Source organism: Nocardia sp. NPDC004168 (assembly GCF_040610355.1).
GTDB classification, from domain to species: Bacteria; Actinomycetota; Actinomycetes; order Mycobacteriales; family Mycobacteriaceae; genus Nocardia; species Nocardia sichangensis.
The window spans coordinates 1-57,132 of record NZ_JBEXME010000030.1 but is presented as its reverse complement, the minus strand read 5'-3'; the positions used below and the strand labels follow the sequence as shown (position 1 = coordinate 57,132).

The 57,132-nt window shown below is 69.0% G+C and carries 52 protein-coding genes, 1 tRNA gene and 2 pseudogenes (1 of these 55 only partly in view); 27 read left to right on the top strand and 28 right to left on the bottom strand.

Annotated elements, in window-relative coordinates; translation table 11 throughout:
- On the bottom strand, positions 1–552 hold the 5' end (the start) of the coding sequence (locus tag ABZW96_RS32360) for a zinc-dependent metalloprotease (protein WP_355079947.1). It extends 861 nt beyond the left edge of the window; only the first 552 of its 1,413 coding nucleotides appear in the window; the start codon lies at positions 550–552; its stop codon lies off the left edge, out of view.
- 127 nt (positions 553–679) lie between these two features.
- On the opposite strand from ABZW96_RS32360, the gene ABZW96_RS32355 reads away from it, so the two are divergent.
- Positions 680–1,705, top strand: coding sequence for a PDZ domain-containing protein (locus ABZW96_RS32355; protein WP_355079945.1), 1,026 nt, complete (start codon positions 680–682; stop codon positions 1,703–1,705).
- 152 nt (positions 1,706–1,857) lie between these two features.
- Here ABZW96_RS32355 and ABZW96_RS32350 read toward each other — a convergent pair whose 3' ends face one another.
- Positions 1,858–2,439: a PPA1309 family protein gene (locus ABZW96_RS32350; RefSeq protein WP_355079943.1), complete on the bottom strand. Its 582-nt coding sequence runs from the start codon at positions 2,437–2,439 to the stop codon at positions 1,858–1,860.
- 210 nt (positions 2,440–2,649) lie between these two features.
- Between ABZW96_RS32350 and ABZW96_RS32345 the strand changes: the two genes are divergently transcribed.
- Positions 2,650–5,652 (top strand): UPF0182 family protein, encoded by a 3,003-nt coding sequence (locus tag ABZW96_RS32345; protein WP_355079941.1) that lies wholly within the window; start codon positions 2,650–2,652, stop codon positions 5,650–5,652.
- Positions 5,653–5,735: 83 nt separating this feature from the next.
- Here ABZW96_RS32345 and ABZW96_RS32340 read toward each other — a convergent pair whose 3' ends face one another.
- Positions 5,736–6,281, bottom strand: coding sequence for a transglycosylase family protein (locus tag ABZW96_RS32340; protein ID WP_355079939.1), 546 nt, complete (start codon positions 6,279–6,281; stop codon positions 5,736–5,738).
- Between the two features lie 529 nt (positions 6,282–6,810).
- On the opposite strand from ABZW96_RS32340, the gene ABZW96_RS32335 reads away from it, so the two are divergent.
- Positions 6,811–6,884 (top strand) — tRNA-Met (locus ABZW96_RS32335).
- Between the two features lie 192 nt (positions 6,885–7,076).
- Here ABZW96_RS32335 and ABZW96_RS32330 read toward each other — a convergent pair.
- Positions 7,077–7,244 (bottom strand): annotated as a pseudogene (locus ABZW96_RS32330) (glycosyltransferase family 2 protein); the annotation flags it as partial.
- Between the two features lie 161 nt (positions 7,245–7,405).
- On the opposite strand from ABZW96_RS32330, the gene ABZW96_RS32325 reads away from it, so the two are divergent.
- Positions 7,406–8,194, top strand: coding sequence for a cyclase family protein (locus ABZW96_RS32325; protein ID WP_355079937.1), 789 nt, complete (start codon positions 7,406–7,408; stop codon positions 8,192–8,194).
- Between the two features lie 6 nt (positions 8,195–8,200).
- On the opposite strand, the gene ABZW96_RS32320 is transcribed toward ABZW96_RS32325, so the two are convergent.
- Positions 8,201–8,845: a nitroreductase family protein gene (locus ABZW96_RS32320; RefSeq protein WP_355079935.1), complete on the bottom strand. Its 645-nt coding sequence runs from the start codon at positions 8,843–8,845 to the stop codon at positions 8,201–8,203.
- Positions 8,846–8,940: 95 nt separating this feature from the next.
- On the opposite strand from ABZW96_RS32320, the gene ccrA reads away from it, so the two are divergent.
- Complete coding sequence (gene ccrA / locus ABZW96_RS32315; protein ID WP_355079933.1) at positions 8,941–10,284, top strand: crotonyl-CoA carboxylase/reductase; 1,344 nt, start codon at positions 8,941–8,943, stop codon at positions 10,282–10,284.
- On the opposite strand, the gene ABZW96_RS32310 is transcribed toward ccrA, so the two are convergent.
- The 7 genes from ABZW96_RS32310 to aroF are packed head-to-tail and all read right to left on the bottom strand — an operon-like array spanning position 10,279 to position 19,149.
- The gene (locus ABZW96_RS32310; RefSeq protein WP_355079931.1) at positions 10,279–11,418 is read right to left on the bottom strand and encodes a serine hydrolase domain-containing protein; all 1,140 of its coding nucleotides are present in this window, start codon (positions 11,416–11,418) and stop codon (positions 10,279–10,281) included. The genes ccrA and ABZW96_RS32310 overlap by 6 nt on opposite strands.
- Positions 11,409–12,143, bottom strand: a complete 735-nt coding sequence (locus ABZW96_RS32305) for an SDR family oxidoreductase (protein WP_355079929.1) — start codon at positions 12,141–12,143, stop codon at positions 11,409–11,411. The genes ABZW96_RS32310 and ABZW96_RS32305 overlap by 10 nt, the downstream gene beginning before the upstream one ends.
- The gene (locus tag ABZW96_RS32300; protein ID WP_355079927.1) at positions 12,140–13,135 is read right to left on the bottom strand and encodes a ketoacyl-ACP synthase III; all 996 of its coding nucleotides are present in this window, start codon (positions 13,133–13,135) and stop codon (positions 12,140–12,142) included. The genes ABZW96_RS32305 and ABZW96_RS32300 overlap by 4 nt, the downstream gene beginning before the upstream one ends.
- 40 nt (positions 13,136–13,175) lie before the next feature.
- A complete protein-coding gene (gene asnB / locus ABZW96_RS32295) occupies positions 13,176–15,008 on the bottom strand; it encodes an asparagine synthase (glutamine-hydrolyzing) (protein WP_355079925.1) in 1,833 nt (610 codons plus the stop codon).
- 11 nt (positions 15,009–15,019) lie between these two features.
- Entirely contained in the window at positions 15,020–16,459 is a 1,440-nt protein-coding gene (locus tag ABZW96_RS32290; RefSeq protein WP_355079923.1) for an AMP-binding protein, read from the bottom strand.
- Positions 16,460–16,468: 9 nt separating this feature from the next.
- Positions 16,469–18,097, bottom strand: coding sequence for an aromatic amino acid ammonia-lyase (locus tag ABZW96_RS32285; RefSeq protein WP_355079921.1), 1,629 nt, complete (start codon positions 18,095–18,097; stop codon positions 16,469–16,471).
- The gene (gene aroF, locus ABZW96_RS32280) at positions 18,094–19,149 is read right to left on the bottom strand and encodes a 3-deoxy-7-phosphoheptulonate synthase (protein ID WP_355079919.1); all 1,056 of its coding nucleotides are present in this window, start codon (positions 19,147–19,149) and stop codon (positions 18,094–18,096) included. The genes ABZW96_RS32285 and aroF overlap by 4 nt, the downstream gene beginning before the upstream one ends.
- Before the next feature lie 355 nt (positions 19,150–19,504).
- On the opposite strand from aroF, the gene ABZW96_RS32275 reads away from it, so the two are divergent.
- The 8 genes from ABZW96_RS32275 to ABZW96_RS32240 all read left to right on the top strand — a co-directional run bounded on the left by ABZW96_RS32275 (position 19,505) and on the right by ABZW96_RS32240 (position 29,068).
- The gene (locus ABZW96_RS32275) at positions 19,505–21,157 is read left to right on the top strand and encodes an ABC transporter substrate-binding protein (RefSeq protein ID WP_355079917.1); all 1,653 of its coding nucleotides are present in this window, start codon (positions 19,505–19,507) and stop codon (positions 21,155–21,157) included.
- Positions 21,154–22,086: an ABC transporter permease gene (locus tag ABZW96_RS32270; protein ID WP_355079915.1), complete on the top strand. Its 933-nt coding sequence runs from the start codon at positions 21,154–21,156 to the stop codon at positions 22,084–22,086. Before ABZW96_RS32275 ends, ABZW96_RS32270 begins: the two co-directional genes overlap by 4 nt.
- 4 nt (positions 22,087–22,090) lie before the next feature.
- A complete protein-coding gene (locus ABZW96_RS32265; protein WP_355079914.1) occupies positions 22,091–22,945 on the top strand; it encodes an ABC transporter permease in 855 nt (284 codons plus the stop codon).
- Complete coding sequence (locus tag ABZW96_RS32260; protein WP_355079912.1) at positions 22,942–24,531, top strand: ABC transporter ATP-binding protein; 1,590 nt, start codon at positions 22,942–22,944, stop codon at positions 24,529–24,531. The genes ABZW96_RS32265 and ABZW96_RS32260 overlap by 4 nt, the downstream gene beginning before the upstream one ends.
- Before the next feature lie 111 nt (positions 24,532–24,642).
- The gene (locus ABZW96_RS32255) at positions 24,643–26,112 is read left to right on the top strand and encodes an MFS transporter (protein WP_355079910.1); all 1,470 of its coding nucleotides are present in this window, start codon (positions 24,643–24,645) and stop codon (positions 26,110–26,112) included.
- A gap of 53 nt (positions 26,113–26,165) precedes the next feature.
- On the top strand, positions 26,166–27,197 hold the full coding sequence (locus tag ABZW96_RS32250) for an SGNH/GDSL hydrolase family protein (RefSeq protein ID WP_355079908.1): 1,032 nt from the start codon (positions 26,166–26,168) through the stop codon (positions 27,195–27,197).
- 111 nt (positions 27,198–27,308) lie between these two features.
- A complete protein-coding gene (locus ABZW96_RS32245; protein WP_355079906.1) occupies positions 27,309–28,550 on the top strand; it encodes an acyltransferase in 1,242 nt (413 codons plus the stop codon).
- The gene (locus ABZW96_RS32240) at positions 28,547–29,068 is read left to right on the top strand and encodes a hypothetical protein (RefSeq protein WP_355079904.1); all 522 of its coding nucleotides are present in this window, start codon (positions 28,547–28,549) and stop codon (positions 29,066–29,068) included. Before ABZW96_RS32245 ends, ABZW96_RS32240 begins: the two co-directional genes overlap by 4 nt.
- Here the strand turns inward: ABZW96_RS32240 and ABZW96_RS32235 are convergent.
- From ABZW96_RS32235 to ABZW96_RS32220, 4 genes are all read right to left on the bottom strand, one after another.
- Positions 29,058–29,381, bottom strand: coding sequence for a metalloregulator ArsR/SmtB family transcription factor (locus ABZW96_RS32235; protein ID WP_355079902.1), 324 nt, complete (start codon positions 29,379–29,381; stop codon positions 29,058–29,060). The genes ABZW96_RS32240 and ABZW96_RS32235 overlap by 11 nt on opposite strands.
- 39 nt (positions 29,382–29,420) lie before the next feature.
- Positions 29,421–30,647: an MFS transporter gene (locus ABZW96_RS32230; RefSeq protein ID WP_355079900.1), complete on the bottom strand. Its 1,227-nt coding sequence runs from the start codon at positions 30,645–30,647 to the stop codon at positions 29,421–29,423.
- Positions 30,648–30,768: 121 nt separating this feature from the next.
- Positions 30,769–31,098 (bottom strand): metalloregulator ArsR/SmtB family transcription factor, encoded by a 330-nt coding sequence (locus tag ABZW96_RS32225; RefSeq protein WP_355079898.1) that lies wholly within the window; start codon positions 31,096–31,098, stop codon positions 30,769–30,771.
- 267 nt (positions 31,099–31,365) lie between these two features.
- The gene (locus ABZW96_RS32220) at positions 31,366–32,607 is read right to left on the bottom strand and encodes a serine hydrolase domain-containing protein (RefSeq protein WP_355079896.1); all 1,242 of its coding nucleotides are present in this window, start codon (positions 32,605–32,607) and stop codon (positions 31,366–31,368) included.
- Positions 32,608–32,801: 194 nt separating this feature from the next.
- Between ABZW96_RS32220 and ABZW96_RS32215 the strand changes: the two genes are divergently transcribed.
- The 5 genes from ABZW96_RS32215 to ABZW96_RS32195 all read left to right on the top strand — a co-directional run bounded on the left by ABZW96_RS32215 (position 32,802) and on the right by ABZW96_RS32195 (position 38,047).
- Positions 32,802–33,785: an LLM class F420-dependent oxidoreductase gene (locus ABZW96_RS32215; RefSeq protein WP_355079895.1), complete on the top strand. Its 984-nt coding sequence runs from the start codon at positions 32,802–32,804 to the stop codon at positions 33,783–33,785.
- 101 nt (positions 33,786–33,886) lie between these two features.
- Complete coding sequence (locus ABZW96_RS32210; protein WP_355079893.1) at positions 33,887–34,765, top strand: response regulator transcription factor; 879 nt, start codon at positions 33,887–33,889, stop codon at positions 34,763–34,765.
- A gap of 136 nt (positions 34,766–34,901) precedes the next feature.
- Complete coding sequence (locus ABZW96_RS32205; protein ID WP_355079891.1) at positions 34,902–36,122, top strand: cytochrome P450; 1,221 nt, start codon at positions 34,902–34,904, stop codon at positions 36,120–36,122.
- Positions 36,116–37,315, top strand: a complete 1,200-nt coding sequence (locus ABZW96_RS32200; RefSeq protein ID WP_355079889.1) for an MFS transporter — start codon at positions 36,116–36,118, stop codon at positions 37,313–37,315. The genes ABZW96_RS32205 and ABZW96_RS32200 overlap by 7 nt, the downstream gene beginning before the upstream one ends.
- A gap of 21 nt (positions 37,316–37,336) precedes the next feature.
- The gene (locus ABZW96_RS32195) at positions 37,337–38,047 is read left to right on the top strand and encodes a hypothetical protein (RefSeq protein WP_355079969.1); all 711 of its coding nucleotides are present in this window, start codon (positions 37,337–37,339) and stop codon (positions 38,045–38,047) included.
- 215 nt (positions 38,048–38,262) lie between these two features.
- Here ABZW96_RS32195 and ABZW96_RS32190 read toward each other — a convergent pair whose 3' ends face one another.
- The 4 genes from ABZW96_RS32190 to ABZW96_RS32175 are packed head-to-tail and all read right to left on the bottom strand — an operon-like array spanning position 38,263 to position 40,017.
- Positions 38,263–38,592 carry a ScnB gene (locus ABZW96_RS32190; RefSeq protein WP_355079887.1) on the bottom strand — a complete coding sequence of 110 codons (330 nt, stop codon included), beginning with the start codon at positions 38,590–38,592 and terminating at the stop codon, positions 38,263–38,265.
- Positions 38,589–39,299: a thiocyanate hydrolase subunit gamma gene (scnC, locus tag ABZW96_RS32185; RefSeq protein WP_355079885.1), complete on the bottom strand. Its 711-nt coding sequence runs from the start codon at positions 39,297–39,299 to the stop codon at positions 38,589–38,591. The genes ABZW96_RS32190 and scnC overlap by 4 nt, the downstream gene beginning before the upstream one ends.
- Entirely contained in the window at positions 39,296–39,595 is a 300-nt protein-coding gene (locus ABZW96_RS32180) for an SH3-like domain-containing protein (protein WP_355079883.1), read from the bottom strand. Before ABZW96_RS32180 ends, scnC begins: the two co-directional genes overlap by 4 nt.
- Positions 39,592–40,017 (bottom strand): hypothetical protein, encoded by a 426-nt coding sequence (locus ABZW96_RS32175; RefSeq protein WP_355079882.1) that lies wholly within the window; start codon positions 40,015–40,017, stop codon positions 39,592–39,594. Before ABZW96_RS32175 ends, ABZW96_RS32180 begins: the two co-directional genes overlap by 4 nt.
- A gap of 635 nt (positions 40,018–40,652) precedes the next feature.
- Here ABZW96_RS32175 and ABZW96_RS32170 point away from each other — a divergent pair.
- A complete protein-coding gene (locus tag ABZW96_RS32170; RefSeq protein WP_355079880.1) occupies positions 40,653–41,459 on the top strand; it encodes a VOC family protein in 807 nt (268 codons plus the stop codon).
- A gap of 196 nt (positions 41,460–41,655) precedes the next feature.
- Here ABZW96_RS32170 and ABZW96_RS32165 read toward each other — a convergent pair whose 3' ends face one another.
- Together ABZW96_RS32165 and ABZW96_RS32160 are read right to left on the bottom strand one after the other, a co-directional pair.
- Positions 41,656–42,327, bottom strand: a complete 672-nt coding sequence (locus ABZW96_RS32165; RefSeq protein WP_355079878.1) for a response regulator transcription factor — start codon at positions 42,325–42,327, stop codon at positions 41,656–41,658.
- Complete coding sequence (locus ABZW96_RS32160; protein ID WP_355079876.1) at positions 42,324–43,487, bottom strand: histidine kinase; 1,164 nt, start codon at positions 43,485–43,487, stop codon at positions 42,324–42,326. Before ABZW96_RS32160 ends, ABZW96_RS32165 begins: the two co-directional genes overlap by 4 nt.
- Before the next feature lie 220 nt (positions 43,488–43,707).
- Between ABZW96_RS32160 and ABZW96_RS32155 the strand changes: the two genes are divergently transcribed.
- Positions 43,708–44,631, top strand: a complete 924-nt coding sequence (locus ABZW96_RS32155; protein WP_355079874.1) for a sterol desaturase family protein — start codon at positions 43,708–43,710, stop codon at positions 44,629–44,631.
- Between the two features lie 89 nt (positions 44,632–44,720).
- Here the strand turns inward: ABZW96_RS32155 and ABZW96_RS32150 are convergent, their stop codons facing one another.
- Positions 44,721–45,527 carry a nuclear transport factor 2 family protein gene (locus ABZW96_RS32150; protein ID WP_355079872.1) on the bottom strand — a complete coding sequence of 269 codons (807 nt, stop codon included), beginning with the start codon at positions 45,525–45,527 and terminating at the stop codon, positions 44,721–44,723.
- A gap of 277 nt (positions 45,528–45,804) precedes the next feature.
- On the opposite strand from ABZW96_RS32150, the gene ABZW96_RS32145 reads away from it, so the two are divergent.
- Positions 45,805–47,154: a TIGR01777 family oxidoreductase gene (locus ABZW96_RS32145; protein ID WP_355079870.1), complete on the top strand. Its 1,350-nt coding sequence runs from the start codon at positions 45,805–45,807 to the stop codon at positions 47,152–47,154.
- 364 nt (positions 47,155–47,518) lie between these two features.
- Here the strand turns inward: ABZW96_RS32145 and ABZW96_RS32140 are convergent, their stop codons facing one another.
- A complete protein-coding gene (locus ABZW96_RS32140; protein WP_355079869.1) occupies positions 47,519–48,364 on the bottom strand; it encodes a MerR family transcriptional regulator in 846 nt (281 codons plus the stop codon).
- 239 nt (positions 48,365–48,603) lie between these two features.
- Here ABZW96_RS32140 and ABZW96_RS32135 point away from each other — a divergent pair, with 239 nt between their 5' ends.
- Positions 48,604–49,227 carry a lipocalin family protein gene (locus ABZW96_RS32135; protein ID WP_355079867.1) on the top strand — a complete coding sequence of 208 codons (624 nt, stop codon included), beginning with the start codon at positions 48,604–48,606 and terminating at the stop codon, positions 49,225–49,227.
- 157 nt (positions 49,228–49,384) lie between these two features.
- Complete coding sequence (locus tag ABZW96_RS32130) at positions 49,385–50,710, top strand: deoxyribodipyrimidine photo-lyase (RefSeq protein WP_355079865.1); 1,326 nt, start codon at positions 49,385–49,387, stop codon at positions 50,708–50,710.
- A 10-nt stretch (positions 50,711–50,720) separates the two neighbouring features.
- Here the strand turns inward: ABZW96_RS32130 and ABZW96_RS32125 are convergent, their stop codons facing one another.
- Both ABZW96_RS32125 and galE read right to left on the bottom strand, forming a co-directional pair.
- Entirely contained in the window at positions 50,721–51,281 is a 561-nt protein-coding gene (locus tag ABZW96_RS32125; protein WP_355079863.1) for a hypothetical protein, read from the bottom strand.
- A 375-nt stretch (positions 51,282–51,656) separates the two neighbouring features.
- Complete coding sequence (gene galE, locus ABZW96_RS32120) at positions 51,657–52,634, bottom strand: UDP-glucose 4-epimerase GalE (protein WP_355079861.1); 978 nt, start codon at positions 52,632–52,634, stop codon at positions 51,657–51,659.
- 270 nt (positions 52,635–52,904) lie between these two features.
- On the opposite strand from galE, the gene ABZW96_RS32115 reads away from it, so the two are divergent.
- From ABZW96_RS32115 to ABZW96_RS32105, 3 genes are all read left to right on the top strand, one after another.
- Positions 52,905–53,117, top strand: a complete 213-nt coding sequence (locus ABZW96_RS32115) for a hypothetical protein (protein ID WP_355079860.1) — start codon at positions 52,905–52,907, stop codon at positions 53,115–53,117.
- Positions 53,118–53,196: 79 nt separating this feature from the next.
- The gene (locus tag ABZW96_RS32110) at positions 53,197–53,592 is read left to right on the top strand and encodes a hypothetical protein (RefSeq protein ID WP_355079858.1); all 396 of its coding nucleotides are present in this window, start codon (positions 53,197–53,199) and stop codon (positions 53,590–53,592) included.
- 22 nt (positions 53,593–53,614) lie between these two features.
- Positions 53,615–54,415 (top strand): PIG-L family deacetylase, encoded by an 801-nt coding sequence (locus ABZW96_RS32105; protein ID WP_355079856.1) that lies wholly within the window; start codon positions 53,615–53,617, stop codon positions 54,413–54,415.
- Positions 54,416–54,707: 292 nt separating this feature from the next.
- Here the strand turns inward: ABZW96_RS32105 and ABZW96_RS32100 are convergent, their stop codons facing one another.
- Both ABZW96_RS32100 and ABZW96_RS32095 read right to left on the bottom strand, forming a co-directional pair.
- Positions 54,708–56,249 carry a HAMP domain-containing sensor histidine kinase gene (locus ABZW96_RS32100; RefSeq protein WP_355079855.1) on the bottom strand — a complete coding sequence of 514 codons (1,542 nt, stop codon included), beginning with the start codon at positions 56,247–56,249 and terminating at the stop codon, positions 54,708–54,710.
- Complete coding sequence (locus ABZW96_RS32095; RefSeq protein WP_355079853.1) at positions 56,246–56,962, bottom strand: response regulator transcription factor; 717 nt, start codon at positions 56,960–56,962, stop codon at positions 56,246–56,248. The genes ABZW96_RS32100 and ABZW96_RS32095 overlap by 4 nt, the downstream gene beginning before the upstream one ends.
- A gap of 89 nt (positions 56,963–57,051) precedes the next feature.
- On the opposite strand from ABZW96_RS32095, the pseudogene ABZW96_RS32090 reads away from it, so the two are divergent.
- Positions 57,052–57,132 (top strand): annotated as a pseudogene (locus ABZW96_RS32090) (pyridoxal 5'-phosphate synthase glutaminase subunit PdxT); the annotation flags it as partial.

Here is a 57,132-nt window from a genome sequence, read left to right as displayed (position 1 = left end):
TCCGAAGGCCAGGCCGCCCATCTGGCCAAGCATGCCGACCATCGGCGCGGCGAACTGCCTGGCCTCTTCCGGCAGCGCCGCGGTCCACATGCCCGAAATCTGCTCGGCGACCGGGTCGCACAGCCGCTGCCAGGTGGGCAGGGTCTGCTCGATCCAGTCGTTGGCGGTCCACGCGACCGTCTTGGCGGCGCCCGCGGGCAGGGTGGTCGCGCCGTCGAGCCAGAGTTCGGCGAGGTGCGCGGCGTCGGTCACCGCGCTCGCGGCACCCGAGCTCACCGGGGCGACGGTCGGGCCGAGCTGCTGGCGGGCCAGCCGCTTGGCGACGTCGTAGTTCACCGGCCCGGCCTGCGCCGAGCCCGGTTGTCCCATGCCGCTGAGCATCTGGCCGAGCGAGGTCAGCATCTGGCCGAGTTGCGCCGGGTCGAACCCGCCCGCGCCGGACCCACCGATACCGAAACCGAACGGGTCGTTCGGGCCGGGACCGCTCGGCTCGTCACCGCGCTTGCGATCGTCGTCGTCGCGGTTCGAGAATCCGAAGGGGAGGTCGTTCATGCTCTTCACGTTACGCGTGTAGCACAGCGTCCCTGTGTTCGCGCGGCGCGAAACCGGAGGCGGCGCGCCCGGGCGAAATGACCGCCTCCGCCCACTCACGCCGCGGGCTGTCATTACTGTGGTCCAGGTGAATCGTCGGATCCTCACCCTGGTGGCCGCACTGATCCCGGTGCTCGTGCTCGGTGTCGTCGGCAGCGTACTGACTGTGCCGTTCGTCGCACTCGGGCCCGGCCCCACCTTCAACACCCTCGGCACGGTGGACGGCAAGGACGTCGTCGCTGTGCGGGGCACCGAGATCGATCCGACCACGGGTCATCTCAACATGACCACGGTGTCGGTGCGCGACGGGCTGAGCATCTTCGAGGCGTTCGGCTTCTGGGCCAGCGGCAAGCACGGCCTGGTGCCGCGCTCGGAGGTCTACCCGCCCGGCGTGTCGCGCGAGGAGATCGACAAGTCCAACCAAGAGGACTTCAAGGACTCGGAGGGCAACGCCGAGGTCGCCGCCCTGCACTACCTGAACCTGCCCACGGTCGTGCTGCTGCGCAAGGTGTCCGACGACGGGCCCGCCCACGACGCGTTGCGCGCGGGTGACGAGCTGATCAGCATCAACGGCACGCCGATGACGACCCCCAAGGATGTCGTGACCGCGGTCTCGTCCCAGGCGCCCGGCAGCACGCTCACCGTGGTTTTCCGGCGCGACAACGCCGAGCAGACCGCGTCGATCGTGCTCGGCGCCCGCCCCGGCGACCCGGCCAAGGGCTACCTCGGCGTGACGCCGGGCGAGGGCGCCCGGCCGCCGCTCGAGGTCGCGTTCAATCTCGCCGACATCGGAGGCCCCTCGGCGGGTCTGATGTTCAGCCTGGCCCTGATCGACAAGCTCGCCCCCGGCGAACTGGACGGCGGCAAGTTCGTCGCGGGCACCGGAACCATCGATCAGGACGGCAAGGTGGGGCCGATCGGCGGCATCCAGTACAAGATGATGGCCGCGCGGGACGCGGGCGCGGAGACCTTCATGGTCCCCGCCGCCAACTGCGACGAGGCCAAACAGCGGACTCCCGACGGCCTGCGGCTGGTGCGCGTCGAGACCCTCACCGGCGCGGTGCAGTCGCTCAACGAGATCAACACCGGCAAGGAACCGGTCGGCTGCGGGTGAGCCGGATCGCTCGGTCGGTCGACAACCCGCGACGGAAGCCGCGCGACTCGCCCGGACCGCGCAGCGGCTGGTGATCCCGACCGAAGAACGCCGCGCGCCCGGCCGTTGAACCGCGATCGGGCCGCGCAGCGCCGCACCGGAGCGTCAGCGCTTCACTCCAGGGTGTGATGCAGCGCTTCGACGAGGTTCGGCGCCAGATTGGGGTAGGTGCGCAGGTCGAGGTCGCCGAAATCGTCCGCGTCGTCCGCGGGGCGCAGCTGCAACAGGCACAGCGACGCGCCGTCGCGCAGCACCGCGGCGAACAACCGGGCCTCCCGGCGCTCCGGGTGCGCCTCGGCGGCGGCGCGCGCGGCCGCGTCGGCGGCATCGTGGTCGGCCAGCAGCGGGGCGAGCGCGTCGTCGAGCGTCGATTCGGCGTCCGGAGGGAGCACCACGATCTCCTGCACCAGCACGCAACCGCGGACGGCGGGGGGCCAACTGGTGGTGGCCAGGAATTCGTCCAGGGCGATCGAGCCGCCGGTGATGTCGTCCGGGAAAGCCTCCTGGGCGACCGGCGTCAGCTCGTCGCCCTCGTCGAGCTGATCCTCCAGTTCCGGCTGCGCCGCGACCAGATCCGCGGTCGGCACCAGGGCGAACATCTGCGGGGGACGGCCCCACCCCTCGGCATCGACGAATTCCGCCACCTCCCGGACGGATCGGGCAAGGACGAGTTCGGCGTGCAGGTCTGGGGTCACGCGAACATCCAATCAAACCGCAGGCGCGGACAGCCGGAAACCCGGGCGATCGGTTCCCCGGCGCGGCAAGCGCAACCCTGCCAGCTGCATGGTGTCCGATTTCCGTAGAGTGGGCCGAGACGGTCCGGAAGGACCACCCGCAACATCGGACTGCGGCGCATCGGCCGAGCGTATCGGTGCGAGCGTCGCCGGACCTTGGAGAGTGGCATCGTGGGCATGCGGCCCCCCACCGGCTTACCTTCGCTGTCCCGACGCAGCCGTGTGCTGCTGGTGGCGGCCATCGTCCTAGCGGCGTTACTGCTGCTCGGGCCGCGGTTGACGGACACCTACACGAATTGGCTGTGGTTCGGCGAGGTCGGCTTCCGCAACGTGTATCTCACCGTGCTGCGGACCAGGGTGCTGCTGTTCCTCGTCGTGGCGGCCTTCGTCGGCCTGGTGGTCTGGCTGGCGCTGCTGCTGGCCTACCGCACCAGGCCGGTGTTCGTGCCGGTGGCGGGTCCGAACGATCCGATCGCGCGCTACCGCACCACCGTGATGAGCAGGCTGCGGCTGTTCGGCGTCGGCATCCCGGTGCTGCTGGGCCTGCTGTCGGGTCTGGTGGCGCAGTCGAACTGGGTGACGGTGCAGCTGTTCCTCAACGGCGGATCGTTCGGCGAGAAGGATCCGGAGTTCGGCCTCGACGTCGGCTTCTACGCCTTCGACCTGCCCTTCTACCGGATGGTGCTGAACTGGCTGTTCGTCGCGGTGGTGATCGCGTTCTTCGCCAGCCTGGTCACCCACTACGTCTTCGGCGGCCTGCGGCTGACCGGCCGCGAGGGCACGCTCACCCGCCCCGCGCGCATCCAGCTCGCCGTACTGGCCGGGATCTTCGTCCTGCTCAAGGCGATCGCCTACTGGTTCGACCGCTACGAACTGCTTTCCAGCAGCCGCAAGGAACCCACCTTCACCGGCGGTTCCTACACCGACATCAACGCGGTGCTGCCCGCCAAGCTGATCCTGCTGTCCATCGCGGTGATCTGCGCGCTGGCCTTCTTCGCGGGCATCGTGCTGCGCGATCTGCGGGTGCCCGCGATGGCCGCCGCGCTGCTGGTGCTGTCCTCGATCCTGGTCGGCGCGGTGTGGCCGCTGGTGGTCGAACAGTTCTCGGTGCGGCCGAACGCCGCGGACAAGGAGAGCGAGTACATCGAACGCAACATCGCCGCCACCAGGCAGGCGTTCGGCATCACCGACGACAGGATCGATTACAAGGACTACAAGGGCGAGAGCAGCAAGAGCCCGCTCGAGGTGCCGGTCGACGCCGCGACCGTCGGCAACGCCAGGCTGCTCGACCCGAACATCCTCTCGCCCACCTTCACGCAGCTGCGCCAGCTGAAGAACTTCTACGGCTTCCCGGAGTCGCTGGACATCGACCGCTACAACCTCGACGGTGACGTCCAGGACTACATCGTCGCCGCCAGGGAGCTCTCGCCCGCGGCGCTGAGCGGCAACCAGACCGACTGGATCAACCGTCACACCGTGTACACCCACGGCAACGGCTTCGTCGCCGCCCCGGCCAACCGGGTGAACAAACCGCCGTCGGACGATCCGAATGCCGCGGGGGGCAGCGGCGACGGCGGTTACCCGATCTTCATGGTCAGCGATCTGTTCACGCCGGCGGACAAGCAGCGGATCAAGGTGGACCAGCCGCGCGTCTACTTCGGCGAGCTGATCTCGCAGGCGAACCCGGACTACGCGATCGTCGGCGCGATGGACGGCCAGCGTCCGCGCGAGTACGACTCCGACACCGCCCAGTACACCTACACCGGCAAGGGCGGCGTGCCGATCGGCAACTGGTTCAACCGCCTGGCCTTCGCGGCCAAGTACGCCGAGCGCAACATCCTGTTCTCCTCGGCCATCGGCGACGACTCGAAGATCATCTTCAACCGCAGCCCGCGCGAGCGGGTGCAGAAGGTCGCGCCCTGGCTGACCACCGACGGCAACGCCTACCCCGCGGTTGTCGGCGGACGGATCGTCTGGATCGTGGACGCCTACACCACGCTGGACAACTACCCCTACGCGCAGACCACCTCGCTGGAGGGCGCGCTGGAGGACAGCATCGACAAGAAGACCGGGCGGCTGCTGCCGCGTAAGGCGGTCAGCTACATCCGCAACTCGGTGAAGGCGACGGTCGACGCGTACGACGGCAGCGTCACGCTCTACGAGGTGGACTCCTCGGACCCGGTGCTGAAGGCATGGCGCGGGGTGTTCCCGGGCGCGGTGAAGCCGGAGAGCGAGATCTCGCCGGAACTGCGGGCGCACTTCCGCTACCCGGAGGATCTGTTCAAGGTGCAGCGCGAGATGCTGTCGAAGTATCACGTGGACGATCCCCGAGAATTCTTCACCAACAACGCTTTCTGGTCGGTTCCCGCCGACCCGACCACCGAGGGCGGGACCACCGCCAACCAGCCGCCGTATTACGTGCTGCTGGGCGACCCGAAAACGAACAAGCCGACGTTCAATCTGACCAGTGCGATGACCGGCTACAACCGGCCTTATCTCGCGGCCTATATCTCGGTGCGTTCCGACCCGGACGGCTACGGGAAATTCACGATTCTTCGATTGCCAACGGACACACAGACATTGGGTCCGCAGCAGACGCAGAACCGGATGACGACCTCGCCTGAGGTGTCCCGCGAGAAAACGCTGCTGTCCAATTCGAACAAGATCAAATATGGCAATCTGCTGACCCTGCCGGTCGCGGACGGTGGCATCCTCTATGTGGAGCCGTTCTACAACGAACGCAACACCGGGCCGAACACGGCGACCTTCCCGCAGCTGCTGCGGGTGCTGGTGAGCTATCGCGACGAGGCGGGCAACGTCAAGGTGGGCTACGCCTCGACTTTGGCGGACGCGCTGAACCAAGTGATCCCCGGCGCGGGCGCGCTGGCGACGCCGTTCGGCGGTGACTCGGGCACCAGGCCCAAGCCGGGCACCACTCCGGTCCCCGCCGAGAACGGCAACAACGGGACCAGTAACGCCTCGACACCGCCGCCCGCTTCGGTCCCGCCACCGGCGACGGGATCGTCCGCCGCCAAGGACGCCGCGGCGGCCGAGCTCAACCGCAAGATCGAGAACGTGCGCAACGCCATGCGCAGCGGGAACTTCCAGGACTTCGGCCGTGCGCTGGACGAGCTGGACGCCGCGGTCAAGGCGTATCAGGACGCCGGTCGCTGAGTAGTGCCGCCGGATAGGACCGGCACGAAGAAAGACGCCGCCATCATCGCGATGGCGGCGTCTTTCTTTCGGCGCGGGATGGGTCAGCGACCGAGGGAGTCGATCAGCGCGCTGTTCTGGCTCAAGATCTGCTCGAACTGTCCCTTCAGGCCGTACTGCTCGGCCAGCTCGTCCGCGGCGGACTTGGCCTTCTCGACCACGGACTGCGCCGCGCTCACGGTGGGCTGGGCGGGCTCGGGCACGGCGGGAAGTTCCTCCGCCGGGGCCAGCGTCTCGGGCTCGGAGGTGCCCTGGCGCAGGTACCGGCCGCACACCGGCCACGCGCCGGGGCCCTGGGTGGCGAGCACGTTCTCCGCCACGCGAATCTGCTCCGCCTTGCTGGCGGTGTGGGCCGAGCCCTTGCCGCCGTTGGCGGCCCAGGTGCTCTGCGAGAACTGCAGGCCACCGTAGTAGCCGTTTCCGGTGTTGATCCCCCAGTTGCCACCGCTCTCGCACTGCGCGACGCCGTCCCAGTCGTGGGTGGCCGCGGAGGCGGAAGCGGTGGAGAATGCGAACGGGACGGCAACAAGAGCGCCGGTGATGGCGGCGAAGCCGATGGCGCGGGTGCTGATCTTCCGGTTCTCAGTCATGGTCGTTTCCCTCCCTGCGCCCGCCGGCACGGCGATCGTGCTTACTGCCGTGTCCCTGTCCCCAGGTCGTCGGGGATCCTCGAGCCGCGGGACAGGGTCACCGGTGTTCGGCGGTTCGAGTTCGAGCCCGTCTCGGATGATCCGGGCCGTGGAGTGACGGTAACGAAGAATTCTCAGCAGATCACATCTTGATAACGCCGGAATTGCATGATTCGAATAACTCGAATATGCGAGTTTTACCAGGTGGGAAACGTCGTCAACACGCTGATTCCGTGCGAAGTTATCGCATCGTTATGTGAGTGAGATCACCTCGAAATGGTGAAGTAGGTCACGTTTGAAGTGGGTTTTCGGTGGTGAATCTTGAGGGCGCGGTGTGGAAATGTGCGGCATCGCGATTGCTGCGGGATGGTTTCGGAGTTCGGTGGCGGGCGGATGTTCCTGTCGTGCGGTCTGTTCACCTCGCCGAAACCGCCTCTGAGCTGGCGATTTGCAGACTCTGCGAACCCATGTGTAATGTTGTGTTCACCGACGCGGGGTGGAGCAGCTCGGTAGCTCGCTGGGCTCATAACCCAGAGGTCGCAGGTTCAAATCCTGTCCCCGCTACTAGGGAAACGGCTCCGGAACAATAGTTCCGGGGCCGTTTTCGTCGTTCTGGCAGCACCCCGGCATCGGTGGCGTTACTGCCGAGTGGCGTGTCGGACGCGCGTCTACCGCATGCTGGCGGCGGGCTGCGCCTTCCCGGGGCCGCGTCGTCGGCCGGAGCGGGCGATTCGTTCCGGCACCCGTGTCGGCGTTCACGCCGATGAGGCCGAACCGCACCAGCTGACCGACCATGCCAAGCGGCACACCGTCCGCCAACGGTTCGCGTCCGATGGATCGGCGCAGCTCCTCGTTCGGCAGGGTGCCGGTGGCCAGTCCCTTGCCGACCCGCCACACGCCCGGCAGCAGTTCGCGCACCACGTCGGTGCGCTTGGCCGAATCGCGACACGTCGGCGCGCTGCGGCGGCCGGCGAGAGTGCCGGTCCTGGTCTCTGGTCGAGCCGCGCGTTCGGGCCGGAGACCGAAGACAGCGAGGGGAGACGGGATCAGACTGGCAGCGACGACGGTGTGAAGGAGGAAGACCTGTGTGTGCGCCACGGCTGATCGATGGTGGGGACTCGTCGGAGGTTTCGGGTGGGGACGTTGTCGGGGCCGGTGTGAAACTCATCCGCGAGCGGGGTTTCGGCAGGGTGGTGGATCTGACGCATGCGCTGACCCCGGACTTCCCGGTGTGGGAGCTGGTCAGCAAGCGGCCCGAGTTCGGGCGCGTGGCCTGCATGGCCGACAACCAGTACAACGCCGGGCGGCTCGACATCTACGAACATGTGGGCACCCATATCGACGCGCCGCTGCACTTCGACGACGCGGGTCTCTCGGTCGACGCCATCCCGGCGGAGAACCTGGTCGCGCCGCTCGCGGTCATCCGCATCGCGGAGCGCGCCGCCCGCGACGCCACGGCGGCCGTGACGGTGCGCGACATCCGGGACTGGGAGCGCGCACACGGCCCGCTGCCGCAGGGCGCGGTCGTCGTCATGGAATCCGACTGGGCGCAGCGGGTGCCGATCCCGGGCGCGTTCCTGAATCACGACGAGCGGACCGACACCTATCGGTGGCCCGGCTTCAGCGCCGAGGCCGCCGACTTCCTGATCCATCAGCGGGAGGTCGTCGGCATCGGCGTGGACTCCACGGGCCTGGACCGGGGGAGCGACCGCGCGATCCCGGTCCATCGGACGTTCCTGCCGTCGGGCCGCTACGGACTCGAGGCGCTCAACGGCCTTCCGGACGTGCCCGACGCCGGCGCGACGCTTGTGGTCGGGGCCTCGAAGCACCGGGGCGGAACCGGCGGTCCCGCTAGGATTTTCGCGCTCTACTGAGCTCCGCTACCACTTGTTCCAATGGACGACATTGTCCAGATCGGTGCGCACGCCCGGGCGGAACGACGTGCCGATCGTGTACGCGACGGGGATGAGCGCGGTCTGCAGCACCGATTCGTACGGGATCCCGAGAACCTGGGCGGCCTCGTATTCGTACTGCAGATGCAGGGTGGTCCAGACGGTGCCGAGGCCGCGCTCCCTGGCCGCCAGCATGAAGCTCCACGTGGCGGGCAGGATCGACCCGTAGCTGTTGGCCATGTCGACGACGCCCGGGTCAGGGCGGCGCACCACGTGCACGCACGGGATCAGCATCACCGGCACCTCGTGCAGATGCTCGTACAGATGCGGGCCCGTGGCGTACATGCGCTGGGTGCGCACCGGATCGTCGCGCCAGTCCACGCCGTCCCGCGGCACGTATTCGGTCGGCATGTTGCGGCCTTTGCGGTACAGATCCGCCAGCGCGGCCCGCTGCTGCGGATCGGTCACCACGACGAAGGCCCACCGCTGCCGGTTCTGCCCGGTGGGCGCCTGGGTGGCGATGGTCAGGCACTCCTCGATGACCTCGCGTTCCACCGGGCGCGTGAAATCCAGCCGTCTGCGGACCGAGCGGGTGGTGGTGAGCACTTCATCGGCCGTCAGGTTGAGCCGCATCACGCCTCTGCTTCCATAGTTCGACATTTCGACAGATTTCGAATTCATGATATAGTGACACAAGGTATTTCGAGGTGTCAACGAGGGAACGAACGATGAACGGACTGCTCGACGCCATTCTCGCGGAGGACGCCACCGCAGCGGATTTCGCGAACCTGACTGTGCCGCAGAGTTATCGGGCGATCACCCTGCACCGCGACGAAATCGGCATGTTCGAGGGGCTGCACCCGGCCGAGCGCGATCCGCGCAAGTCGATCCATCTCGACGAGGTCGCGGTCCCCGAGGTCGGCCCGGGCGAGGCGCTGGTGGCGGTCATGGCCTCATCGATCAACTACAACACGGTGTGGAGCGCGATCTTCGAACCGGTCCCCACCTTTGCCTTCCTCCAACGGTACGGGCGTACTTCGGATCTCGCCGCCCGGCACGACCTGCCTTACCACGTCATCGGTTCCGATCTGGCGGGTGTCGTGCTGCGCACGGGCGCCGGGGTCACCGCCTGGCGGCCGGGGGATCGGGTCGTTGCGCACTGCCTGCACGTCGAACTGGAGGGGCCGGACGGGCACAACGACACCATGCTGGATCCGGCCCAGCGCATCTGGGGATACGAGACCAATTTCGGCGGCCTCGCCGAACTCGCGCTGGTGCGCGCCAATCAGCTGATGCCCAAGCCGCGGCATCTGACCTGGGAGGAGGCGGCCTCGCCGGGTTTGGTGAACTCCACCGCGTACCGACAACTGTTGTCGCGCAACGGCGCCGATATGAAAGCGGGCGACAACGTGCTCATCTGGGGCGCGGCAGGCGGCCTCGGATCCTACGCGACCCAATTGGTTCTGGCCGGCGGCGGCTTCCCGGTCTGCGTGGTGTCCTCGGCCGAGAAGGCCGAGCTGTGCCGGGCGATGGGCGCGCGGGCGGTCATCGACCGGTCGGCCGAGGGGTATCGGTTCTGGCGCGACGGCGTCCAGGACCAAGGCGAATCGAAGAGATTCGGAAAACGGATCCGCGAACTGACCGGCGGCGAGGACGTCGACATCGTCTTCGAACATCCCGGCCGGGAAACGTTCGGCACCTCGGTGCTGGTCGCCCGTAAGGGCGGGGTGGTGGTCACGTGCGCGTCGACGAGCGGCTATGTGCACGAATTCGACAACCGCTATCTCTGGATGAATCTCAAGCGCATCATCGGCTCGCATTTCGCGAACTACCGCGAGGCGTGGGAGGCCAACCGGCTCATCGCCAAGGGCTTGATCCACCCCACGGTCTCGAAGACCTATCCCCTCGCCGAGGCCGCCCAAGGGGTCTACGAGGTGCACGACAACCTGCATCAAGGCAAGGTCGCGGTGTTGGGGCTGGCGCCTGCCGAGGGGCTGGGCGTGGAGGATTCGCAGAAACGCGAACAGCACCTGCCCGCGGTCAACCGGTTCCGCGTCCTCGACTCGCTATGAGCCGAGGACGCGGTGCAAGGCGGTGAGAATCCGCCCTACCGGGGCATACAGCCCACGCGACCGGTGTAACTCGTTGGGCACGAAAGAGATCGATGCCGCGTGCGACGGCCACGCCGCGTGCACACCGCCTCCGGAGCCGTCGTGCCCGAACGCGGCCGGATGCGGGCCGAGGTGACCGAGTTCGGTCTGCAGTTGCAGGCCAACGCCGTAACGCATGGGCCGCTTGAACACCGCGTCGAAGCCACCGGACAGCGGTGTGGTGCCCAGGGCCAGCGTGGCCGGTGACAACGGCGTCTCGCCGCCGAGCAACGCTCCGAACAGCCGCGCCATGGAGCGCGCGGTGCCGATCGCGTTGGAGGAGGGGATCTCCACCCGGTGCCAGGCGGGGCGGTTCCACGGAATGTCGTGCTCCGGGAAGATGAGTGGATTCGCCCAGACGGAATCGGCGAGGTTCAACCGCGCCGATCCCGCCGGTGCCGGGGCGCGGCCGCGCCACCCGGGCCCGTAGCGCACCTGCCCGACACGCGGTTCGAGATACGCGGGCAGTCCCAGCCAGATGTCCAGGCCCAGCGGCACGGCGAATTCCTCGTGGAAGAGCGCGCCCACGGTGCGGCCGTCGACGCGGCGTATCAATTCACCGCACAACCAGCCGAAAGTGATTCCGTGATACGCGAGTTCGAGCGCCGGGTCGTCCTCTCGAGGTTGCTCGGCCAGCAGCTTCGCGGCCAGGGCGCCGTCCGGCGCGGGATCGCTCGGGAAGGGCGTGCGCACGCCCGGCAGGCGGGCGCGGTGGGAGACGAGTTCGGCGACGGTGACGTCCCCCTTCCCGGCGGCCGCGAACTCCGGCCAATACGCGGCGATCGGCGCGTCGAGCCGCAGCTCCCCCCGTTCGAGCAGTAGCAGCAGGCACACGGCGATCAGTACCTTGCTGCCGGAGAACAGGATCTGCAGCGTGTCGGCTTCCCATGGCCGGTCGCCGTCGTCACGGCTGCCGCCCCACAGGTCGACCACCGCGACGCCGTCGACCGTCGCGGAGAACGCTGCGCCGCCGCGCGTCTCGGCGAGATATTCCGCGAAGGCCTCCGCGACGGTCTCGTACCCCGGCTCCACCCGGCCGCGGACCCTCACGCCCACAGCAGCCCGCCGTTGACCTCCAGGACGTGGCCGTTGACGTAGGAGGAGTCGGCGCTCGCGAGGAAGACCGCCCCCGCCGCGGCCTCGGCGACCCGGCCGACCCGCTTGGCGATCAGGCGGTCCCGGTACAGCTCCCACGCCTTCGGGTTCTGGGCGAGGTCGTCGGCGATGCCGCCGTCCAGAATTCCGGGGGCGAGGCAGTTGACCGTGATGTTCCGCGAGCCCAGTTCCGCGGCGGACACTTTCGTGAACATCTCCACCGCGGCCTTGGACGCGCAGTAGGCGGCCGCCCCCACCGCGACGCGGGTGGCCATGCTCGAGGAGACGTTGATGATCGTCCCCCCGGTCTTCTCCAGATGCGGTATCGCCGACCGAGTCGTGTGGAAGACGCCGTTGACGTTCACCGCCATCGTCGTGGCCCAGTCCGCGGCGGTCGTGCGATGCACGCGGCCGTCGATGCTGACCCCCGCGTTGGCGACGACGATATCGATCCCGCCCAGGGTGTCGGCGGCCCGGCTCATCATCTCTTCGACCGAGTCGGCGTCGGTGACATCCACCGGAAGATAGGTGAATTCGCGCGGCCAGTCCGGGTGGCCCGCCGGATCCGTGCGTCCCGCGCACACGACGTGCGCGCCCTCGGCCGCGAAGGCGTCGGCGATGGCCCGGCCGAGCCCGCGCGTGCCCCCGGTGACGACCGCTCGCTTCCCACTCAGACGATCGTTCACCCGTCGCTCCCACCCGTCCGGTGCCAGCGCAGCACCGCGGCGCCGCCGGTCAGCCCGCCCCCGACGCCGGCGAGCAGGATGTTCTCGCCGTGCGCGATCGGCCGCTCGCGATGCGAGTGGGCCAGCGTCACCGGAACCGACGCGGCCCCGGTGTTGCCGAACCGGTCGACGGTGACCGGGACGCGGTCGGGATCCGCGCCGATCTTGACGGCGAGCTCTTCCACCAGACGCAGATTCGCCTGATGGAAGACGAAACGATCGATGTCGCCGACGCCGAGATCCGATTCTCGCAGCACGTCGTCGACCAGGGCGGGGAGCGTGTTGAGCGCGTAATCCCGTGCGCCGCGGCCGTTCATCTTGAAATAGTGGTCGCCCTGTTCCAGCGCCCGCGCGTCGATCGGCTGCCGCGAACCGCCCGCGGGAACCTTCACGGTGTCGTGCAGCGCGCCGTGCGCCACCAACTGCTGGGCCAGCAGACCCGAGCCATCGGGCACCGGCCCGACGAGGGCCGCCGCGGCGCCGTCGCCGAAGAGGGCGACGGTTCTGCGGTCGCTCCGGTCCATGATCGTCGAGTACTTGTCGGCCGCGATCACCAGCACCGGCCGCCGCCGCGGATCGTCACGGACCAGTGCCGATGCCAGCCGCAGCGCGTAGAGGAAGCCGGTGCAGACCGCGTTCACGTCGAAGGCCGGAATATCCCGGAATCCCAATATTCCCTGCACGATCGCCGCGGTGGCGGGCAGGGGATGGTCCGGGGTCGAAGTCGCGACGATGATCGCGGACGGATCCGCCTGGTGCCGGTCCAGCAGTCTGCGGGCCGCCGCCACGGCGAGCGTCGAGGTGGGATCGGTGGTGTGGGCGTAACGCCGGGTCCGGATGCCCGTGCGATCGACGATCCATTCCGGTGTGGTGTCCGCCCAGGCGCTGATCGTGTCGTTGGACACCTCGGTGGGCGGGACGTGGTAATCGATGTCCAGAATTCCGACTGTCATGAGGGAACCTCGGTATTCCTGAGGGGTGGACCGCACGGCGTCACAGCCGCACGGCGACGCGGTATTCGCGCAGCCAGGTGTTCAACTGCAGCGCGCGCGGCAGCCACGGCGGTGGGGTGAAGGTGCCGTTGTGCCAGCGATCGCTGTCGGCCAACTCGCGCAGCGCGGTCGTGTTCAGCAGCGCCAGAGCCGGCGACGACGGGTCCGCCAGCATCTCGCGGGTCGCCGCGCGGACCGCCGCGAGATATTCGGGGCTCTGACCGAACGGAAAGCCGCTCTTGGGGCGCTTGGCGACCTGCGGCGGCAGCCACGGCTCGGCGACCGTGCGCAGGATGCCCTTTTCCTGTCCGCCGTGCCGCTTCAGGTCCCAGGGCAGATTCCACAGGTACTCGACGAGCCGGTGGTCGCAGAAGGGCAGCCGGACCAGCAGACCGGTGCGCGCGCTCATCCGGTCCTTGCGGTCCAGCAGGAACGGCAGGAAGCGGGTGATCTCGAGGTGGAACACCTCGCGAACGCGTTGTGCCGCCGCGTCCTCGCCGTCCAGACGCGACACCTCGGCGACCGCCTCGTCGTGCCGCTCGGCGACGGCCGCGTCCAGATCGAGGTGCTCACGCAGTTCCGCCGAGAGCATGCCGTTGCGGTCGGTGTTGCCCGCGCCCCATGGGAAGCCACCCGTGGGATTCGCGGCCTCGGCCACGAACCACGGATAGCCGCCGAAGATGTCGTCGGCGCCCTCGCCGGACAACACCACGGAGGCGTACTTGCGGACCTCGCGGAACAGCAGGTACAGCGAAACGTCCAGATCGCCGACGCCGGGGATATCGCGGGCGCGCAGCGTTTCGGTCATCTCGTCCAGCAGCGCGGGTGCGTCCAGGATCACCTCGGTGTGATCGGTGCCGACGTGGTCGACCACCGCGCGCACGAACGGCGCGTCCCGGCTCGAATGCAGCGCGTCGGGAGTGAAATCGTCGTCGCCACCCGCGAAGTCCACCGAGTACGTGGACAGTTTCGCGCCAGTGGCCGCGGTGACCGAACGCGCGGCGAGCGCGGTGATGACGCTGGAATCCAGCCCGCCCGAGAGCAATCCGGCCGGTGCGGCCGTGCGGGTCTGGCGTCCGATGATGTCGGTCAGCAGCGCGTCGAGCGTGTCCACGGTGGTGGGCAGATCGTCGGGGTGCGGCGCGGATTCCAGTCGCCAGTACCGGGTGTGGTGCAGGCCGTTGTGATCGACGCGCACGGTCCAGCCGGGGCGGACCTCGCGCAGGCCGCGGTACACCGCGTCGCCGGGTCGCCGCATCGCGACGGTGAAGATGTCGATCAGCCCGTGCGCGTCCACCTCGGGTACGAACAGGTCGTTGGCCAGCAGGGCCTTCGGCTCCGAACCGAAGAGCAGCCCGCTCGGGTGCTCGGCGAAATACAGCGGCTCGATACCCAATCGGTCCCGCGCCAAGAACAATTCGGACCGGCGCACATCCCATACCGCGAACGCGAAGGCGCCGTTGAGCCGCCGGACCGCATCGCCGCCCCATTCGAGGTAGGCATGCGCAACGACCTCGGCGTCCTCGTCGGTGTCACCGGCGAAGACGTGGCCGCGCCCGGTCAATTCGGCGCGCAGTTCGCCGGTGTTGTAGATCTCGCCCGACAGCGTGAGCACCGCCAGCGGGCGGCCCGCCTCGGCGACGACCGCCGGTTGCCCGCCGGGCCGCGTGTCGGCCACCGTCGCCGCGCGGTGGCCGAGGGCCACGTGCCGGTCGATCCAGGCCCCGCCGTGGTCGGGTCCGCGGTGGGTGAGGGCATCGGACATGGCGCGAACGGCGGCCTCGTGCTCGCGCAGATCGCGCTGCCGATCCAGCCAGCCGGTGATTCCGGACATCGACAGCCTCCTCAGGAGTTGGGCGATAGTTCCGACAGGGTCTGGCGCACCACCGCGTCGATCGGCGCGGGTAGCCGGGCCCAGTTCTGCTCTTCGTCGAGATCGAGGACGCGCGACAGCTTCCAGCCCAGGTACTGGCCCAGCGACGCGAGTGGCGGCAGCTTCTCCACCGGCCGTACGGTCACCTCGAGGCCGCCGAACAGGGCGCGCAGCCGGTCGGTGAGCACCGCGGTCCACGGACCCGCCGGATCGCCGTCGTAGGTGACCAGGAAGACGATCTGCCGCCCGTGCACCACGACCATGTAGTTGAACACCGTCGCGTCGGGCAGTGGCTCCTCCCAGACCGCCTGTTCCAGGTCGTTCTGACGAATGCCGGTGCGGTCCAGCACGATAAGGTCCTGGGAGCGGCCCTGGGTGCGCAGGACGGCGGTGTGCAGACCGCATCCGCACGGCGTGCCGTCGATATCCACCAAGTCGCCGGTGCGGTAGCGCAGCAGCGGGCGAGCGGGCAGGTCGAGAGTGGTGATCACCAGCTCGCCGCGGTCGGATCGGCCGTCCACCCGCCGGATGCCGGTCTCGTCGACCAGCTCGAGCAGGAAACTCTGTGGTTGCAGATGCAGCTGTCCGCGCTCGCAGGTGACGGCAGGGGTGCCGGTCTCCGAAGAGCCGTAGGAGGAGACGAACGACGTCGCTCCGGTCAGCCTCTCGAGGTGACGGCGGAAACTGGGGCCGGTCTGCTCGGCCATCAGCAGCAGGCGGTCGAATTTCGGCGCGGGCAGCTCGGCGCGATGAGCGAATTGCACCATCTCGAGCAGCCGCGACGGCGGCCCGATGAAGACGTTGACTCCCAGCTGATCGATCAGCCGCAGCACCCGGGTGTAGTCGCCGGTGATGTTGTCCACCCAGGGGCGCAGCGACATCACCTGCAGATACTCCAGCGCCTTCTCGAACTGGTAGGCGGCAGGGGCGAAGGGGGCGTTGATCAGGATCAGCGCGATGTCCTTCGGCTGCAGCAGCCGCGCCCACATCTCGCCGATGTTCACGGTGTTGATCAGCAGATCGTCCAGCGCCTTCGGCGCGGCGGCGGGGTCGCCCGTGGTGCCCGAGGATTCGTAGTAGTGCAGGAACTCGTCCAGCGGACGGGTGAAGGCGGACTGCCCGAAGCGGCCGAGTTCCTTCTTGCCCAGGAACGGCAGCGACGGCAGGATCTCGGTCAGCACGCGCTCGGTCGGTATGGGCGTGCCGGTGTCCAGCTCCTCGAGCAGCCCGGCCGGGACCGAATCCTCGTACATCTTCGACCGACCCGCGGCGCGCACGGTCTCCAGCAGTTTCGCCGCGTGCACCCGATCGAGGTCGGCGGTGCCCGCGTATACCGACCGGACCAGCGCGGTGTGCTCGGCCAGCAGTCGCTGATTCTTCGCACGCGTATCGTCGTCGCGTAACAACAGCATCGGTCTCTCCTAGCGATCGGTGGGGAAGAGGGGGTCGGCGACGTCGGCGGCGGCGCGCACCGAGCCGTCGGCGATGAGCCGTTCGACCTGGTGGATGTCGTGGTCCATCCGCCGATCGCGGTCGGTGAAGGGCACGTGGCTGCGGATCAGCTCGTGGACGCGGCGGATCGCGGGGGCGGCGCGGTGCACGCCGCGGATCTCCACGGCCTGGGCCAGCGCCAGCAGGTGGATCGCGGTGACCTGCCGGGTCAGCTCGATGATGGTGCGGGCGTCGCGGGCCGCGATCGTGCCCATACTGACCTTGTCCTGGTTGTGCGACTCGGTGGAGCGGGAGAACGCCGTCGCCGGACCGCTGTGCTTGAGCGCCTCCGCGGTGACCGCCGAGGCGGCGATCTGCATGCCCTTGAAGCCGTGGTGCAACCCGGACTCGTAGTCCTCCGCGTCGCGGGGGGCGATCAGGTTGGGCGTGAGTCCGGCGTTGAACTTCTCGTCCACCACCAGTTCCAGCTGTCGGTCGAGCAGGTCGGCGAGACTGGCGACGGCGACCTTCAGCGAATCCATCGCCTGTCCGACGTGTCCGGCGTAGAAATTGCCGCCGTGATGCAATTCGCCTGTCTCCCAGGCGAACAGCGGATTGTCGGTCGAGGAGTTGATCTCGGTGTCGATCCAGCGCCCCACCCACTCCAGGCTGTCGCGCAGCACGCCGTTGACGTGCGGCGCGCAGCGCACCGAGTACTTGTCCTGGATGCGATGTTCGAGGGTGCGGAAGCCCCGGCCCTCCAGCCCTGACCGGCGCACGAGGATCTCCTCGTAGCTGGTGGTGAGGTCGGATCCGTCGAGCAGACCGCGGATCAACTCGGCGCTCGCGCCCTGTCCGGGATGCGGCTTGTTGGCGTGCACGAAGGGATGGAAGTGGGAGCCGTTGCCCAGCAGGGCCTCGCAGGTCATGGCGGTCGCGACGTCGGCGGCGAAGGCCAGCTCGGCGGCGTCGGCGACCGCGAGCGCGGCGAAGGCCGAGGTGAAGGCGGTGCCGTTGATCAGTGCCAGGCCCTCCTTCGGCTCCAGCACCACCGGTTCGATGCCCTCGGCGCGCAGCGCCTCCGCGGTGGGGCGCACCTCGCCCCGGTACCGCACCTCGCCCTCCCCGAGCAGCGCTGCGGCGACATAGCACAGCGGGACCAGATCCCCGCTCGCGCCGAGCGATCCGCGCTCGGGGATCAGCGGCAAGATATCGGCATCGAGGTGCCGCAGCAGGGTCGAGACCACTTCGGGGCGGATCGCGGACGGGCCGCGGGTGAGGCAGTTGGCGCGGATCAGCAGGGTCGCCCGGGTCACGTCCGGCGCCGTCACCGGGCCGACCCCGTTGAGGTGGTAGACGATCAGATTGCGTTGCAGGTCGGCGGCCTTCGCCGGAGAGATCTGGCGGTTGACGCTGTCGCCGAACCCGGTGGTGACGCCGTAGATCGGGATCCCGGTGTCGATCAGTTCGCGTTTGAGCAGCACGGATTCGTGCATGGCCGTCAGCGCGGCAGGGGCGATGCCGAGGTTCACCGGTACGGTGCGGCGTGCCACGGCGGCGACCTCGGTCACGCGTAACGCGGTGCCGTCCAGGAATAGTTCGGTGCCGGTCGTCGTCATGCCAGCTCCACCAGCTCGGGTTCGGCAGCGACCCGGCCGCGTCCGAGTGCCTCGCCGATTGCCCGTAAATTCGTGGCCAGTCGCGCGAATTCGGGCAGATCGAGGGATTGGTCGCCGTCGGAGAGCGCCTGGGCGGGGCGCGGGTGCACTTCGACGATCACCCCGTCGGCGCCTGCCGCGAGGGCTGCCGCGGACATCGGCGGCACATAGCGCGTGGCGCCGGTGCCGTGACTCGGATCGACCAGGATCGGCAGGTGCGACAGGTGTTTGACCACCGGAACCGCGTTGAGGTCGAGGGTGTTGCGCGTCGCGCGCTCGAAGGTCCTGATGCCGCGCTCACAGAGAATGACGTGGTCGTTGCCGTGTGCGAGCAGGTACTCCGCGGCATTGAGCCATTCGTGCACGGTCGCCGACAGGCCGCGTTTGAGCAGCACCGGCCTGCCCGTCAGGGCAAGCTCGGTGAGCAGGGTGAAGTTCTGCATGTTGCGCGCCCCGACCTGTAACAGGTCGGCGGCATCGGCGACGCGATCGATGTCGCGCACGTCGAGGATCTCGGTGACGATCGGCAGACCGGTCTCCGCGCGCGCGTCCCGCAGCATCGCCAGTCCGTCCGGGCCCAGACCGTGGAAGCTGTAGGGCGATGTGCGAGGTTTGAACACGCCGACGCGCAACATGTCCGCGCCTGCGGCCCGGACCGCCCGCGCGGTCTCGAGCAGCACCTCCGGCGTCTCGGCCGAGCACGGACCGGCGATGATCACCGGGCGGCCGTCGCCGACCGGCACCGCGCCGACCCGCACGACCGAACCCTCCGGACGGTACTCGCGGGCGGCGAGCGGGAAAGAGCTGCTCTCGGGCAGAACCCGTACCAGATGCTCGCTGCGGGCGAGCTCGGCCTCGAGCAGCGGGCCGGTTTCGGCCCACGTGACGATCAAGAATCCGGTGCGGGTGCGGCGGGTGGTCGCCTTCGCCGGAACCTGGCGGAGCCGGGTGAGGATGTCCTGCAGTTGCGTATCGGTGATGTCGTCGCGCGTCTGCGCCACATACACAGCCATCTAGTGGGCCTCCTGATCGGGCCGGCGGAATGAAAACGGTCGAATGGAGATGAGGTCCAGTCTGTTTCGAAAACAAGCTCCGGTCTTCCGGCTGTGGTCGCTATTGAATTCACGTCCCTGGCCCGGTTCCTATCGATATACGACTGGACCGGGGACTGGTCGCGACCTGGACCGGCGGCGGGGAAGGCATTGCGGTGCAGGGCTTTTACTTACCGGAAATCCGTGCATCACAGGATGCGAAGCAATGTCAATGCTTTGAATCCACCGCGTCGGAAAATATGGGCGGGCGCCATATGCGGGGGTTCACTCCTTGCACCGTATTCTGTGCTACCCCATCCGTCGGAAAGAATGTGTGATGCGAAAATGGAATCTGCCGATGGTCCGGTCGGCGGCTGTGCTCGCGACGCTCGCCGTCGCGTGTACCGCGTGCTCGACCGGCGGATCCGGTCCTGTCCGGGACGCCGGACCGCCCCGGCCCGGCGGCACGCTGACCTATGGTGTGCATCGCGAGGCGACATGTATCGACCCGCATGTCAGCGCAGGCGATATCGTCGGTGAATTGCAGCGAAATGTATTCGACTCGCTGGTCGCACAGAAAACCGACGGCACCTTCGCGCCGTGGCTCGCGACCGCCTGGCAGATCTCCGACGACAGCCGGGAATACACTTTCACGCTGCGCCGGGACGTGCGATTCTTCGACGGTCGGCCATTCGACGCCGCCGCCGTTCAGGCGAACTTCGAGCATATTGTCTCGCCGAAAACCAAATCTCAGTATGCGGCCAGTTTGCTGGGCCCTTATGCGGGGACGGACGTCCTCGACGAATACACGGTGCGCGTCCGGTTCAAATCGCCGAATGTCCCGTTCCTGCAGGCGGCGAGCACGGCTTATCTCGGCTTCTATTCACCCGCGGTGCTTGCCGAGCATCCCGACGACCTGTGCGCGGGAGGCCGGTTCGCGGTGGGCTCGGGACCGTTCCGCGAGGTCGAGGTCCGCCGCGGGCAGGGCATAGATTTCGTCCGCAACGACGAGTACCGCTGGCCCCCGGCGAACGCGGGGCACACCGGACCGGCCTATCTGGAACGGCTCACCGTGCGCGTCCTGACCGAGGACGCCGTGCGCACCGGATCGCTACGCGGCGGCCAGGTCGACGTCATCTCCGACACTCCGCCGACGGAGATCGCGGATCTGCGCCGCGACGGGGATTTCCAGCTCGTCAACCGGAATTCGCCCGGCGTGCCGTACACCTACTTCTTCAATGTCTCCAAGGAACCGTTCTCCGATATCCGGGCCCGGCGGGCGGTGGGCGCGGCCGTCGACCTCGACGGCATCGTGAAGAGCGTCTACTTCGGCGAATACCCGCGGGCCTACGCACCGCTCTCGCCCACCACGCCCGGCTACGACCGCGCCGCGGAGGGGCGCGCCGGCTACGACGTCGCCACCGCGAACCGGTTGCTCGACGAACTCGGCTACACCGGGCGCGACGCGCAGGGCTACCGCACCCGCGATGGGCACCGCTTCAGCATAGGGCTGCCCTACGCGTCCAATCTGATTCGCGAGTCCCGGGACGTGGTGGCCCAGGCGGTGCAGCAGGAACTGAAGAAGGTCGGCATCGAATTGCGTTTGGAACCGGTCGATTACGGCACCTACACCAATCTGCTCAAGCGCAACGAATACGAGATGACCGGCGGCAGCTGGGGCCGGTCCGATCCGGACGTGCTGGCCACGCTGTACCAGTCCGATCGCGATGCCCGCAAAGGCGGTTCGAACACCGGTCAGGTGCACGACGCCGGAGTCGACGCACTGCTGGCGCAGGGCCGGGCCGGCACCGATCCGGCGCGGCGCTACGGGTTCTATCAGCAGGCGCAGCAACTGATCCTGGATGAAGCCTATGGGCTGCCGGTCTACGTCTACAACAGCAACTATGCCGCCGCGTCGCGGGTACACGACTTCACCTTGGATGCCAACGGTTGGAGCAAGTTCTACGACACCTGGGTGGAGTCCAAGTGAGACACAGACTCTTTCGAATCATCGCGCACCGGATGTGGACCGGGGTGCTGGTGCTGCTCGGGGCGCAGACGGTGACGTTCTTCGCCCTGCGGCTGACGCCCGGCGACCCGGTGGACACTTTGCTGGGCGCGCAGACCAGCGCTTCGCCCCAAGTGCGCGCACAGATCGCCGCGGATCTCGGCTTGGACGAGCCGCTGTGGCGGCAGTACCTGCACACGGTGCTGCGGCCGCTGACCGGAAATCTGGGTCACTCCTATCAGCTGAGCGAGGATGTGCGCACCGCGCTGCAGAGCCAGCTGTGGCCCACCGTGCAACTGGCGGCGGGGGCCATCTTGGTGGCCCTGGTGATCGCGGTGCCCGCGGCGCTGTCGACCGCCGGGCGCGGCAGGTTCGTGCGCGCGGCGGTATCCGGTTCGGAACTGCTCGCGGTTTCGCTGCCCGCGTTCTGGATCGGACTGATCCTGTTGACGCTGTTCTCGTTCCAGCTGCACCTGTTCCCGCCCGCGGGCGGTGGCGGCCTGGCGAGTCTCGTGCTGCCGGTACTGTGCCTGGCCATCCCGATGGCGGGTGAGCTGGGGCAGGTGCTGCGCGAGACGCTCGACCGGTCTCTCGAGCAGCCGTTCGTGCTGACCCTGCGGGCGCGCGGGCTGACCGAACCCGCGCTGCGGCTGCGGCATGTGCTGCGCCACGGTTCGCTGTCGACGGTCACCATGACGGGCTGGATGCTCGGCGTCCTGCTCACCGGGGCCATGCTCACCGAAACCCTGTTCGCGCGGCCGGGTATCGGGAAGATGACCGTCTCCGCGGTGATGACCAAGGACTTCTCCGTGGTGAACGCGGTCGTCCTGCTCGCCGCGCTGTTGTTCGTCGTGATCAATCTCGTGGTGGACCTGCTGTATCTGGTCCTGGATCCCCGGCTGCGGAGGTGAGGAAATGACCGTCGTCCCGAACATCAGGACCGTGTCGCCCGTCCGGTTCCGATCGGTGCCGTGGCCGGTATGGCCCGCGGCCGTCGTCCTGCTGTTCATCGTGGTGGCCGCGGTGGCGCCGCATCTGCTCACCGGTGTGGACCCCGCCGTGAACGACTGGCGGGTCGCGCTGCATCCGCCGAGCCCGTCCCATCCGTTCGGCACCGACCGGCTCGGCCGCGACGTGTACTCCCGGACCATCTACGCCGCTCGCACCTCTCTCGGTATCGGCGTCGCCGCGACCGCGATCGCGGTCGCGCTGGGATCGGTCGTGGGTCTGCTGGCCTCGGGTCCGTCGAAGCTGATCGACGCGGTGCTGATGCGGCTGACCGAGATTCTGCTCGCCTTTCCCGGGCTGCTATCGGCGCTCGTGCTGATCGCGGTTTCCGGGCCCGGCGCGCGCAACTCCGCACTGGCGATCGGGCTGGCGGCGACGCCGTACTACGCCCGCCTGGTCCGCTCGCAGGGCCTGGTGGTACGGATCAGCGGTTACGTGGAGGCGGCGCGCACCCTCGGCCAGAGCCGATGGCGCATCACGGTGCGCCACATCCTGCCCAACGCGCTGGCGCCGCTGCTGGTGCTCGCGCCGCTGGGCGTCGGCACCGGCATCATCGCGGGGGCGGGCCTGAGCTTCCTCGGGCTCGGCGCCGTGCCGCCCACGCCCGAATGGGGTTCGATGCTGGCCGAGTCCCGCAATCTGCTCAGCCGCGCCTGGTGGCTCGGCGTCTTCCCGGGTCTGTTCGTGGTCGCCGCGGTGGTGTCGATCACGGTCCTGGCCCGTTTCTGGCAAGGACTCTCGGAGGGCAGGGTGGCGCGATGACAGCATTGGAAATCACCGATTTGACAGCGGGTTTCGGTCGCACCGAGGTGGTGCACGGGATCTCGTTGACGATCGAGGCCGGGGAATGCGTGGCCTTGGTGGGCGAATCCGGTTCGGGCAAGAGCGTCGCCGCGCGAGCGCTGATCGGGCTGACCCAACGAGACGGCTGGGTGCGGGCGGAGCGGTTGCGGATCGCCGGGCAGGACGGCCGTGGCTGGTCGCAGCGCCGGTGGCGCCGGGTTCGCGGCGCCACGGTCGGTTACGTGGCGCAGAACGCGCTGGGATCCCTGGACCCGCTGCGGCGCATCGATCAGGAACTGCGCGAGGCGCTGCGGATCCACCGCACGGTGGCGGCGGCGGAGGTCACGAACCGTTCGGAGCAGTTGCTCACCCGCGTCGGGATTCCGGACGCGCGCAGCCGCTTGCGGCAGTATCCGCACGAACTCTCCGGTGGGCTGCGGCAACGGGCGCTGATCGCGACCGCGCTGGCAGCCGAGCCGCAGTTCCTGATCGCCGACGAACCCACCACCGCCCTCGACGCCTCGGTGCAGCGCCGGATCCTCGCCCTGCTGCGCGAGATCCGCGACGCGGGCACCGGACTGCTGCTCATCAGCCACGACCTGGCGGCCGTAGCCGAGGTCGCCGATCGGATCGCGCTGATGCGCGACGGCCGCATCGTCGAACAGGGGCCGACAGCCGAGGTGCTCACCAACCCCTCACACGACTACACCCGCCTGCTGCTGGCCGCGGTGCCGTCGGCGCACACCCGCGGCGCACGCCTGTCGCCGGCCGAATTCGATCTGGCGGCACAGCTTCCCGCGCCGCGCACGCCCCGGCCCAAGGGCGCGCTGGCGCGTGTGCTGGATGCTCGCCGCGTGTTCCGCGATCCCGACGGTGCGCCGTTCGCGGCGCTGGACGGGGTCGACCTCTCGGTCGCGCGCGGCCAAGTCGTCGGCGTGGTGGGCGAATCCGGTTCGGGCAAGAGCACTCTCGCGCGGGCGCTGCTCGGCCTGGAAAAGCTGGACGGCGGTACGGTCACCGTTACCCCGGGGGTGCGCCTGCAGGCCATCTTCCAAGATGCGCTGGGCTCGTTCGACCCGCGGTTCACCGTTCGCCGGGTGCTGGACGAGGCGCTGGAGGCGGGAAAGGTCCGGCGCGCCGACCGGCAGGGCCGGGCCCGCCACCTGCTGGCCGCGGTGGGATTACCCGATTCGGTCCTTTCGCGCCGCCCCCTCGACCTGTCCGGCGGTCAGCAGCAGCGTGTCGCCATCGCGCGGGCGCTGGCGCCGGGCCCGGATCTGATCGTCTGCGACGAACCGGTCTCGGCGCTGGACGTCTCGATTCAGGCGCAGATCCTGGACCTGCTCTTGCGGGTGCGCCGCGAACTGGGTGTCGCGCTGATCTTCATCTCGCACGATCTGGGCGTGGTGCACCACCTGAGCGACGAGATCGTGGTGATGCGCGCGGGCCGAGTGGTCGAATCGGGTCCGGCCGACGAGTTGTTCACGACGCCGCGCGAGGAGTACACCCGCGAACTCCTCGCGGCCGTGCCCGTGCTGCCGGATTACACGGGGCCGCGGGCATGAACCGGCGCAGGCCCTACGGTCCCCGGTCCCGACCCGATCCTGGGCCGCGGGCCGAAGACAGCGACTCGCGGACTCGAAAGACTGGACCTCCAACGACTTCCAGGAGGCATTGTGACGCCCCCGAACCCGCGGCGGTCGCCGCTGCTGCTACCCGTCGTGCTCGCGGCGACGTTCATGTCCGGATTCGACACGAACGTGGTCAACATCGCGCTGCCCGCGATCCGCGGCGAGCTGCACGCGGGACCGGCGGCGCTCGAACTCGTCGTCAGCGGTTACATCTTCGCCTATGCCGCCGGTCTGATCACCGGGGGCAGGCTCGGCGACCTCTACACCTACCGCAGGCTGTTCCTGATCGGCATGGCCGGCTTCACCGTCGCTTCGATGCTGTGCGGGCTCGCGCAGTCGCCGGTGGAACTGGTCGGCGCCCGGATCCTGCAGGGCCTCACGGCGGCGGCCATGGTCCCGCAGGTGCTGGCCACCATCATGGCCAATTTCGACGCGGGGGACCGGACCCGGGCGCTGGCCTGGTTCGGCGTGACCGCGGGGGCCAGCGGGGTGGTCGGGCAGGTGCTCGGTGGACTGCTCATCTCGGCGGATGTCGCCGGATGGGGTTGGCGCACCGTGTTCTTCCTCAATCTGCCGGTGGGAGCGGTGATGCTGGCCGTCGCCGTGCGGGTGCTTCCCGCGCGCACTCTCGATCGCAGGCCCGGGCTGGATCCGGTGGGCCTGATCGGAATCACGGCCGCCCTGGCGCTCGCGCTGGCGCCGCTGTCGTTCGGGCGCGAACAGGGCTGGCCGCTGTGGACCTGGGTCTGCCTGGTCGCGGCCGTGCCGTGCCTGCTCGCGGTGCTGGCCTACGAGCGCCGCCTGGCGGCCGCGGGCGGCGACCCGCTCATCGACCTCGATTTCTTCCGGCGGCGGTCGACCGTGTTCGGCATCCTGATCAACGTCGCGTTCATGGCGACGTTCACCAGCGGCATCTTCGCGGTGACACTGCTGCTGCAGGAAGGCTTCGGGCTCAGCGCCTTACATGCCGGGCTGGCGTTCGCCGCCCGCGGGGCTCTGGTCGTGCCTGCGCCGATGGTCGGCAGGCGGGTGATCGCCGCGCACGGGCAGGCTCGCGCGATCGTGCTCGGCTGCGGCATCGACATCGTGACACTGATCGCGCTCGGCGTGGCATTGCACGGGTTCGGCGGGCACATCTGGCTCGGCTGGGTCGTCATCGGCAACGCGCTGCTCGGCTTCGGCAATATGCTCATCCTGCCCGCCGCGCTCGGCGTCACGGTGGCGACCGTCGAGCCGCACCAAGCGGGCAGCGCCTCCGGAGTCGTGAACACCACCCAGCAGTTCTCGGGCGCGGTCGGACTCGCCGTGCTCGGGACGCTGTTCTTCGCCGTGGCGGGTAGCGAACCCGGGCGCGGCGAGTACGCCACGGCCGTCGAGGCGGTCCTCTGGGTGCATCTGGTGCTGATCGTGGGCGCCGCCGCGCTCGCGCTGCGCCTGGATCGCGCCAGGACGCCCACTGTGGTGGTGGCACAGCCGGATTCGGCGCAATCGGCGCAGGCCGCGGTCGATCGATGACCGCACGCCGCGAGGTCTGGCTTTTGATCTAGATTTCGATAACAATCGAAGTCATGACCGAGCGAACGACAGCATACATACCCACCGGCTGGGACGGCGTCGTCGATGTGACCGAATCCGATGGCTGGCGCCAGCCTTGGCGGCTGCCGCCGCGCCGGCTGGCCACGGCGTTCTCGCCGGAACTGACCGAACACGCCGTGGTTCCGACCGGTGTGCGCATCGGCGTCGTGACCGACGCGCCCGAACTGTCGTTGAGCCTGCGCTCCACGCCGGTGTGGACGCCGCGCCCGCGCGCCGTGGACGTTTTCGTGAACGGGGAACTGTCGCAAAGCCTTCCGGTCGGCGCCGGCGCCGAGGAACTGATCGTCCGGCTGCCGGGAGAGCGGTCGGAAGTGCAGCTGTGGCTTCCGCATCGCGGCGCGATCACCCAGGTCGGCCCGATCTCGGTCGCCGCATCGGCCACCATCGAGCCCGCGCCCGCGACCGGCCCGCGCTGGATCACCTACGGCAGCTCGATCACCCAATGCCTGGTCACCGCCTCGCCCAGCGAGACCTGGCCCGCCCGCATCGCGCGGCGCTACGGCTGGCGGCTGCTGGATCTCGGATTCGCCGCGCAGGCCTATCTGGACCCGTTCGTGGCGCGGACGATCGCGAGCAGGCCCGCCGACCTGATCTCCGTCGAACTCGGACCCAACCTCTACATCCGCGGCCCGTTCACCGAACGCTCGCTCGGCGGGCTGGCGGCCGGATTCCTGGAGACCATCCGCGACGCCCACCCCGACGTGCCGGTGGTCGTCTTCTCCCCGCCGGTGTGGGTAGAGCGCGAACATGAGCCGAATCCGCATGAGCTCACGCTGTCCGGCGTGCGCGAACTCGTGGAGAACGTGGTCCGGGTCCTCCAGGGCCTCGGCGACGGCAACCTGCATCTGGTTCCCGGCGACGAGCTGTTCGGGGCCGCCGACGCCGGGCTCACGATCGACGGCCTGCACCCCGACGCCGCGGGCGATGCCCTGCTGGCCGAGCGCTTCGGTCCCCGGCTGGCGGCCGTGCTGGCCGGGTCCGCGGTCCAGGTACCCGCCGGATGACCGGCCGGGAGACCGGCATCCGAACCGGTCCGTTGACCGAAGACGTCCGGTATGCCCTCTTCGGACACTGAACGGGTCTTCTTTCCGCTCGGTCTGCTCAGGAGGGTTCCCGTGACCGAAGCGCCGATAGCGCCCCGATCCACCCGTTTGCACACGCTCACCGGAATGCGGTTCGCCGCGGCACTTCTGGTGTTCTTCACGCATATCTCGCTGGAAGGATTCTTCACCGATCCCGACGCCCAGCACGCCGCGTCGTTTCTGCTGAAACGCGAGGGCTGGACCGGCGTCGGGTTCTTCTTCGTCCTCAGCGGTTTCGTCCTGACCTGGTCCGCGCGGCCGGGCGACACCAAGCGCGCGTTCTGGCGGCGGCGGTTGGTGAAGATCTATCCCAACCACGTCCTGACCTGGGCCATCGCCTTCGGGCTGTTGATCTGGGCCGGCAAGTCGGTCACCGCCGGGGTGGCGATCCCGAACCTGCTGCTGGTGCACACCTGGGTGCCGGTCGTGCAGAACTTCGCCAGCATGAACACCGTCGCCTGGTCGCTGTGCTGCGAGGCGCTGTTCTACCTGCTGTTCCCCTGGCTGCTCGCCGCGGTCGAGCGAATCCGCCCGGAACGGCTGTGGGCGGCGACGATCGGCGTGCTCGCGACCATCGTGCTGCTGCCGTTCTTCGCGCTGTTGCTGCCGGATCAGCCGCGGGTGCCGTTCGCCACCGATGTCCCGGTGTACCAGTTCTGGTTCCTCTACCTCTTCCCGCCGGTGCGCGTGCTGGACTTCCTGCTGGGCATCCTGCTGGCGAAGCTGCTGCTGTCGGGGCGCCGCGCGCCGCTGACGCTCGCCCCGGCCTCGCTGCTGGTCGTCGCGGGGCTCGTGGTCCAGCTCTGGGCGCCGTACATGTGGGCGCTGGTCGCGGTCGGCGTGATCCCGACGGCGCTGCTCATCCTGGCCGCCGCGACCGCCGACGTGCGCGGCACATTCTCGCCGTGGCGGTGGCGCTTCGTGGTCTGGCTCGGGGACATCTCGTTCGCGTTCTACATGATCCACGAGCTCGTCCTGCACTATCGCCATCAGTTGTTCGGCATCCAGCAGGCCTGGGCGACACCAGCGGCGATCCTGGTCATCCTCGGATTCCTGGTGCTGGACACCCTGATCGCCTGGGGGCTGTACTCCGGCTTCGAGAATGCGATCGTGCGGCGATGGAGCCGCCCCCGCCGCCGTGTCACTGCCGCTGTGGTGATCCCCGCACCCGCGGCGGCGAAACAGGCTGCTTCGCAATCGGATACGCCGTCGCCATCGAGCGCCGGGATGACCGTCGCTCCGGCGGCCGCCGCCACGGAAGGAGCCGACCTGTGAGGACGTTCGTCCTGACGGCCGCCGCGGTGACCACGGTGGCCGCCGCGACCGCCCTGTGGCCCGCGTCGCCCGCGCGGGCCACCACCACCCATATCGCCTGTGCGGGAACGAGTACGGTGAGCTACTCGCCGGGCATCACCGATATGCCCCGGCCGGTGCGGATCGTCACCGACGCGGTGTTCGGCTCGTGTGTCTCCAGCGATCCGACCATCACCGGAGGCACCACCCACGCGGGCGGGCCCGCGACGATCGGGTGCGGACCTGCCGCCGGGACCGGCACCTCGCGGATCGACTGGAACAACGGACAGCACAGCACCTTCGAGTTCCGCACCGTCTACGTCAACCGGCCCGCCGGGCAAACCCTGATCGTCATCTCCGGCACGGTGACCGACGGTGAATTCCTCGGCGACCATGTCGACGGCGCGGGGCTTTACCTGACCGCCGACATCGCCGGCTGCGGCTCCGCAGCCGGGGTCACCTCGACCTTCGGCCCGGTCACCCGGACCTTCAGCTCGTAGCCGGGACGAGGGCGGGGGCGTTGTGCAGAATCGAGCTGAGCACTCCCGGGAAGCGGGCCTCGACCTCGTCGTAACGCAATTCGTTGCGACGGTAGCTGCCCTCCTGGATCACCCGCAGCAGACCGGCCATCCGGAGCACCTTGAGATGGTGCGAGAGCGTGGACATGCTCACCGGGACGTCGAATCCGCCGCAGGTGATCGCCTCCTCCTGCCGCAGCCTTGCCACGATCTCCAGCCGCACCGGGTCGGACAGGGCATGCAGCAGGGTGGGCAGGCTCACCGATTCGATGGAGGGATGCTGGAGTGCGCGCACCGGGCCGATTCTACCTTTCGCCGCGACCGCCGAGGCGGCTCACGCCACCGCCTCGGCGGCCTGCTCGTGGACCAGGCCCAGCACGATCGGGAAGACCAGCAGGCAGGAAACGGCGCAGGTGATGCCGAGCCAGACGAAGCTGTGCGTGCCCGACAGCACCGCCACCGAGGCGGAGGTGCCGACCGTCGACCCGGCGTACAACGCGGAGGAGTTCAGGCCGAGCGCGGTACCGCGCGCCGCCGGCGCCAACTCGCTGACCAGCGTGGTGATCGAGGAGGCGCCGATATTGAACGCCAGCACCCACAGCGCCGCGACGATGACCGGCACGACCAGCGCACCGTCGAGGCTGGAGAAGGCGATCAGCGCCACCGCCACCCCCAGGCCCGCGGCCGCGATCACCACACGCTTGCCGAACCGGTCGGTGAGCCGCCCGCCGAGGAAGTTCCCGCAGACGCCAACGGCGCTGATCACCAGCAGCACCAATCCGATCGCCGTGGTGGACAGGTCGAAATTGGTTGTGAAGTAGACGCCGACATTGGCCCACATGCCCTGGTTTCCAGCGGTCCAGAAGAACGTCGACAGCAGCACGAACAACACGGACGGATTGCTGAACGCGGCGCGGAACTTGTCCACGTACGCGCGCAGCGGATGCACCGCGGCCTGGGTCGCGGCGACCGGGATGCGCGGCAGGGTAAGCGGCACGACGGCCAATGCCAGCGCGGCGAGCACGGCGATGGCCCAGAAGGACACCCGCCAGCTGAAGGCGTCCGCGGCGAAGGATCCGACGGGCACGCCGATCAGCGACGAGCCGGTGAGCGCGCCCATGATGATGCCGATGGCGCGCCCGCGCCGCTCCGGCGCGACGACATCGGCGACCGCGGCGAAGATGCTCGGCACCATCATCGCCGCGCCGAGCCCGGCCAGGCCGCGAAACACCAGCAGCACGGCGAAATTCGAGCCTATGCCGGTCAACGCGGTGCCGATGCTGAAGATCGTGAGCCCGGTGATGATGACGTTGCGCCGCCCCCACCGGTCCGACACCGGGCCGAACAAGGGCCCGGTCACCGCGTAGACCAGGGCGTAGGTGGTGACGAGCAGTCCCGCCGAATCCACCGAGGCGTGCGTGTCCCTGGTGATGGTGGGCGCCAGCGGCGCGACGATCAGCGCGTCGAGCCCGACGAGGGCCGCGCAGATCGATCCCACGATCAGCAGCCGACGGCTGCCGACATCGGATTCGTCGCGGGCAGCGGTGGTCGAGGAAACCATGAGGCACCTGCCTTGAGTAGTAGTACTAGATTTCGAAGATTATCGAAATCATGACCACATGGTGACAGGCGGCATGCCGCTCGTCAACGGAAGAGCCGGTGCCGGTGCGGCTTTCGGGAGATCAGGCCCGCGCGGGGACCGGCGCGGCGGCGCTGCGCACCACCGTGTCGAGCAGGCCGGGGAAGCGGGCGTCGAGATCGGCGGCGCGCAGCGAGACCATGCGGCGCACGCCGTCGACGCGGGTCGCGGTGAGCCCGGCCTCGCGCAGGACCTTCAGGTGATGCGACAGGGTGGACTTCGTCAGGTCGGGGTTCAGTTCGCTGCACGACATCTCGTCGATCCGCGCGGCCAGCTCGCAGACCATCGCCAGCCGGGCCGGATCACTCAGCGCGTGGAAGATGGCGGTGAGTTCCAGGTCGTCGCGAGCCGGCTGGTTCACTACTCGCGCCATGATGGCCGCCTTCCGCTGCGTTCGTGCCCGATCGATATTTCGATCATAGTCGTTTTCTCGTCCGATACCGGTCCAAGGTCCAGGTCCGCCGACCGGACCGAGGGCTGATGCCTCGTGCGGGATACCGGGCCCGCGGCCGAAGACAGTTCGCCGCGCTCCGAGCAGCATTGGGCGGAACGCTCGCGCAGCAACGGAAGTGGTCGCATGAACAAGCCAGCAGCCGCGGCGGGACGCCGATCGCGACCGGCGCCCCGCTCGCGATCGGCGCTAGTCGACCACCGCGGCGTGCACGAGCTGGCGCAGCCGCGAATACAGCGGCAGCGCCTTGGACGGGAACAGCTGCGGGAACGCCATCGCGGTGATGCGCTTGACCGGATCGACGAAGAAATAGGTACTCGTGGCGGAATACCAGGAGAATTCGCCGGGCGTCGCGATGACCTTGGTGGCGGCCGGATTCTCGGCGGTCAAGAAGCCGAAGCCGAAACCGAGGCCGTCCAGGGTGGTGAGCGCGGGCAGCACCGGGCGCCCGATCGCGCCCAGGTCCGCGCCGCCCGGGAGCTGGTTGGTGGTCATGTATCTCACCGTCTGCGGCGACAGCACGCGCCCGCCGTTCCAGGCGCCGTTGTGCAACAGCATTTGCAGGAAGTGATGAAAATCGGCGGCGGAGGTGATCAGGCCCGCGCTGCCGGACAGCCAGCTCGGCCGCTGCGTCGGATCGCCGCCCGCGAGCACGTCGTTGCGCACCGCACGCCCCGTCGCCGGATCGGCCATGTAGATCGCCGCCAGCCGGTCGACCTCCTCGGGCTCGATCCAGAACTTGGTGTCGTGCAGGCCGAGCGGATCCAGCACCCGCTCGGCGAACACGCGGTCGAGCGACTGTCCCGACACCACCTCGAGGAGTCGGCCCAGGACGTCGGTGCTCACCCCGTAATTCCATGCGGTGCCCGGCTCGAACAGCAGCGGCAGCGTGGCCCAGGTGTCCACGGCGGTGGCCAGATCGATGCCGGGCGGAGCGCTCCACTCGAAGCCGCGCTGGACGTACAGCTCGTCCACCGGATGGGAGTGGTGGAAACCGTAGGTGAATCCCGCGGTGTGGGTGAGCAGATGCCAGATGCGGATGGGTTCGCGGGCCGGCTCGGTCTCCAGGTTGCCGCCGCCGAGCCGTTTGTAGACGCGGACGCCGGCGAGCGAGGGGATGTAGTCGCTGACGGGGTCGTTGAGCCCGAACGCGCCCTCCTCGTACAGCGCCATCGCCGCGACCGAGGTGAACGGCTTGGTCAGCGACCACGCCCGGAACAGCGAATCGGTCGCCATCGGCAGTTCGGCCTCGGCGTCGCGATGTCCACCGGTGCCGACGTGCACGACCTTGCCGTCGCGGGCGATGATCCCGACCCAGCCCGCCATGCGGCCCGCGTCGACGAGCCGGTCGAGGTAGTCGTCGAAGCGCCGCAGCCGCGCGGGATCGAACCCGGCCTCGGTCGCATCGATTTCGATTTTGATTTCCGACATGAGGTGATTCCTGCCTTTATCGCGTACCGGGAATCCGGAATGATCCGGCCCGGTACTTGCCAAGCCGACATCGAGAATAGTAGCTTTAGTTCGATAGATGTACAACTATCGAACTTAGTTGCGGGCCAACGCATTACAACAGCGCGGTGCCCGGATAGCGCCCCGATGACAATGATGTGGGAGGTTGGTTTCTCATGCCCCGATACGGAATCACGCTGCCGTTGCCGCTGGTTTCGCTGCCCGACCATCGCGTGATCTTGGAGCAATTGGCCGACCTCGGTTACACCGACGCGTGGACCGGCGAGTTCGCCGGCGTGGACGCCTTCACCCCGCTGGTGCTGGCCGCGGCCTGGGGGTCGCCGAGCCTTCGGCTGGGGACGGCGGTGGTGCCGGTCTACACGCGCGGTCCCGCCGTGATCGCCCAAACCGCTTCGGCGCTGGCCGATCTCGCGCCCGGCCGGGTGGTCATCGGCGTCGGCTCCTCGGGCCCGCAGCTGGTCACCGGAATGAACGGTGTCCCCATGGCCGAGCCCTACCGCCGGGTGCGTGACACGGTCCGCTTCCTGCGGCAGGTCTTCACCCACGGCGTCGTGACGGGTCCGTTCGACACCATCGACTTCGAGGGCTTCCAACTGGGCTATCCGGCCGCGGAACCGCCGCGGATCATGGTCGGCGCGCTGCGCACGCGGATGCTGCGGCTCGGCTTCCGTGAGGGGGCCGGATCGATCACGAATTTCCTCGCGGCCGAGGACATTCCGACCGTCGTGCGAGCCCTGGGCGAGGACCGGGGCCGCGGTGAACTGGTGGCACGCATCTTCGTGTGCCCGACCGAGGACGTCGAATACGCCCGCGCGGCCGGGCGCCGGATGCTCGCGCACCTGTTCACCCGCCCGTCCTACCGCGCCTTCCACGAATGGCTCGGCCGCGCCGAAGTGGTTGCCCTGGTGAACAAGTACGTCGACAGCGGCGATCCACTGCGGGCCGCGGCGGCGATCCCGGACCAGGTCGTGGACGGTATTCTCATCCACGGCAATACGGCGCGGTGCCGCGAGCAGATTCAGCGCTACGTCGACGCGGGCGTCGACACGCCGGTCGTGATGCTCCAGTCATCACCGGAGTTGCTGGCCGGTGGGCCGGCCGCGGTGTGGCGCACGGTGCGCGAGCTGGCCCCGCGATGAGGCGGGCGGCGGTTGTGGGACGATCGTCGAATCCTCGAACAAGATTAATATTCTCGGAGATCATTAATAGCGACGGAATTTTTAGTAGGAGTGCGCACCTGTTGCCGCACACGTGGGCCTGTGTTAGTTTGACAGATATCGATCTTGCCGGTAACCGTCTTTCGATTTCGCGTTATCGGGAAGGTCGTCGGATTCTCAACAATCGGGACCCACCTATAACTACAGAAGCTTGCGGGGCGCAGATGAAGTTGTTAGGCGCAAATCACGAGACCGGCGAATTCGGCGAAGATGCCGGACGGAACACGGCGGCGGCTCGAGTAGTGGTGGTCTGCGGGGAGCAGATCATGCGCAGCGGACTGGTTTCTATTCTGCGTGGCATGCCCGACCTCGGCTGGGTCGGGCCTGCGACCAACAGCCAGGCGGCGTTGAACATGGTCGCGGCGGGCAAGGCGGATGTGGTCGTGCTCGACCACTGTGCCAACCCAGGCTGGGACGGGCCCGCGCTGGCCGCCCGGTTCACCGGCATCCGTCCCGACCGCGGTGTCGGTGTGGTGGTGGTGTCGGACGGCACCGACAGCGAACTGCTGCTGCGATATCTGCAGGCCGGCGTCCGTGGCCTGGTCTCACGGCGTTCCAGTGCCGTCGATCTGGTGAACGCGGTGGACAGCGTGATCCGCGGTGAGGCGCTGCTGTCGCCCTCGATCACCCGGCTCGTGCTCGAAGCGACGGTGCCCTATCTGCCCGCGGCCTCGACCCGGTCGGTCACCGCTCTGGACACGTTGACCCAGCGCGAGCTGGAAATCCTGATCCTGGTGGCCGACGGATTGTCCAACAGCGAAATCGCTCAAGTTCTGCACGTCAGCTACAAGACCGTGAAATTCCACGTGTCGAATATCCTGCGCAAGTTATCGGTGCGCACTCGGGCGCAGGCGATCGTCTATCTGCGGCCGAGTGTGGCCATCACCTCACAAGCGGGCTGACGACCGCGGCGCCGAGTTTCCGTCTTGTTGGCGGGGGCCTCGGCTGCTATCGTTTAGTTCGAGAGTTTTGAAACTTTCGAATCGTGTCCGATTCGGTTTCCCTCACCCTCCTTCGGCTCTGGAAGGAAATATCCCGATGACTGAAATCGTCGAAGAAGATCTCGACTCCTATCCCTTTCCGCTCGGCCCACTCGGCGAGCCGCCGGAACGCTTCTCCGAACTCCGCGCGCAGTGCCCGGTCGTGCGGGTCCGCATGCCCAGTGGCGACACCGCCTGGGCGGTCACTGGATACGACGAAGTCGTTGCGGCGCTCTCGGATTCGCGACTGTCCCGCGCGGCCCTGCGGGAGCCGGGAGCCCCGCGCGTGATCAAGGGCCCCGACTTCGGGGACAATCCCTTCAATCTGCTCAGCCAGGACGGCGCCGACCACCGGCGGCTGCGGCGGCTGATCTCGCCGGCCTTCACACCCAAACGCGCCGAACAGAAGCGGCCGCGGATCCAGGAGATCGCCGACGAACTCGTCGACGCCCTCGAAGCGGGTCCGCGTCCGGCCGATCTGCACCACGACTTCGCGGCCCTGCTGCCGATCTGGGTGATCACCGATCTGCTCGGCGCGTCGCGGGAGCGCCGGGCCGACATCCAGCGCTGGACCGATCATCTGGTCAGCATCACCGCCCACACCGCCGACGAGCGGCTGCGGGCCAGGGACGAGTCCGCGGCCTATGTCGTCTCGCTACTGGCCGAGCGCCGCGGCGCGCCGGGCGAGGACCTGCTGTCGGACCTCATCACCGCGCGCGACGACGGGGACCGCCTCTCGGAGCAGGAATTGGTCTGGCTGACAGTCAATCTGCTGGTCGCAGGGCACGACACCACGGTGAGCGCGCTCAGTCGCGCGACGTATCAAATACTGCGGCACCAGGATCAGTGGGCCTCGCTGGTCGCGCGCGTCGATGACCGGGAGGTGGTGCGGCACGCGGTGGACGAACTGCTGCGCTACGCGCCGCCCTCGGAGATCGGCTTCCTGCGCATCGCCACCGATGATCTCGAGGTGGGCGGCGTCGCGGTGCGCAAGGGCGAGGGCGTCATCCCGATCATGCATGCCGCGGGGCGCGACACCCGCCACGTTCACGATCCGGACCGGCTCGATCTGTTCCGCGAGGATGTCAAACATGTGGCGTTCGGGCACGGCAGCCACTTCTGCCCGGGTGCGGGCCTGGCACGGCTCGAACTCGAGATCGGGCTGGCGACCCTCGCGCGGCGGCTGCCGGAATTACAGCTGGCCGTGCCGCCGGATGACGTCGAATGGTCCAGTGGACTGCTGACCCTGCGACCGAAGACGCTGCCGGCCCGGTGGTGACCTCGGCGGCCGGCTCCCGGGCCCGCGCCGTCCCGCAATGGCGTTGGCTGACCGTGCTGGCCACCTGTGCCTGTCTCGTCGGGCTGGACGCGCTGGTCGTCTCCCCGCTCGCACCGCGGATCACCCACGAGGTGGGCGCACCGCCGCGGGTGGGCGGACTGCTGGTCACCGCGTACGCCCTGGCCTATCTGGTCGCGGGTCCGGTCTTCGGGCCGCTGTCGGATCGGTGGGGCCGGACGCGGCTGATGACGCTCGGGCTGGCCGTCTTCGCGGCCGGCACCGCGGCGACCGGATTCGGCACGAATTTCATTGTATTGCTGGGCTTTCGAGTGCTCTCGGGCGTCGGCGCGGCGATGCTGGTGCCCGCGATCCTGGCCCATGTCTCTGGGCAGGTGCAGCCGCGGCGGCGCGGCGCCGCGATCGGCGTGATCGTGGGCGCGATGATGGGCGCGTCGGTGGCCGGCGTGCCCGCGGGGGCGTTCCTCGCCGGCGCGGTGTCGTGGCACTGGACGTTCTGGGGCATCGGCATCGCCGCCGCGGCGCTGCTCGGACCGCTCGCGAGGCTGGTGCCGGGCGGTGCGCCTACGGCGGCGGCCGGTGACGCGCCGATCCGCGCGGCGCTGGGCGATGCGGCGGTGGTGTACACCCTGCTGTGCACGTTCTTGTGGACCGCGGGCCTGCAGGGGATGTTCGCCAATGCCGGGCTCTTCTACGCCGACAACTTCGGATTGTCCACGGGCGCAGTTGGTCTGGCGCTGGCGGGCGGCGGCGCGATGAGCGTCGCCGGGAATGTCTGCGGCGGGCGGCTGGCCGATGCCGTCGGCGGCCGCCGGGTCGTCGCGGTGGCCACGCTGGTGGCGGCGGCCTCGGTCCTCGCGTTCTCGCTGTCCACCGGGTCGCTGGTGGCGGCCGTCGCGGTCCAAGTGGTCTGGGGCGGCGCGGTGGGACTGGGCCAGTCGGCGCTGACGACGCTGGCGGGCACCCTGCGGCCGCAGGCCCGCGGCACGGTGCTGGCGCTGAATTCCTCGCTGCAGTACGGCGGGATGATGGCGGGCACCGCGGCGGCAGCCGCACTGCTGCAGGCCGATTCGCCCTTCTGGGCGGTCGGAGCGCTGTGCTCGGTGTGCAGCGCCCTCGTTTTTCCGGTGGTCACCGTGCTGCTGCCCGTGACCACCGATTCGGACCCCTCGTAAGTCAATTCACTCCGAACAAGGATCGAAATGAAGAAGATACTTGTGTCGACGGCGCTTGCCGTCGCCGCGACCACGACCGCCGTGAATCTCGCCCAGGCGGCTCCCGCAGCGGGCGACGAGGCGGTGAACTACACCGCCGCCACCACCCCGCAGGCGGTCACCGTCACCACCGACGGCGGTTCGCTCACCGCCGACGACGGCGTATTCAAGATCACCGCGGCCGACGGCACGGTGCTCGCGGGCACCGAATTGTCGTTTCGGGTGGACGATTTCGTCTTTCCGATCACCGCGGACATCGCCGGTCACACCGCCACCCTGACGCCGCGATTCGACCTCGGCCACGCCGTCTACCGACCGGTGGCACTGCCTTACGAGGACTCCGCTCCCTGGAAGACCCCGTACGACCGCGAGGTCGCGGCCTGGAGCCGGATGACATCCACCATCGCCGCGGGCGCCACGATCGGCACCCTCGTCGGCGGCCTCACCGGCGGAGCCGTCGGCTGCGTCCTGGGCGGCATCGCGGGCGCGACGGTGGCCTCGGCCGCGATCGTCGGCCTGTTCGGCGCGTTCCTGCCTGCCGCGGCGGTGGGTTGCGTGGGCGGCATTCTCGCCATCGGAGCGCTGGGGACCTTGGTCGGGCAGCTGCTGGTGACCGCGCCCGTAGCGATCCTGGCGGCCTCCCAGTACTTCACCACGATCAACCAGCCGTTCAACCCGGCGCCGACGAAGTAGAAAGACGCCTACCGCTCGCCGCGTCTCCCAGGGTCGCCGGGAGACGGGGCTTCCGCCCCTGCGCGTCCGGCCTGCGGTGCGGGCCACGGGTGGATCAGCTCAGCGAAACGGCCCGAAACCACCTGGTTCCGGACCCTTTCGGCTGCGCGCTCCAGTTCCTCGGTTCGTCGGCTGCGAGCGAGCGTGTGCCGGCCAACGGGCTGGTTCCGAAGGCGCTACTGCCGGTGGAATCGCTCCCGGACGGCGTCCATGCGGGCGCGCAATTCGTTCGGGCTGATCACGCCGCGATCCATCAGGGTGTGCGCCGTGACGACGACCGATCGGGTGCGTACCGGGAAGTCGCGATAGATCGTCTCGCCCAGCGTGTCCTCGGCGTGGCGGCGTTCCAGGTTGTCGAACGCGCCGCGCCACGAGAGGCATTCGCACGTGGCCTGCATGCTGGACTCCCACGGGTCGGGTTTGCCGTCGAGCTCGGGCAGCGAGGTCTCCCGGTGCGACGCGGGGTCCAAGGTCTCCAGCAGGACTTCGTACGGACCGCTCGTCACGGGCGTCCCTCCTTCTCGGCGGCGGCTTCGACTCGGTTCGGTGGTTGCTGTGCGGTCCAGTCGGCCTGGGGCAGCGCCACGCCGATCATCGTGTCCCGGGTGACGATGGCGGCCAGCTGTTCCTCGGTCCAGCCCTCGGTGCCCTCGGGGCGCATCGGCATCACCATGAACCGCGACTTCTGGTTGGAGTCGTGCACGCGGATCTCGACGTCGGGCGGGAAGTGCAAGCCGAATTCGGCGAGCACTTCCCGGGGCCAGCGCACCAGGCGGCGACGGTAGTTGGGCGTGCGATACCAGTCCGGGGACATCCCGAGCACCGGTCGCGGATAGCACGAGCACAGCGTGCACACGATGACGTTGTGCACCTCGGGCGTGTTCTCCAGCACGTAGAAGTAGGTGTAGTCGCTCGGCGTCCCCGATCCGGTCGGATCGCGCCAGTCGATGCCGATCTCCTTGCACGTCTCGGTGCCGTCGGCGAGCAGGCGGGCTTTGAACTCGGGGTCGGTCCACGCCTTGGCGACCAGCTTCGATCCGCCGTGCGGACCCACCGATTCGGCCCACTCCGCGAACCTGCGGTGGTCTTCCTGGGAGAACAGCCCCTTCTCGATGGCGAGTTCCCGCACCGCCGTCTCGAGCACCTCGAATTCGCTGATCTCTTCGCTGGTCCGGATCGGCGCGTGCGCGTCGTGATCGTGGGTCCGGCTCACTGGGCATCCTCCTCCGCGGGCTCGAGCCAGCGCTCGGAGACCTCCGTCTCCAGGGTGTCGACGTCGAAGCCGGTGTATTTGGGCCATAAATCCTTCTGGCGGAATCGCACGACGTAGAACGGCTCGACGCGACCGTCGTCCCGTCCCCATGCCTCGTCCTCCGGGATGATCCACTCCGGCCGGTACTCGACGACGACACCGATGCGCCCGCGGGTGTAGGCCTGGGTGCGGGTGTGGAACATCGACGTGGCGTCGCGGACGCGCACACGGTCGCCGATCCGGTATCTCCTGCTCATGTGCGCGCCTCCATTCGTGCGCGTACTTCGTCCAGCTTGGCCGACAGTTCGTCGGGGGTGATCAATCCCTTGGCGACCAATGTCTTCGCCGCGACGGTCGCCCAGCGCGCGTAGTAGGGGAGACCGAAGTACAGCGTCGCGCCGAGGTCGTTCTCCGCTCGCCTGCGTTCCTCGGAGTTCCATACGCCGCGCCAGCCGAGGCATTCGCAGGTGACGTACGTGCTCATCTCCCAGGCCTCTTCCTCCTTCTCCCGGTACTCGACCGGAGTGTCCGGCTGGCCGCCCACGTCGTGCAGAACGTGTCGGAGGGCGGCGAACAACGCGTTCGAGATCTCGTAGGGCGAGTCCAGCGGCTCGCGAAAGACCGGTGCGAGGTCCGCGACGCGATGCTGCAACTCGTCGAATCGGTTCGGTGCGCTCATCATGTCTCCGAAGTGACGGATCCGGGGTCCACGGCGGGGCGGTTGCGGCAGGTGTGCTCGCGCACGCCTTCCCGCGTAGGAACTGGAGGGGGAACGAGCGCCATGGAAACTCCAACGGGACGGCCCGCCCAGCAGGCGGGTGCAGTCGGACGACGGGTGTGACCCCAGTCACAATCGCATGGTTCGGATACCGAGCGTACACGTCGAGATCGATTTGCTGAAGGATGCCTGTGGCGCGGCGAAGACGGGCGCGCCCGGCTCGGAGAATTGCGCTGCCGACCCTCTTGACTAGCGGAAAATGTGGAGGAAACTAGTCATTACACCGGAGCACCGGTAGGTGAGCGCACTGTCAGCTGAGACGTCGGTAGGCAGTGAAGACACCGACCCAGGATCCGGCTAGGCCCCCGGCAAGCCAGTCGCAAAACCGGAGACTCAGCGACGACTGAGGATCACGGAAACGACGAGACTACCGGGGACTGATCTGTGTAGGGGGTCTTTCGCCTGGTCTCAGGCTCGCGAACAGGACCGGAGTGTCGGCTGAATCGGCCCACTCCAACGGAATGCTGATGGTTGACTAGCCGTGTGCCGGCTGTCTCGGCCGCACATTCGGCAACCCGTATCAGGAGGCACCCGCAATGCCCACTCATGACGGAAGCTGGCCGCAGGGAACACCGTGCTGGGTCGACTGCCAGGTCGACGACCCGGCGCGCGCCCGCGAATTCTACGGCGCACTCTTCGGCTGGGAGATCCAGGACAGCCCGCCCGAGGCGGGGGGATACCTGATGGCGATGCGCAACGGCCGCGCGGCCGCAGGCATCGGACCCAAGCCGGAAGGCATGCCGATGCCGTCGGTGTGGACCACCTACCTCGCCGCCGACAGCGCCGACGCCATCGCGGAGAAGGTGAACGCCGCGGGCGGTTCGCTGATGATGCAACCGTTCGACGTACTCGATGTCGGCCGCATGGTCGTCGGCGCCGACCCCACCGGCGCGGTCTTCGGGATCTGGGAGGCCAAGGCCCACAGCGGCGCGGGGGTATACAACGAGCACGGCGCCTACTGCTGGAACGAGCTGCACACCAGCGACTACAAGAAGGCCCAGGAGTTCTACGCCGATGTGTTCGGCTGGCAGTACTCCGAAATCGGCGACGGCGAGAATTTCGTCTACTCCACCTTCAGCTTGCCGCAGGGCGGGGACGCCGTCGGCGGCATCAACGACTCGACGAAGATGCCGGGCGACAACCCGTCGTATTGGCTGGCCTGGTTCCAGGTCGGCAACACCGATGACGCGCTCGCCAAGGCGCGCGATCTCGGCGCCACCGTCATGTCCGGACCCGACGACAGTCCCTTCGGCCGCATGGGCCTCGTCCAGGGGCCGCAGGGTGAGGTCTTCGGCCTCATCGACCCGACGACGACAGTCGGGGAGCCGCCGACCGGCGCGTGAGTCGTCCGGCGGCGACAACCGAGCCGTTGCGCTCGCTTGTCGCCGCCGGAGCAATCGTGGTTTCGGCGGGGGTGTCGACGGACTCCGCGGCTCGCGGCGCGGGAGCGTAGGGCCCGGTCGACACGGTTCATGAACGACGCTCGTGCCGAAGGGTGCGACGATTCGTCGAGGTCCAGGCCACGGTCGGTATACCGGGTCAGTCGGAGCGCGCCGATTCCGGCGACACCAGACCGTGCTGATGGGCGTAGACCACGGCGTGGATGCGATCGCGGACACCGAGTTTGGCCAGGATGCGGGAGACGTGGGTCTTCACCGTCTCCTCGCCGACGCCGAGCTGAGCGGCTATCTCGGCATTGCTGCGCGCGTCGGCGAGCAACAGCAGCACCTCCAGTTCGCGGGCGGTGAGCTGATCGACCTCCGGTGGGGTGCGCGGCGGTGCGAGCGTGGTCGCGAAGCGGGAGACCAAACGGCGGGTCATCGACGGATCGATCAGCGCGTCTCCGCGCGCCGCGATCCGGATGGCCGTGACCAGTTCTTCCGGCGGCAGGCTCTTCAGCAGGAACCCGCTGGCGCCCGCCTGCAGTGCGCGATACAGGTTGGCTTCGCTGTCGTAGGTGGTGAGCACCAGGACGTGCGTGCCGCCCGCGGCCACGATCGCGGCGGTGGCGGCGAGCCCGTCCAGTTTCGGCATCCGGACGTCGAGGATCGCGACATCCGGTCGTACCCGGGCGGTCTCGCTGATCGCGGCGCGGCCGTCGCTCACCTCGGCGACGCAATCCAGATCCGGCTGACTGTCGACGACGGCGCGCAGGCCGGAACGGAACACGCTGTGGTCGTCGGCGATCAGGACGCGGATGGGCAGGTTCACGATCCTCCGATCGGCACCGACACCGTGGTGTGCCAGTGCGTGGCGTCGCGGCCGTAGTCCAGGTCGCCGTCGAACAGCTCGGCGCGGCGGCGGATTCCGTTGAGGCCACGCGGTACCGAGGTGTCCGCGGTGACCGGTTCGGGGGCGAGGGGATTGGTCGCGCGCAGCATCACCCGCTTGGGCAGGTACTCCACCTCCAGTCGCGCGTGCGTACCGTCTCCGTGCCGCAGCGCGTTGGTCAGCATCTCCTGCACGATGCGGTACAGCGTGATGTTCAGCGAGTCCGGCAGTTCCACCGCCTCGCCGCGCACGCTTGTCTCGACGTCCAGCCCGGCCGCGCGGACGTGCTCGATCAGCCCGTCGATGTCGGCCAGTCCCGGCTGGCGCTGCCCCTCGTCCTCGTGGCCGTGCAGCAGGTCGAGCTGGCGGCGCAGATCGACCATCGCGGCCCGGCTGCTGGACTCCACCGCGGACAGCGACCGGGCGGCGGCCTCGCTCGCCGTGCCGCCGAGGGCCAGCCGCGCCGCGCCCGCGTGGATGCCGATCGCGCTGACGTGATGCGAGATCACGTCGTGCAGGTCGCGGGCGATGGCGGCCCGCTCATCGGTGACCGCGCGCTCCACGGCCGTCCGGTGCTCCTGCTGCCGCAATCGGGCGCGCTGCTCCAGATCGGCGATGTAGGCGCCGCGCGCCGCCGTGTAGCGGCCGACCAGCCACGGTACGCAGCCCGCGGAGACGGTCGCGGCGAGCAACAGCCGCCAGTCGTGCGCCGCGGCGCTGTCGGTGAACAGGTGCGCTCCCGCGACTCCCGCGCACAGCAGCAGCATGGTGAGCACGGAGGTCGGCCCGGCGAGCCATGCCCCCGCGCGATATCCCGCCACCAGGAACCCGACGTCGGCGAATCGCACCGGGAATCCGTGCCGGTACAGCAGCAGCGCGGCCAGGAGCCGGACGAGCACCTGCACCGCCGCGACCACGCCCGCCGTCCGGGGCGGCGCGGCCAGGGCGAGATCGGCGGCGACGATCGCCGTCACGGCGGCGACCGTCTGCCACGGCGCCACCGCGAACACGCCGCACAGACCGAGCACCACCGCGTCGATGGCGGCGGCCACCACGGCGACCACCACCGACTGGCGAGCCAGCGACCTGCTCACGTCCACCAGTTCGTCACCGCCTCCATTCGGTTCCGGTGCCGAGCCCTGAGGGTGATCCTAATGATCGGGCCCCGTCCGAAGACGCCGCACGGACGACAACTCTGCCCGGGTGCGGACGCGCCCGCGTCCCCCGCGCGGGGGACGCGAAGTCCCTCATCGGCGCGATGTCTTCCCAGGCCCGAGCCCGTAGCGTCGGGGATCGACGGCAGACGAAGAAGGAGTACCCATGGGCCGTGTGGAGTTCGAGTTGCTGACCTACGCCATCCCAGCATTCGCGGCGCTCATGCTGGTCGAGTGGATCGCCTACCGCCGTGATCCCGACCGATCCGGCAACGGCGGATCGGCCAGCGACACCGCATCCAACGTGACGACGTTCACGCTGGGCAGGCTGGTCAAGCCGCTGATGCAGCATCTGGTGCCGTTCTCGGCGGTCGTCGTCGCCGCGGCGATCACGCCGCTGCACCTGTCGCCGCGATCGTGGTGGGTCTGGGTGCTCGGCTTGATCGTGACGGATCTCTGCTACTACTGGGCGCACCGCGCCGATCACCGGGTCCGGCTGATGTGGACCGCGCACAACGTGCACCACTCCAGCGAGCACTTCAACCTCTCCACCGCGCTGCGCCTCTCCTGGCTGCATCCGATCCCCAACATCCTGCGTGGACTGGCGTGGGTGCCCGCGGCGCTGCTGGGCTTCCCGGCCTGGATGATCTTCCTGTTGCAGGGCATCGGGCTGCTCTACCAGTTCCCGATCCACACCCAGCGGGTCCAGACGCTGCCGCGCCCGATCGAATTCCTGTTCAACACCCCGTCGCACCACCGCGTGCATCACGGGTCGAACAAGCCGTACATCGACAAGAATTACGGCGGCATCCTGATCATCTGGGATCGCATGTTCGGCAGCTTCGCCGCCGAGTCCGAACCGGTCCGCTACGGCCTCACCAAGAACATCGGCACCGACAATCCGCTGAAGGTCAACTACCACGAACTGGCGGCGCTGATCCGCGACGTGCGCGGCGCGAGCACCTGGCGCGGGCGGCTCGGGTACGTCTTCGGCCCGCCCGGCTGGACCGAGCACCCCGCACCACCTGCCTCGATCGAGCCGCCGGTCCGCGCCGAGGAGCACGTCCCAGCCGTGCGGCTCGCGTCCTGATCGACTGGTGACGGGTAGCCGGGCGGCACGAGCCGTCCGGCTATCGGCGCATTCGTGCCGCTCGAGACCGGCGGAGACGTGAATTCGGATCAGACGGAATCGAGATAGAACCGCAGACTCGTGATGCCGTCGCCATCGGTCGCGAACTCCACGACCGCGACTCCCGGTATCGCGCCGAGCCGCACACTCGCCGTGACGGTGCGTCCGGCGGCGATCACCTTGCTCCAGCGCATGTTGCGCGCTCGATTCGTGAACTCCTCCACCGACACCGGTGTGCCCGCGGGCAGTTCGATGTCGACCCGCTGCCCGAGCAGCTCGCGCACGGCGCTGAGGTCGGTGCTCGCCGCGGCGGCGAAAAGCCTTGTGGTAGACCGCTTTCCGCGACGGCCCACGCCGCCGAGCGCCCGCAGCATGCCCAACGCCCCACCGACGCCCTGGTTGACGATCAACTGCGGTCCGAGCTTCAACGCGGCGGCGAGCCCGGGCAGCCCGGTGCGCAACAGCTGCCAGATCATGCCCGCCAACTCCCAGTGCGCGGCCAGGTAGGCGATCTTCCAGACGCCGTCCTGTTCCACCAGCCGGTAGCGCAGATGCATCGGGACCGAGACGGTGGCGCCGGTCGACATCGTGGTGACGATGGTCAGGTCGCGCAGCACCGTCGGCGGATGGACCAGGTCGCGGTCGACCCGGAACGCGATGGTGTTCGGCCCGATGAAGGTGTCGTAGAAGCGTTCGATGGCGGCGCGGCCGACGTGCGGGCGCGAGCCCACCGGGTCGTTGACCTCCGCGTCCGGGGCGAACAGGCCGACCCACGCGGACTTGTCGTGCGCGGCGACCGCGAGCGGCGACGCCTCGACGGCCGTCAGCAGCGCTGCCCTCGAGTGATCCAGCGGCATGGCAGAACCTCCGTCGACGTGAGCCGGACTCGACACATGGTAGAACAAGTTCTAGTTTTGGCGTCGCGTTCCGGTGTGTCCGCGCCGGTCGCCTCCGCACGACAAGGGAACTCGATGGACTGATCCACCGGGGGCCTGTGCCGCTCGCGAATCTATCGAGCCAGATGGATTGCATCGGACCAATTTGTCGCGGGTAGTTTCCTGCGGTTTTTCGGGAAGTTTGGCTGAAACGATGCGGAAACGCTGCGTCTGGGCGATTTCGGGTTACAGTCGGGTCATGGGTATCGAGTACGCGAGCGTCATCGATCTACCCCGGTCCGAGGTTTTCGCCTGGCACGCGCGCCCCGGCGCCATGACCCGCCTGGCGCCGCCCTGGCAGCCGGTGTCGCCCCGCGCCGAATCGGACTCGCTCTGCGACGGGCGGGCGGTGCTCGGACTGCCCGGCGGCCTGCGCTGGGTGGCCCGGCACGATCCTCGTGAGTACGACCCGCCGCGCCGATTCGTCGACGCGGTGACCGTCGACGGAATCGGGTCGCTGCCCGCCGGGCTGCTGCCGTGGCGGCACACCCACGATTTCGAGGTCGTCGACGAGACGCGCACCCGGGTGGTGGACCGGGTGGACGCGCCGGTGCCCGCCGCGGTGCTGCGCCCCATGTTCGCCTACCGTCACCGGCAGCTCGCCGACGATCTCGCGGCCCACGCGCGGGCGGCGGGGGCGGGGTTCGTGTCGAAGACCGTCGCGGTGACCGGAGCATCCGGCACGGTCGGTTCGGCGCTGGCCGCGTTCCTGTCCGCCGGCGGTCATCGCGTGGTGCGGCTGGTCCGGCATCCACCCCGCGCCGCGGACGAAAGACAGTGGGTCACCGCCGATCCCGCGTCGGATCTGCTCGACGGCGTGGACGCGGTGGTGCATCTGGCCGGTGCTTCCATCGCGGGCCGGTTCACCGAGGGACACAAGCGAGCCATCGCCGACAGCCGGATCGGACCGACCCGCGCACTCGCCGAAGTGGCGGCCCGGGCGGCGGTGCCGGTGTTCGTGAGCGCTTCCGCGATCGGCTACTACGGCGCCGACCGGGGCGACGAGGCGCTGACCGAGCAGTCGGCGCGCGGTGCGGGCTTTCTCGCCGACGTGGTCGAAGGATGGGAGGCCGCGACGGCGCCCGCCGCGGAGGCGGGGGTGCGGGTGGTGCGCGTGCGCACCGGAATCGTGCAGTCCCCGCGCGGCGGCACGCTGCGGCTGTTGCGCCCGTTGTTCACGGCCGGGCTCGGCGGGCGCATCGGTGACGGTCGACAGTGGCTGTCGTGGATCGGGATCGATGACCTGATCGACGTCTACCATCGGGCGCTCTGGGACACCGGCTTGTCTGGCGCGGTCAATGCGGTTGCCCCGCAGCCTGTTCGGAACGCGGAGTACACCAAGGTCCTCGCGGGCGTGTTGCATCGGCCCGCACTGTTTCCGGTACCCGGGTTCGGTCCGGCTCTGCTACTGGGGCGCGAAGGCAACCGGGAAGTGGCTTCGGCCAGCCAGCGTGTCGTGCCCGCGCGACTGACCGAAGCCGGTCACCCGTTCCGTACCCCGGCCCTGGAACCGGCGCTGCGGCACTTGCTCGGCAGGTCCGCGGACTGACCTCGGCGACACCGAGGGGACGCCTGAGGCGGTTCTGGGTCCGGCGGGATGTCGTTCATGGGCGAGTCGCGTCCGGTCGGTGGCCGCAGTCGACGCGAGACGTTGCGTAGGCGAGGGCCGAATCGTGTTACGGCGCATTGCTGCCGACGGGTGGCGAGAGCTGGGATGGCGGTGGCGTGTGCTCGATCATCGCCCGTCTTCCTACTGTGGCGCTGCGACAGCGATTCGCCTCTCGGTAATGCATCAATTTTGCATCGAATAGTGGGGAGAAGGATCGGTGCCGTCAGTCGTCGATCGGATCCCACATGATCTGCGCCGGAGAACGATCCGCGGCGAGTGTTCCGTTCCGGCGTATCTCGACGCCTCAGGCGAGCAGGTCGGCGGCGTCGAGCAGGCTGTCGACACGTTCCACGCCGTCGGGGAGGAAGACCGCCTCCCAGCCGGGGCCGCCGACCAGGACTCGGGCCCCCGCGCCGAGGCACGCGCGTACCGCGGAGGTCAGCGCGGTGGACTCCTGCTGCGACCACAGCAGCACGGCGGCGGGGTTTTCGAACCGGGCCAAGGTGTCGGCGAGCGCGGCGGCGGGCACGTCGGCGCCGAGCATCCGCGCCCCCACGCCGCGTTCGGCGAGGGCCGCGCGCAGCACCTCCAGCGGAAGCGAATGCGTTTCCCCGCTGGTGCAGGCGAGTACCACCGGCGTCGTGCCGACGGGCGCGGACGGCGGGTTCGTCCGGTGCAGCACCGAGATCACGCACCAGGACAGCAAGTGCTCCACATCGATGCAGCCCTCACCGCTGAGCTGACGGTCGACGATGTCGGCGAAAGCCGGTCGGCACAGCAGATCCCAGGTGTCCACCACGCCGAACGCGCGGACATGCGCTTCGATTCGATCGGAGACCGCGGTGGTGTCCAACGCGAAGGCCGCCTCCAGCAACGATTCGCGGCGCCCGAGGGTGGGCGCTGGCCCGCGCACCGCGGCGGCCGCGCCCGCCGGGCTCGCGCCCCCGCGGATCAGGGTCAGCATCCGCTCGAGCATGGCGATGTCGGCTTCGGTGTACAGGCGGTGCTTGCCAGGGCGGTGCTGCGGCGGGCCGATGTCGTAGCGGCGGTTCCAGCTGCGCAGCGTCGCGGTCGGGATACCGAGGCGTTCGGCGACCGCGCGCACCGTGTATCCGGCCGCGTCGGACACGGGGACGGGACCGGCGGGCATCGCACTATTCTGCCCGCCGCCGACGGGATTCGTTCCACCCGGCCGGTCGACGGGTCCGCGCGGCGGCGCCACGTCATCCTCGATCCCGGGCCGGGCGGTCGCGCGTGAGCCGACGGGCTGTCGCCGTGAGCCGGGGCGCTGTCCACGGTGTCATCGGTCCTCCGGGAAGAGCTGTTTGCATCAATTATGCATCGTTCTATGCTAGTGTGGACCGCGTCGCCGATTTCCGAGGAGTTAGCGTGCACCGTCGCAATCTGCTGCGTACGTCCACCCGCCTGCTCGTCGCGGCGGTGTCGGCCCTGTCCGTCACGGCGCTGGCGGCGGGCGGCGCCTCGGGGGAGCCCGGCCAGGTCGCCGGGCCCGCGCCGGTGCCGCGCCTCGAACTGGAGCGATATCTGGGCACGTGGCGTCAACTCGCCGCCATCCCGCAGTACTTCAACCTCGCCTGCGCGCGGGACACGCAAGCGAACTACGCGCTCGATCCGCAGGGCAATATCGCGGTGCGCAACACCTGCACCACGTGGGCGAACACGCAGAACGAGATCAACGGCACCGCGGTGGTGAACGATCGGGAGACCGGGGCGCAACTGCACGTCAGCTTCCCCAGCGTGCCGACCCAAGACGCCTTGGACGGGCCGACCAACTACATCGTCACCGCGCTCGGCCCGGATTATTCGTGGGCGGTGGTCACCGACCCGAGCCGGGCGTCCGGATTCGTCCTGGCTCGCGCGGTGTCGCTGGAGGCCGATGCGTGGCAGCAGGTCCGCGCGGCGATCACCGCCGCGGGCCAGAACACCTGCCTGTATCTGACCTCACCGACGACAGGCGGTGAGTCGCGCATCGTCCCGCTCTGCGCGGGGTGATCCGGCGTGTTCGGCGCTCGCGAGGGTCGCGTCGCGCGGTATGGCTGAGCCGCCCGATGCCGTCCCGGCGCGGCCCTCATGGGCGCCGAGCACGAACCGCACCGTCCGAAGGAGGCTCGAGAATGACCATTCGCGCCGCATGCCGGGAGCGTGCGCGGTGACCGTCACGATCGCTTTGTTCACCCGCGACCTGCGGGTGCGAGACAATCCGGTGCTGACCGCCGCGCACCGGGAGGGCGCCGAGGTGGTGCCGCTGTTCGTGCTCGACGACGCCATCCTCTCCGGCCGCTTCGCCGCGCCCAACCGAGCCAGGTTCCTCGCCGCCGCCCTCGCCGAGTTGGACGACGAACTGCGCGCCATCGGCGGCGGCCTGGTCGTGCGCCGCGGTGACGTGGCCGCGGAGGTCGATCGCGTGGCGGCGCAGGTGCGCGCCGCGAGCGTGCACGTCGCCGCCGACGTCAGCGGCTACAGCCGCCGGCGGGAACGCGCGCTGCGCGAGCTTCTCTCCCGCCGCGACTGCCTGCTGCACACACATCCCGCCACCGTCACCGCCGCCGATCCGGAGACGCTGTTGCCCGCCACCGGGCGCGACCACTTCGCGGTCTTCAGCCCGTATTTCCGGCGCTGGTCCGACGCGCCACAGCGCAAGCCGCTGAACAAGCCGCGCAACCTCACGGTGCCGCGGGTGTCCGGCCTGCCGCTGCCGGACGCGGCCGAGCTGTGCGCGGGCCCGACGTCGCCGCAGCTCACGGTGGGCGGTGAGACGACGGGCCGGAAGATCCTGCGCGACTGGTTGTCCGGGCCGGTGGAACACTACGCGCGCGACAACGACGACCTCGCCGCCGACGCCACCTCACGGCTGTCGCCCTACCTCCATTTCGGCTGCTTGTCGCCGGTGGAACTGGCGCACCGGGTCGACATGTCGACCGAGGGCGGCCACGCGTTCGCCAGGCAGCTGGCTTGGCGCGACTTCTACCACCAGTTGCTGGCCGCCCGCCCGTCCGCGGCCTGGTCGGACTACCGTCCCCGCTCGATCCGCTGGCGCGACGACCAGCAGGCGATCGACGCCTGGCGGGACGGGCGCACGGGGCACCCGGTCGTGGACGCGGGCATGCGGCAGCTGCGTGCGGAAGGCTGGATGCACAACCGGGCACGCCTGATCACTGCCAGCTTCCTGACCAAGTCGCTGCTGGTCGACTGGCGGGTCGGAGCGGAGCACTTCCTGCGCTGGCTGGTGGACGGCGATCTGGCGAGCAACCAGCTCAATTGGCAATGGGTCGCGGGTACGGGGACCGACACCAGGCCCAACCGGGTGCTCAATCCGCTGCGCCAGGCGCAGCGCTACGACCCGGACGGCGCGTACGTCCGGCGCTGGATTCCGGAGCTGGCGCATCTACCCGGTGCGCGCATTCACCGACCGTGGCGGGAAAACGTCGATACGGCGGACTACCCGGCGCCGATCATCGACGTCGTCGGGATGTAGTGGGGCCGAGTCACCCGGACAGCTCGTTCGGCGGCTGCGCGACGAGCACGGCGTCGGCGACCGACTCGAAGGCTCTTATCACGTTCTCCAGTTCGTCGCCGACATCCCGCATCCCGGCGATCGCCGCCAGATCGTCGATGTCGAAGTACCACCGTGCGAACAAGCGGCGGAACGCGTCGTCGGCGTCGCCCGCGAGCCGCAGGATCTCGGCGCGATAGCGCGCCGCCCCGACCGGATCCCACGGTGCCGCGAACGATCGGGCCGTGTTCCGGCCGCATTCCTCGACGATGCCGATGATCTCGGCGAGTTCGTCCGCGAGCGCCGTCACGCGGTGCCGGTGGGCGAGCTCGGCTGTCGCCGCGAGGTGGACCACGACATCGCGCAAAGCGCGGGTGAGATCGCAGTTCGGCTCGCACGCGATGTCCTCGGCGAGTGCCGAGAGCCGAGCGTGTACCGCGTCGGGAACGACGGGGAGCATGTCGAGCATCGCCGCGGCCCGCCCGACCGTATCCGCCGCCCGGCGAGAACAGTCGTGCGAGTGTCTCCGGGCCAACGGTTGCGACGATGTCACAGGTGCTCCTGACGGTCGATCGAAAGGTTTGGCGCGCGGCGACGTTCCGCCCCGCGGTCGCGACCGGTGCCGCGACACAGATGATTCGAAGAGCGAGGACACGCGGATCAAGCCGCCTCGACCACCTGGGTTCCCGCGCGAGCTTGGCGAATCCCGTTCGCGCGCGTTTGAATTGATGTGTCGAGGATTTGCCATGTCCGAGGAAAGGGGCCTGTCATGGGCACCGTCGAAATCGCGATCACCATCGGCCGCATCGTGGACACCTTGCAGAAGGCGCTGATCCTGCTCATCCTCTGAGCGACTCGTGTTTCCCGGGCCCGCCGACGAAGGTTGCCCGGGAATCACGGAGATTCGCTGGATCGTTCTTCCGGTCGATCAGTCGCCGTGCACCGACCGGTGGAACTCCCATGCGTCGGAGACGATGTCGGCGAGGTCGGGGCGCTGTGGCTTCCAGCCGAGCCGGGTCCCCGCTTTGCCGCTCGCGGCCACGCAGACGGCCGGGTCACCCGGCCTGCGCGGGCCGTAGTGGACCGGGAAGTCGCGTCCGGTGACTTCGCGCACCGTGTCGAGCACCTGCCGGTTGGAGTACCCGCTGCCGTTGCCGAGGTTGTACACCTCGTATTCGCCGGGACGGATGGCCTCCAGCGCCAGCAGGTGCGCGGCGGCCAGATCGGCCATATGCACATAGTCGCGGATGCAGGTGCCGTCCGGTGTCGGGTAGTCGGTGCCGTAGAGGGTGAACGAATCGCGTTGTCCCGCAGCGGCTTGCAGCAGGATCGGGATCAGGTGCGACTCCGGCTCGTGCCGCTCGCCCAGGTGCGTGTCACCGGTGACGACGGCGCCGGAGGCGTTGAAGTAGCGCAGCGACGCCGCGCCGAGTTCGCTCGCGCCGCACTCGCCCGCGATCATCAGGTCCACCGTCGCCTTGGTCGCCGCGTACGGGTTGGCCGGACGCACCTCGGCGCTTTCGTCGAAGGGTGTGCTGCCGTCGCCGGTGTACATCGACCCGGTGCTGGAGAAGATCAGGCGCGGGGTGCCCGCGGCGCGAACGGCGCGCAACAGGGCGAGCGAGCCTTCGATGTTGTTCCACCAGTACTTCTCCGGATTCGCGACCGATTCGGCGACCTCGATCTTGGCGGCGAAGTGCAGCACGCCGTCGAAGCCCGCCGCCGGGGTGAGCACATCGGCGACGCGGTGGACCGACAGCTCGTGGAACGTCACGCGCGGCGGAAGGTTCGCCGGGAAGCCGGTGGACAGGTCGTCGAGAATCACCACTTCATGGCCCGCGTCGACGAGTTGATGCGCGACGACGCCGCCGATGTAGCCGGCGCCGCCGGTGACGAGAAGCTTCACGGATGTCCTCTCCTGGGGGTGGCTGGCGGAAGATCTCAGAGTAGGCCGTGACGAGGGCGCCGACGGCCGGGTCCGGGTTCCGAACCATCATCGCGTCCGAGCCCGGCCGGGGAACGCTGTCGAAGCTGTGAATTCGCTGGAGATATCGATCCGGCTGCCAGCTATTTCCCATCGCAGTATCGGGCTCCCTCGAGATCCCGGGCCGAGGATCGTTCTCGCGGTCGAAGTCCGGCCGATGGCCCCACGGGCCGATACCAAGGGAGAACGAGTATGAAGGCGTTGAAGTCCAAGGTGGCGAAGGCCGCGGCCGTCGGAGGCATCGCTCTGGCGGCGGTCGGCGTCGGCGCGGGCGTCGCGAGCGCGGATCCTGGCCACGACGATCGTGACCACGGCCGCGGCCCGGTTCCCGAGCAGCACCACCAGGACCCGCAGCCGAGCCCGCACGGATTCTGGTTCTTCAACCAGTGGGTCCCGCTGCCCTGAGTCCTTCGACACGCCGCCGATCAGGTCGATTACCTCGCTGGTAATCGACCTGGTCGGCATTGTGGGCGAGGCTCGGAGCATGGTGACGAACAGCAGCCGGCGAAACCGCTCCGCACTGGCCGGTGCGCTGCGCGGCTTGGCGCTCGGACGCGTCGCGCTGGGCTCGGCCGCGCTCGTGGCCCCGCGGACGCTGACCACGGCGCTCGGCGTGCGGCCCACGCCCGAACTCGACTACATGACCCGGATCTTCGGCGCGCGGGCGATCGCGCTCGGCCTCGGGTATCTCACCGCGCCCGCCGAGGAGCTGCCGCGCTGGCAGCGCCTGGCGTTGCTGGTGGACATCCTCGACACGACACACGGCGGGGTGCGCGTCCTGCGTGGCGACATCCCCCGGCCGACCGCGGTCGCGCTGGTCGCCCTGACCGGCGGGTACATGCTCGTCGGCGCGACCAGGCTGGCCAGGGATCTGCTGTGAATGTCTTTGGCACACTGGTGTGATGGCGACCGTTGTGGCATTCCACGCGCACCCCGACGACGAGACGCTACTGACCGGCGGGACGCTGGCCGGGCTGTCCGCCGCCGGGCACCGGACCGTCATCGTGGTGGCCACCGACGGCCATATGGCCGATCTCGACGGCCGGAAGGCGCTGCGGCTCGGTGAGTTGGAGGCGAGCGCCGCCGCCCTCGGCGTGCACCGCGTAGCGCACCTCGGCTACGCCGACAGCGGGCACGGCCCGGTGCTGTACGCCGACCCGCCGGACCGGATGCGATTCGCCCGCGCGGACCCCGGGGACGCGGCGCGTCGGCTGGCCGCGATCCTGCGCGAGGAGAACGCGGAGATCCTGCTCAGCTACGACCGCAACGGAGGGTACGGCCACCGCGACCACATCCGCGTGCACGAAGTGGGCAAACGCGCGGCCGAATTCGCCGGAGTGGCGCGCGTTCTGGACGCCACCCTGCCCCGCGATGGTTACGCACGGCTCGTGCGTGCGCTGACGCGGCTGGGACTTCCTTTCCACTACGACTTATCGGTGCTCGACTCGTTCTACAGTCCGCGTTCGGCGATCACCCACCGGATCGACGTCTCCGCCCAAGCCGCCCGCCGCAAGAGGGCTCTGGCCGCCCACCGGTCGATCATCGAGGGCTCCAGCCGCTTCGCGGCCATCGCGAAGGTGCTACTTCGCATGCCGACGCCGGTGTTCGCCAGGGTGATGCGCTGGGAGTGGTTCGCCGAAGAAGGCGCTACCTCCACCTCGGGAACTCCGCTCGACGACATCTTCCGGCCCGCGTCCCGCTGACGGTGTGCCCTCGGTGCGCGACCCACCGCGTTACTTGTGCGATTGCGCCGACGAGATTTCTCGAAGCAAGCAGCATTCGATTCCGGCGCGGGTCGTGATGCGCGGGCTGGTCCGACTGGATCCGGACGAGCGTCGCCGGGACCGCGCCGAACCCGGGCGCTCCCAGCCGGGGCGTCGATGCCGATAGAACACGGCCGCTGGTTGCCCGCGCGTCAACGGGAAGCCGACCGGTATTCGACGGTTGCGTCAGGTGAGCGGTGAGGTTCGGCGCGGAAGCCTCTTTCGCGGCGGCCTACTGCGGTGGCATCCGCTCACCTGTGGAGCGCGTATCGGCGGGTTCCCGCGGCATCACCACGGTGAAGGTCGCACCGCGTCCCGGTTCGCTGTCGACCGACACGCGTCCGCCATGGGCCGTCACCAGGGCTTGGACGATGGACAGGCCGAGGCCGGCGCCGCCGCTGGTGCGAGTGCGTGAGGCGTCCGCGCGGTAGAAGCGTTCGAACACCCGGGCGGCGGCCTCGGGAGACAGGCCGGGGCCCGCGTCGATCACGTCGACCCGGACACGGTCGGGGGCGGCCGTGAGCCGCACCGTGATCGGCGTTTCCCGCGGGGTGTGGGTCAGCGCGTTGCCGAGCAGGTTGCCCAGTACCTGGCGCAGGCGGGCCTCGTCGCCGATGACGTCCATGGTTCCCTCGCCGTCGCCGAGTGCCAGTGTGATCGGGCGATCCGGCGCGTCGGGCGAGGGTTTCTGGCGGGCGGCGATGGCCCTGGCGTTGTGCACGGCGTCGCCGGCGAGGGCGAGCAGGTCGACGGGTTTGCGCTCCAGCGGGCGTTTCTCATCCAGTCGCGCCAGCAACAGCAGATCTTCGACCAGCAGACCCATCCGCTCGGCCTCGGCCTCGATCCGGCCGACCACCATCCCCGCGTCGCTGCTGGCGCCCTGACGGTACAGCTCGGCGAAACCGCGGATCGTGGTCAGCGGCGTGCGCAGTTCGTGGCTGGCGTCCGCGACGAAGCGGCGCATCCGCGTCTCCGAGCGGCGGGCCGCTTCCTCCGAGGCCTCGGTGGCGGCCACGCCGTGCTGGATCTGCGCGAGCATCTCGTTCAACGACCGCGCCAGATGGTCGACCTCGGTGTCGACGCCGCGCACCGGGACCCGCCGGTGCAGGTCGCCGCCTGCGATCGCCGCCGCGGTCTGCTCCACCTCGCGCAAGGGCCGCAGGCTGCGCCGGATGACCAGGTAGCCGACGGCGCCGAGGGCAAGCAGTGCCGCCGCCCCCGTGCCGATCTCGAAGAAGATCAGCCGCGATACCGTCTCCTGGTTGTCGGTGAGTGGCAGGCCGATGGTGGTCGAGCCGTACTGGTTGGTGGTGGTCAGTACGCGCCAGCGCACCGAGGAACCGTCCGCGGAACCCACCGTCTGCGGGGTGTGGGCTTTCGCGCCGCTGAGATCCGGGTTGCCCGCGGCGCTGTTGGCGCCCGGTAGGTCCTGATACACCTGCCCGTCGGCGCCGGTACGCAGTTCGAAGAACCGGCGCGGCTGCTCGCCCGCCGATCTCGGCTGTACCGGCAGGGCCGGGAGATCGGCCGGAAGCCATTGCACTCGACCGTCGCTGGTCGTCACTTGGCGCATCGGACGCGGTTCCGCCCACTGCCGTGCCGCGTCGTAGAGCTGCTCGTCGGTGCGCTGGGTGAGCGATCGGCTCAGCGCCGAGGTCACCGCCGCGCCCGACGCGAACAACGCCGCCGCGGTCAACAGCAGCAGCACGATCACCAGCCCTATCCGCAGCGGGACCGCCGACACTCGCCGCGCGAGTTTCTCCCGTACGCTCACGTCCGGCTCACCTGCGGTTCGCGCAGCACGTATCCCACGCCACGCAGCGTGCGCAGCAGCTTCGGTTCGGTGGTGTCGATCTTGCGCCGCAGGTACGACACATACGACTCGACCACGCCCGCGTCGCCGCCGAAGTCGTAGCGCCAGACGTGGTCGAGGATCTTCGGCTTGCTCAGCACCTTGCCCGCGTTGACCATGAAGTACCGCAGCAGGGTGAACTCGGTCGGCGACAGCGACACCGGCGCGCCCGCTTTCCACACCTCGTGGCTGTCGTCGTCGAGCACAAGGTCGCCGACCGACATCCGGCTGGCGTTCTCCTGGACGGACTGTATTCCGCTGCGGCGCAAGATGACTCGGAGCCGGGCGATGACCTCCTCCAGGCTGAACGGCTTGGTCACGTAGTCGTCCGCGCCGAGGGTGAGGCCGGTGAGCTTGTCGTCGACGTCGTCACGCGCGGTCAGGAAGAGCACGGGGGCGTCGACCCCGTCGGCGCGCAGTCGCCGCAGCATCCCGAAACCGTCCATGCCCGGCATCATCACGTCGACGACGAGCGCGTCCGGCCGGAAGGTGCGCACGCGGTCCAGCGCCTCGATTCCGCTGAGCGCGGTGGCCACCTCGAAGCCCTGGAACCGCAGGCTCACGGCGAGCAGTTCGATGATCATCGGTTCGTCGTCCACGATGAGGACGCGGGCTTCGGGTTCGGTGCCGGTCATGATCCCATGATTGCGCCGCAGGCACGGAGCGACCTGCGAGCAAGCTGGGTATTTCCTGGGAGCCACGCGGGCGCGGACACGCGAACGGAGCCAAGCTGCTGCAGGCCTTCGACCTGCTGGAGCCGCTGCGCGCGCGGCTGCGCGACGGTATGCCCGCGTTCGGTTCCTGT

Bases quoted from the DNA above. Each gene is read 5' to 3' on its own strand.
- ABZW96_RS32265 (WP_355079914.1), top strand. From the start codon at position 22,091: ATGACCGTCGTCCCGAACATCAGGACCGTGTCGCCCGTCCGGTTCCGA.
- ABZW96_RS32215 (WP_355079895.1), top strand. From the start codon at position 32,802: ATGCCCCGATACGGAATCACGCTGCCGTTGCCGCTGGTTTCGCTGCCC.
- ABZW96_RS32115 (WP_355079860.1), top strand. From the start codon at position 52,905: ATGAAGGCGTTGAAGTCCAAGGTGGCGAAGGCCGCGGCCGTCGGAGGC.
- ABZW96_RS32145 (WP_355079870.1), top strand. From the start codon at position 45,805: ATGGGTATCGAGTACGCGAGCGTCATCGATCTACCCCGGTCCGAGGTT.
- ABZW96_RS32290 (WP_355079923.1), bottom strand. From the start codon at position 16,459: ATGCTGTTGTTACGCGACGACGATACGCGTGCGAAGAATCAGCGACTG.
- ABZW96_RS32150 (WP_355079872.1), bottom strand. From the start codon at position 45,527: ATGCCGCTGGATCACTCGAGGGCAGCGCTGCTGACGGCCGTCGAGGCG.
- ABZW96_RS32300 (WP_355079927.1), bottom strand. From the start codon at position 13,135: ATGACAGTCGGAATTCTGGACATCGATTACCACGTCCCGCCCACCGAG.
- ABZW96_RS32320 (WP_355079935.1), bottom strand. From the start codon at position 8,845: ATGCGGCTCAACCTGACGGCCGATGAAGTGCTCACCACCACCCGCTCG.
- ABZW96_RS32175 (WP_355079882.1), bottom strand. From the start codon at position 40,017: ATGAGCGCACCGAACCGATTCGACGAGTTGCAGCATCGCGTCGCGGAC.
- ABZW96_RS32250 (WP_355079908.1), top strand. From the start codon at position 26,166: ATGACCGAGCGAACGACAGCATACATACCCACCGGCTGGGACGGCGTC.
- ABZW96_RS32110 (WP_355079858.1), top strand. From the start codon at position 53,197: ATGGTGACGAACAGCAGCCGGCGAAACCGCTCCGCACTGGCCGGTGCG.
- ABZW96_RS32340 (WP_355079939.1), bottom strand. From the start codon at position 6,281: ATGACTGAGAACCGGAAGATCAGCACCCGCGCCATCGGCTTCGCCGCC.
- ABZW96_RS32275 (WP_355079917.1), top strand. From the start codon at position 19,505: ATGCGAAAATGGAATCTGCCGATGGTCCGGTCGGCGGCTGTGCTCGCG.
- ABZW96_RS32180 (WP_355079883.1), bottom strand. From the start codon at position 39,595: ATGAGCAGGAGATACCGGATCGGCGACCGTGTGCGCGTCCGCGACGCC.
- ABZW96_RS32095 (WP_355079853.1), bottom strand. From the start codon at position 56,962: ATGACCGGCACCGAACCCGAAGCCCGCGTCCTCATCGTGGACGACGAA.
- aroF (WP_355079919.1), bottom strand. From the start codon at position 19,149: ATGGCTGTGTATGTGGCGCAGACGCGCGACGACATCACCGATACGCAA.
- asnB (WP_355079925.1), bottom strand. From the start codon at position 15,008: ATGTCCGGAATCACCGGCTGGCTGGATCGGCAGCGCGATCTGCGCGAG.
- ABZW96_RS32230 (WP_355079900.1), bottom strand. From the start codon at position 30,647: ATGGTTTCCTCGACCACCGCTGCCCGCGACGAATCCGATGTCGGCAGC.
- ABZW96_RS32140 (WP_355079869.1), bottom strand. From the start codon at position 48,364: ATGCCCGCCGGTCCCGTCCCCGTGTCCGACGCGGCCGGATACACGGTG.
- ABZW96_RS32285 (WP_355079921.1), bottom strand. From the start codon at position 18,097: ATGACGACGACCGGCACCGAACTATTCCTGGACGGCACCGCGTTACGC.
- ABZW96_RS32170 (WP_355079880.1), top strand. From the start codon at position 40,653: ATGCCCACTCATGACGGAAGCTGGCCGCAGGGAACACCGTGCTGGGTC.
- ccrA (WP_355079933.1), top strand. From the start codon at position 8,941: ATGAACGGACTGCTCGACGCCATTCTCGCGGAGGACGCCACCGCAGCG.
- ABZW96_RS32260 (WP_355079912.1), top strand. From the start codon at position 22,942: ATGACAGCATTGGAAATCACCGATTTGACAGCGGGTTTCGGTCGCACC.
- ABZW96_RS32220 (WP_355079896.1), bottom strand. From the start codon at position 32,607: ATGTCGGAAATCAAAATCGAAATCGATGCGACCGAGGCCGGGTTCGAT.
- ABZW96_RS32225 (WP_355079898.1), bottom strand. From the start codon at position 31,098: ATGGCGCGAGTAGTGAACCAGCCGGCTCGCGACGACCTGGAACTCACC.
- ABZW96_RS32155 (WP_355079874.1), top strand. From the start codon at position 43,708: ATGGGCCGTGTGGAGTTCGAGTTGCTGACCTACGCCATCCCAGCATTC.
- ABZW96_RS32105 (WP_355079856.1), top strand. From the start codon at position 53,615: ATGGCGACCGTTGTGGCATTCCACGCGCACCCCGACGACGAGACGCTA.
- ABZW96_RS32205 (WP_355079891.1), top strand. From the start codon at position 34,902: ATGACTGAAATCGTCGAAGAAGATCTCGACTCCTATCCCTTTCCGCTC.